The 46,282-nt window shown below is 44.1% G+C and carries 33 protein-coding genes and 1 tRNA gene; 18 read left to right on the top strand and 16 right to left on the bottom strand.

Translation table 11 applies throughout. From position 1 onward, the window contains the following. Positions 1 to 383: 383 nt before the first annotated feature. From cdaA to HQ29_RS09440, 3 genes are all read right to left on the bottom strand, one after another. Positions 384 to 1,148: a diadenylate cyclase CdaA gene (cdaA, locus tag HQ29_RS09450; protein WP_036790775.1), complete on the bottom strand. Its 765-nt coding sequence runs from the start codon at positions 1,146 to 1,148 to the stop codon at positions 384 to 386. A 3-nt stretch (positions 1,149 to 1,151) separates the two neighbouring features. Next, on the bottom strand, positions 1,152 to 2,021 hold the full coding sequence (folP, locus tag HQ29_RS09445; protein WP_036869490.1) for a dihydropteroate synthase: 870 nt from the start codon (positions 2,019 to 2,021) through the stop codon (positions 1,152 to 1,154). A 170-nt stretch (positions 2,022 to 2,191) separates the two neighbouring features. After that, the gene (locus tag HQ29_RS09440; protein ID WP_036869489.1) at positions 2,192 to 4,528 is read right to left on the bottom strand and encodes a carboxypeptidase regulatory-like domain-containing protein; all 2,337 of its coding nucleotides are present in this window, start codon (positions 4,526 to 4,528) and stop codon (positions 2,192 to 2,194) included. Between the two features lie 479 nt (positions 4,529 to 5,007). Between HQ29_RS09440 and HQ29_RS09435 the strand changes: the two genes are divergently transcribed. Genes HQ29_RS09435 through HQ29_RS09425 form a run of 3 tightly spaced genes read left to right on the top strand, consistent with a single transcriptional unit; the run spans position 5,008 to position 9,123 of the window. After that, positions 5,008 to 6,690, top strand: coding sequence for an AI-2E family transporter (locus tag HQ29_RS09435; protein WP_036869488.1), 1,683 nt, complete (start codon positions 5,008 to 5,010; stop codon positions 6,688 to 6,690). A 7-nt stretch (positions 6,691 to 6,697) separates the two neighbouring features. After that, positions 6,698 to 8,032, top strand: coding sequence for a coiled-coil domain-containing protein (locus HQ29_RS09430; RefSeq protein WP_036869486.1), 1,335 nt, complete (start codon positions 6,698 to 6,700; stop codon positions 8,030 to 8,032). Continuing rightward, complete coding sequence (locus HQ29_RS09425; protein ID WP_036869485.1) at positions 8,032 to 9,123, top strand: AAA family ATPase; 1,092 nt, start codon at positions 8,032 to 8,034, stop codon at positions 9,121 to 9,123. Before HQ29_RS09430 ends, HQ29_RS09425 begins: the two co-directional genes overlap by 1 nt. 599 nt (positions 9,124 to 9,722) lie before the next feature. Here HQ29_RS09425 and HQ29_RS09420 read toward each other — a convergent pair. From HQ29_RS09420 to HQ29_RS09395, 6 genes are all read right to left on the bottom strand, one after another. Beyond that, a complete protein-coding gene (locus tag HQ29_RS09420; RefSeq protein ID WP_036790784.1) occupies positions 9,723 to 10,982 on the bottom strand; it encodes a phosphoglycerate kinase in 1,260 nt (419 codons plus the stop codon). Positions 10,983 to 11,126: 144 nt separating this feature from the next. Further along, positions 11,127 to 13,319: a RelA/SpoT family protein gene (locus HQ29_RS09415; protein ID WP_036869484.1), complete on the bottom strand. Its 2,193-nt coding sequence runs from the start codon at positions 13,317 to 13,319 to the stop codon at positions 11,127 to 11,129. Between the two features lie 6 nt (positions 13,320 to 13,325). Continuing rightward, a complete protein-coding gene (locus HQ29_RS09410) occupies positions 13,326 to 15,089 on the bottom strand; it encodes a bifunctional metallophosphatase/5'-nucleotidase (protein ID WP_036869482.1) in 1,764 nt (587 codons plus the stop codon). 111 nt (positions 15,090 to 15,200) lie between these two features. Then, positions 15,201 to 17,330: a S46 family peptidase gene (locus HQ29_RS09405; RefSeq protein WP_036869480.1), complete on the bottom strand. Its 2,130-nt coding sequence runs from the start codon at positions 17,328 to 17,330 to the stop codon at positions 15,201 to 15,203. Then, complete coding sequence (locus HQ29_RS09400; RefSeq protein ID WP_052090061.1) at positions 17,327 to 17,872, bottom strand: CYTH domain-containing protein; 546 nt, start codon at positions 17,870 to 17,872, stop codon at positions 17,327 to 17,329. The genes HQ29_RS09405 and HQ29_RS09400 overlap by 4 nt, the downstream gene beginning before the upstream one ends. A gap of 1 nt (position 17,873) precedes the next feature. After that, positions 17,874 to 18,950, bottom strand: a complete 1,077-nt coding sequence (locus HQ29_RS09395; protein WP_036869478.1) for a Smr/MutS family protein — start codon at positions 18,948 to 18,950, stop codon at positions 17,874 to 17,876. 66 nt (positions 18,951 to 19,016) lie between these two features. Here HQ29_RS09395 and HQ29_RS09390 point away from each other — a divergent pair, with 66 nt between their 5' ends. The 5 genes from HQ29_RS09390 (at position 19,017) to ybaK (ending at position 25,472) form a co-directional block, all read left to right on the top strand. After that, positions 19,017 to 20,255 carry an S-adenosylmethionine:tRNA ribosyltransferase-isomerase gene (locus HQ29_RS09390; RefSeq protein ID WP_036869476.1) on the top strand — a complete coding sequence of 413 codons (1,239 nt, stop codon included), beginning with the start codon at positions 19,017 to 19,019 and terminating at the stop codon, positions 20,253 to 20,255. Then, a complete protein-coding gene (locus HQ29_RS09385) occupies positions 20,218 to 21,567 on the top strand; it encodes an MATE family efflux transporter (RefSeq protein ID WP_036869474.1) in 1,350 nt (449 codons plus the stop codon). Before HQ29_RS09390 ends, HQ29_RS09385 begins: the two co-directional genes overlap by 38 nt. A gap of 12 nt (positions 21,568 to 21,579) precedes the next feature. Beyond that, positions 21,580 to 22,002 carry a 2-amino-4-hydroxy-6-hydroxymethyldihydropteridine diphosphokinase gene (locus HQ29_RS09380; protein ID WP_036869472.1) on the top strand — a complete coding sequence of 141 codons (423 nt, stop codon included), beginning with the start codon at positions 21,580 to 21,582 and terminating at the stop codon, positions 22,000 to 22,002. Between the two features lie 1,663 nt (positions 22,003 to 23,665). After that, a complete protein-coding gene (gene metK / locus HQ29_RS09375) occupies positions 23,666 to 24,958 on the top strand; it encodes a methionine adenosyltransferase (protein WP_036869469.1) in 1,293 nt (430 codons plus the stop codon). Positions 24,959 to 24,980: 22 nt separating this feature from the next. Continuing rightward, entirely contained in the window at positions 24,981 to 25,472 is a 492-nt protein-coding gene (gene ybaK / locus HQ29_RS09370; RefSeq protein WP_036869466.1) for a Cys-tRNA(Pro) deacylase, read from the top strand. Here the strand turns inward: ybaK and ispD are convergent. Genes ispD through menB form a run of 5 tightly spaced genes read right to left on the bottom strand, consistent with a single transcriptional unit; the run spans position 25,463 to position 29,667 of the window. Further along, entirely contained in the window at positions 25,463 to 26,161 is a 699-nt protein-coding gene (gene ispD / locus HQ29_RS09365; RefSeq protein ID WP_036869464.1) for a 2-C-methyl-D-erythritol 4-phosphate cytidylyltransferase, read from the bottom strand. The genes ybaK and ispD overlap by 10 nt on opposite strands. Continuing rightward, positions 26,158 to 26,718: an RNA methyltransferase gene (locus HQ29_RS09360; protein ID WP_036790817.1), complete on the bottom strand. Its 561-nt coding sequence runs from the start codon at positions 26,716 to 26,718 to the stop codon at positions 26,158 to 26,160. The genes ispD and HQ29_RS09360 overlap by 4 nt, the downstream gene beginning before the upstream one ends. Then, complete coding sequence (locus tag HQ29_RS09355) at positions 26,711 to 27,802, bottom strand: AMP-binding protein (RefSeq protein ID WP_161781579.1); 1,092 nt, start codon at positions 27,800 to 27,802, stop codon at positions 26,711 to 26,713. The genes HQ29_RS09360 and HQ29_RS09355 overlap by 8 nt, the downstream gene beginning before the upstream one ends. A gap of 11 nt (positions 27,803 to 27,813) precedes the next feature. Then, entirely contained in the window at positions 27,814 to 28,827 is a 1,014-nt protein-coding gene (locus HQ29_RS09350; protein WP_036869462.1) for an o-succinylbenzoate synthase, read from the bottom strand. Between the two features lie 15 nt (positions 28,828 to 28,842). Beyond that, positions 28,843 to 29,667: a 1,4-dihydroxy-2-naphthoyl-CoA synthase gene (menB, locus tag HQ29_RS09345; protein ID WP_036849302.1), complete on the bottom strand. Its 825-nt coding sequence runs from the start codon at positions 29,665 to 29,667 to the stop codon at positions 28,843 to 28,845. A gap of 143 nt (positions 29,668 to 29,810) precedes the next feature. On the opposite strand from menB, the gene HQ29_RS09340 reads away from it, so the two are divergent. The 10 genes from HQ29_RS09340 (at position 29,811) to deoC (ending at position 41,665) form a co-directional block, all read left to right on the top strand. Continuing rightward, a tRNA-Gln gene (locus HQ29_RS09340) sits at positions 29,811 to 29,881 on the top strand. A 105-nt stretch (positions 29,882 to 29,986) separates the two neighbouring features. After that, positions 29,987 to 30,385: a hypothetical protein gene (locus HQ29_RS10025; protein WP_052090059.1), complete on the top strand. Its 399-nt coding sequence runs from the start codon at positions 29,987 to 29,989 to the stop codon at positions 30,383 to 30,385. Positions 30,386 to 30,392: 7 nt separating this feature from the next. Further along, positions 30,393 to 32,429 (top strand): Ig-like domain-containing protein, encoded by a 2,037-nt coding sequence (locus HQ29_RS09330; protein ID WP_052090058.1) that lies wholly within the window; start codon positions 30,393 to 30,395, stop codon positions 32,427 to 32,429. An 18-nt stretch (positions 32,430 to 32,447) separates the two neighbouring features. Next, positions 32,448 to 33,575: a phosphatase PAP2 family protein gene (locus tag HQ29_RS10020; RefSeq protein WP_082226875.1), complete on the top strand. Its 1,128-nt coding sequence runs from the start codon at positions 32,448 to 32,450 to the stop codon at positions 33,573 to 33,575. A gap of 39 nt (positions 33,576 to 33,614) precedes the next feature. Then, positions 33,615 to 36,245: a DNA mismatch repair protein MutS gene (gene mutS, locus HQ29_RS09320; protein ID WP_036869459.1), complete on the top strand. Its 2,631-nt coding sequence runs from the start codon at positions 33,615 to 33,617 to the stop codon at positions 36,243 to 36,245. Continuing rightward, on the top strand, positions 36,242 to 38,134 hold the full coding sequence (mnmG, locus tag HQ29_RS09315; protein ID WP_036869457.1) for a tRNA uridine-5-carboxymethylaminomethyl(34) synthesis enzyme MnmG: 1,893 nt from the start codon (positions 36,242 to 36,244) through the stop codon (positions 38,132 to 38,134). Before mutS ends, mnmG begins: the two co-directional genes overlap by 4 nt. Before the next feature lie 38 nt (positions 38,135 to 38,172). Next, positions 38,173 to 39,990 (top strand): excinuclease ABC subunit UvrC, encoded by a 1,818-nt coding sequence (gene uvrC, locus HQ29_RS09310; protein WP_036869454.1) that lies wholly within the window; start codon positions 38,173 to 38,175, stop codon positions 39,988 to 39,990. A gap of 9 nt (positions 39,991 to 39,999) precedes the next feature. After that, on the top strand, positions 40,000 to 40,449 hold the full coding sequence (gene dtd / locus HQ29_RS10350) for a D-aminoacyl-tRNA deacylase (RefSeq protein WP_036790834.1): 450 nt from the start codon (positions 40,000 to 40,002) through the stop codon (positions 40,447 to 40,449). Between the two features lie 3 nt (positions 40,450 to 40,452). After that, a complete protein-coding gene (locus HQ29_RS10345) occupies positions 40,453 to 40,806 on the top strand; it encodes a nucleotide pyrophosphohydrolase (protein ID WP_036849290.1) in 354 nt (117 codons plus the stop codon). Then, entirely contained in the window at positions 40,793 to 41,665 is an 873-nt protein-coding gene (deoC, locus tag HQ29_RS09295) for a deoxyribose-phosphate aldolase (RefSeq protein ID WP_036790840.1), read from the top strand. Before HQ29_RS10345 ends, deoC begins: the two co-directional genes overlap by 14 nt. 2,945 nt (positions 41,666 to 44,610) lie before the next feature. Here the strand turns inward: deoC and HQ29_RS09285 are convergent. Both HQ29_RS09285 and HQ29_RS10015 read right to left on the bottom strand, forming a co-directional pair. Beyond that, positions 44,611 to 45,624, bottom strand: coding sequence for a hypothetical protein (locus HQ29_RS09285; RefSeq protein WP_036869453.1), 1,014 nt, complete (start codon positions 45,622 to 45,624; stop codon positions 44,611 to 44,613). Positions 45,625 to 45,868: 244 nt separating this feature from the next. Then, the coding region (locus tag HQ29_RS10015; protein ID WP_200878527.1) for an Ig-like domain-containing protein at positions 45,869 to 46,282 on the bottom strand (414 nt) is incomplete at its 5' end.

The following is a 46,282-nucleotide window of genomic DNA, read 5'->3' as shown; positions in this document are numbered from 1 at the left end:
CTTTGTCATTTTGTTTTTTTACTTATTCCTATGCTCAGTATCCTTACTCTATTTCCCAGGTAATAGTTGACGGGTAATGTCCTCTACTTATGTAGATTCTTCCCTTGTACTACTTGTTGAAAATCTTGTATCCAATATATCTATGATCTCAGTTCAAAGACTCTCCTACATGAGGGAGTCCGGAGAGCAAAGTTACAACAACTTTTCTTATCTCAAAAATTTTTCAAGAAAAACTTTCTAACTCTCATTTCAACGAACGGACATCGCTGTCACCACAGCCTCTCATTCGTTTTGGGGATGCAAAGGTACAATATCTTTTTTAATAGCCAAACAAAAAGAGAAAAATATTTTTACTCTCTCAAAACTATTATTGAGAACAGCGCCTATTTCTGCTGTAAAAACTTCTGAAGATCTTCCGTAGAAATATTAGGAGTGAGCACTCCTTTGTGAGCAATGGATATCTTACCTCTCTCTTCAGAAATGATAATCACCTTGGCATCGGTAGCCGTTGCCATGCCGAGACCGGAGCGGTGTCTCAGTCCCATCTCCTTGGGTATTTCAGAAGAATGAGATACCGGAAGGATAGAGCCGGCAGATACAATTCTCTTACCGCTAATGATCATCGCCCCGTCATGCAGGGGACTGTTCTTGAAGAAAATATTTTCGATCAGACGGGCATTAACGGCTGCATCTATACGCTCACCCGTATGTTCATATTGCTCAAGACCATCTTTTTGTTTGATTACGATGAGTGCTCCGCTCTTTTTCCTACTCATATTAAGGCAGGCAAGTGTAATGGCAGCGATCTCTGCAGTAACTTGCGTATTATTATCTGCCCCTTTAAGAAACACCTTAAACAGGTGCGACCAGCGACCACGAGAGCCAAGCAGAGTCAGAAATCTCTTTATATCATCTTGAAAAAGAATTACGACAAGCACTACTCCTCCCGTTGAGACAAAATCCAAAATAGAGCCGAGAAGACGCATCTTAAGGAAAGAGACAACCATTGAGATCACTAAAAATGCCAGCAATCCGTAGAAAAGAGTCTTAGATCCGGAGGATCGCAGAGACTTTTGTACTTGATACATCAGGATCGTAACCAGAAGGATGTCAATAAAATCCTTTATGCCAAATTGAAACCAACTCATATATTATAGTCGTGATGTTAGATTCGTAGGATCAACTATTGCTTGCACTATTCGCACCGCCTCTTCAGCCGCTCTCACATCATGGACTCGGAGAATATGCGCACCATTGAGAAGAGCTGCGGTATTAAGTATGGTAGTACCATTAAGAGCATCTTCCGGAGAGATCTCAAGCAGTTCCCATATCATTTTTTTCCTTGATATTCCTACTAGTAAAGGAGCATTAAACACCTCAAACCATCTGAGATTGTGAAGCATCTCATAGTTTTGTGCAATATTCTTGCTGAATCCGAAACCGGGATCCATTATAATATCAGCTTGAAAACCGAGAGAGCGAAGCTGATACCTTTTAGCCTCCAGATCTCTTATAACATCGAGAGTAACATCTTCGTATTGAGCAAGCGAAGACATCGTTGATGGAGTTCCTCTCATGTGCATCAAGATATAAGGCACTTGAAGTTTTGCCATCGTGTCGAACATATCATCATCCAATGTTCCACCCGAAACATCATTGATAATGGCTGCTCCATACTTTTCCACAGCCCTTCGAGCCACACCGGCTCTAAATGTATCCACAGACAGCGGAAGGGTCGGATACTCCCTTTCCAAAGCTTTCAGTGCCGGTTCTACACGCTTCCACTCTTCCTCTTCCGATATGGGAGAGGCTCCGGGACGGGTAGAGTAGCCTCCGATATCGAGAATAGAAGCCCCTTCTAAAATCATCTGTTCCGCTTTGGCAAGAATACTCTCTTCCCTTAAAGCTGTACGACTTCCCGAGTAGAAAGAGTCGGGCGTCGTATTCATAATACCCATTACGATGGGCTCACTTGTCAGATTATAAAGTTTTCCCTTTAGATTCAGGGTTATTGGTATCATTTATATTACGGAGTGTTCGTTTCAACAAAGATAGTTGATATTTCTGATACCTTTTTACAGAATGTTATATATACCGGATTAACGCATCTTTCGCTCGTTTTTGAGGTGTTCTTTCACTTCGGCACACCTGCTTAAAAAGCGGCTTTGAAGTTGTTTATATCTGATTTTATTTAGAATTCACCCCTGTCGAGATCTTCATTTTCAAGGGACTTACCACCTCTATACTCCTTACCGATAGAGAAATAATAAGTCAGTGCAATGCTTCCTTTCCAAAAGTTGTCTCTCTTTATGGAGCGTGTGGTCTCTTGTAAACGGAGAAAGGAGTGGTTTTCAGTGACAGAGAGTTCGGGGACAAACAGATTTTCCAATGCCAACCGGACATTCCATGAACCTTTTCTCCAGAAACCGGACAGCGAGCTATAAAAACCGGAAGATGAAATAAAGTAGCTGTACAGCCTTTTATAAGGCAGATCCAAATCTCCCTGCACTCCCCAACGATCTTTTTGATAGAGAAGACTAATGCCGGAAGGGATGGAGAAGAAAGAGAGTTGTTGATCTTTGGAAACAGAATAGTGCTGATATCGAGGCTGAGCATATAGACGTATTTGCAGCTGCTCATTGCCAAATGGCTTGATAGAAACCGATGTGCGTAAAGCTAAAGATTCGGAGTAGAGAGCATTGATCCGTTGTTGAACAACAGCCTCCTTACCATTGATCCTCTCTTTCAAAAATGTCGTAATCCAATCTCCGGAGGTGTGATTATAGACCAGCCGACCGGACAGATCCACATAGTCATTACCCCAATCGTAATAGAGACGCCCCGTTGAGAGATAACTGTTTTGGAGAAGAGGGTTATTTCTCACAAAAAATCCCTCTCGAACCTGCCGCGTTACTTCGGTTGTACTACCCAAATCCGGGATAAGATTGGCTGTTTCAACCTCCAATCTCAACCGATGACCATGAGGCAGATTATAGCCTGCTAAGGCTCTCGGATTGAAGTAAAAGCGAAGCCGATCCTCTTCAAGCCCTCTGTGGGCTGAAGCATAGTGCATCGAGACGGCAGGGACAATACGGTAAAAGAAACGCTTTCTGTTGCCCTCCCATGTCAGATAAAGTTGATCCCGGAACTGACGTTGCAGATCCACGCTCTCTCCCGTGCTTGTTCCCTTTATGGCAAAGGAGGCTTGGGAGTACATCATTTGAGTTCCGATGTACAATCTGCTGTTCTTAAACGGATGAGCATATTCCACCTGCCCTATCACGGAATGCTTGGAAGTGCCCCCTTCTATCCGTTCACGCAAAGCATCTGCATGGTTCGTTTCGTTCCGCTCACTCAGATCATAATCGGAGTGGAGCGTATTGTAGGTATATACGACATTGGAAAAGAGTCTGCGTCCTCCCGTCAATGTCCGGTCGTAATAGAGATCAATGACCGGCGTGAACACTTTGCCCAAGCTGTTGGTATATCCTTTACGCAACACCTCCTGCGCTCCTTTTCGGCTGTATGCATCATACTCCCGGTTGTCGCCCACCTTCTCCAGAGAAGAAGAGAGAGCAATCTCCAGATAGTGTTTATTGGGTTGGTTCAGAGAATAAGCCGTTTTGAACAGATAGTTTTCGAGACGTTTGTGTGAGATACCCTCTGTTCGGAAAGAGTATGGCTGATCTGCTTCGTACCGCGTGCTCTGTTCATCCTTCTCTCCCAATCTTGTATTCCTGTACAGTCCCTTGAGAAAGAGTTTAAGTCTGTGCATCCCTCTATTGTAGCTATAATAGCCGTTTGCAATGACATCCGTATATAGAGGAGAGGTCATCCCTTCTACTCCGGCTTGATGACCGTCATCAAGAGGTTTGGTAACAACATCTATCACACTTCCTCTCGTGTTGTATCTCTCAGGCGCTATGTCGAAATAGTCTATGCGGATTATCTTACCGGGAGGTATGGAGCGCAGCTCTTCGTGAGTGGCATGCCGACCATTGATAAGAACAACAGGTGCAACATCACCGGAAGCAGAGACAATTTCTCCCGTTCGGGCACTTGCTTTCACCTGAGGCAGCGTTAAAGCCAAATCCAACAGATTTTGTGCCAAAGCTATCTGATTAGGCTTGAAATAGTAGCTCTTCTTATCTATTCCCTCCTTAGGCTTTCCCAGTACGACCACTTCTCCCACTTCTCCCTCCGGAGATCCCAGCTCAAAATCTTGACGCAACAGGGGCGACTCCGGTTTTATCTGTATCTCTTTCCTCTCTTTTTTGTACCCCACATAGCGTGCCTCCACAATATATTTGTCAGAAGAGGGTATTGCCATCGAGTAGTAGCCTCTTTTATCGGTATAAGTGAACCGAAGAGGCTGTGAGGCATTCGGCGCATAAAGTGCAACCAAAGCAAATTCAAGCGGTTCTTTGGGTGTGAGTCGGACAAAACCCTCTACACGTAAAGATTGAGCCGTAGCCGAGATAAAAAAAAGAGTGCACAAGATAGCAAACAGGAGCTTGGTTCGTTTCATTTTAGCCGAGATTTAGAATAGTCCGGATTCATGACCTTATCAAAAGCATCAAACACCGGATTTCGGGGAGATAAAAGTCAGTAATCGGCTTGGTTCTGCTCCTTTCAAAGAGGTGAGTCGGATGCTTTCGGAGATCTGATATTTATTGGAGGCAAAGAAACTTTCACAAAATATGCAAAGTTTACCTTCCTACAAAGGTAGACAATAATTCTAATTCTACTATGTGTAAATAAACAATTAAAAATCATAGATTCCACCATCCTATTTCAAGTTGAATAATTATAGTTTGATATGCAAGTGTTAAATGAACCAATAGGAAACTTCTACGTAATAAAAAGCTCTGTACTCACTAGTAGACATAATAAAAAATCAAAATAGTATAATGTAACCCCCTTAAATCTGCCTCTTTATGCAGAACCTTAACGAAAACACGCCAGCAAACAAAATTAAGTATCTTTGTCAAAAAAATACAGTGCAAAATGAATAAACAAGATAACTCACTACTGCAACTTGAAGACTTTGATCTTGTAGAACTTGAATACAAGTTGAATCTTGACTTAAAATCTCAGCTTCAAGAATTAGAAGATCTAGAGTATTCTCACGACGAAATAGGCAATCCTGATTCCTTGGGAAAAATTATTATGGACACCGTTTGGGAACAGTTCACAAACCAAATTGGAATTACAGCGGGAGAGGAGTTTATTATTAAGGATAATAATGGGATGACTTTAGACCTTCGAAATTCTGCACACATTCAAACAACTGAAAATTTCGAAAAAGGGAAGATAGCTTCTCACAATAGAAGTATAAACTATCAAAAAAGATATGATAATTGGCAAAGCAAATTTGAGCGAGATCCCGAAGAAAACATAAAAACTCATAAGACTCGCTCCGGCAGAGAAGAAGCAAATTTGGCGAAAGGAGCAAGAAATATCTTTGATCAAGGAAGAGCTACAGGGTCTTCTGAGAAAGGAATAGATATGGATCACACCATTTCAGCCGGGGAGTTGATTAGAAGAGCAGATGTTAATGCCCATATGAGTGAACAAGAGCAAATAGATTTTGCCAATGGGAAAACAAACCTCAAAGAAATGAATTCCAGCCACAATCGTTCTAAGGGCGATACACCCACATCTGAATGGCTAGATAATCCTAACAGCAAAGGACAAAAACCAAGAGAAATATTTGATGATCTTACTGAAGAAAAGGAAAAACAATATCGAAAAAACGACCATGAAGCCAGAAAAGAACTTGACAAACAAATAGAAAAAGGAAAAAAAGAAAGCATTAAGACGGGGCGAGAATCTCAAATTAAAGAAGCTATGCTCTTTAGCGGAAGAGCATTGAAAGCCATTCTGATGAATCTACTAGCAAAACTGGTTAAAACCATTATCAAGAAGCTGATAAATTGGTTTCGCTCAAAATCAAAAAATGCGACCACCCTATTAGAATCATTGAAGAATGCTATTTCAGAGTTTATTCAAGACTTACGGGCACATCTTAAAGCATCATTCAAAACAGCAATCACAACCATCTTGTCAGCAATTTTGGGACCTATCATGAAGATATTTAACAAAGTTTGGATATTTCTAAAGCAGGGCTGGAAATCTGTAATGCAGGCAGTCAAATATCTAAAAGATCCCCAAAATAAGAATAAACCTTTTGGAATAAAAATGGGAGAAATGACAAAAATTGCCGTAGCTGGAATATCGGCTGGGGGAGCCATAATTTTAGGAGAGGTAATAGAAAAAGGATTAATGACCATTCCTTTTTTTAATATTCCAATTCCTCTACTTGGGAGTCTTGCAAATATTCTAGGTCTATTCTTCGGTGCTTTAATATCAGGCGTACTTGGGGCAATAATCATGAACTTTGTTGACAAGTTTATCGCAAAAAAGAAGAAAGAACTCAATACTAAAGAGCAAATTGAGGTCAGTAATAAGATATTATCTACTCAAGAACAACTTAAAACTACTGCTAAAGTTGATTTAGAGACCGCCAAAGAAAGTATGTCTACATCAATCAGTTGTAGACATCAAGAAGCTGAGCACATTATTCGCTCAGCAACCAACAATATAATCAATAATACAGAACAATTAGCGAACATCAATAATAATGATGAGAAGCTAATGCAACTATTCTCAGACTTAGAGAAATTATAGGAAAGATATGAGCAATATTATACGAAAAAAGGGACATATAATTCAATCTCACAGATTCAATAAAGCCATAAGTCGTATTCAAAAATTTTCAGGAAGCATTCCTCCGCCCACTCAGCTTAGTCCGGTCGATACAGATGGTGGATTCTTGGGACTTTTTGATCACAAAGTAACCGGGGCTGAGTTAAATAAAGTTACACAAGGTATAAATAAGAGCTTTATTGCATATAACCAGCAGATAATATCTGTCATCAAAGAATTTAACGAAATTTACACTGCATTTGAAGCTCTTGATAAAGATTATATTCAAGGCATAATAATTTCTGTAAAATCAGCAGAGGCTGCTAGCAAACAGGCCAAAGAAGCAAGTGATAAAGCAAATAAAGCTATAAAAGATACGGGTAGAACAATTGAAGCGCTGTCCTCTAGTATTAGTAAGATAGCTAATATCCGAAACACTCTTACCGAGGAAATAAATTATTTAAAGCAATCGGTTCTCAGGATTGAAAAGGTAATAGGACTGGACGACAGTTCAAAAAAACACTTAGAAAAAATTAATACAATTTGGAAAGATATTAACGACCATACAACGTGCCTTCAGGAACTTGATAGCAAATTTGTTAGTCTATCTTCAAGCATATCGTACATTGATAACCTTAAAATAGAAGGACAGAAACATAGTAAGTCAATACAGGATCAGAATTTCAAGATAGATAATCTGATAGAATCCATAAAGAAGCTTGAAGTATCAGGCAAAGAAATGCAAGTTGCTGTCGAAAAGAACAAAGAAAACTTACTTTTAGTCATTGAAGATCTATCAAAAAAAATCTCTTTGAATATTCAAGAATCTGTAAAAGCACTTGGAGCTAAAGACGATGAATTAAATATAGGTATCCAAAATTTAAGCCGGAATTTAGAATCCTCTAAGAAGGATTTCCTGGACTCTGTTGCCTCTTTATCCAATCAGACAAAGAAAAATTTTGAACAAATCAATGATGAATTTAAACTCAAAATAGAGAAACAGGTAACAGATCTTGAAAAGCTGAGGAAAGAAAATAATGAATCTATCAATAATTTAAAGTTGGAGTTTGATAGATTATTAGCCCAAATGAACTCTGATGCAGAAGAAATAAGAAGCAAACTAGATAACAACATTTCTTCATTGTCCCATAAAATAGACTCTAATGTAAATAGTTTTAAATCTCAACTTCTTGAAATTACAGCTGACAATACTCACAAGCACTATAAACTATCGAAGAGACTTGATATTGCCTATATCATAGGAGGCTCTGCATCAGTCATTACCATCACCCATATTCTACTAAGATTACTAAATATACTCTGATGGAGAATATCTATAAAAGAGCCTTATTAGATAATGTTAGAACCATTTCTAAGGCATACAATACAGGAGGAAAACTAGAAGATTGTGTTGTTCGTGTTTTAAATAATGACGATAAGGCTGCAAATATTTTGTTGAGTATCGTATCTAAGGTAGAAACATCTAATGATACGGAACTTATCAGTCTGACTAAAGAGTTATTTTCAAATCTTATCAACTACTATGGATTTGAACGTATTATAAAAATCAAAGAAATCAATGCAAATCCTGACATACAAGAAAAGACATTTGAAGAATTAAAGGAAGAGCTGAATGAACTCATTGGATTAAAAACCGTAAAGGAAAAAGTCAACGATCTGATCTCCTACCAACAAGTACAGACGCTCAGAAAAAAACAAGGTTTAAAACAACCTTCAAGTACAATGCACCTAGCATTCATGGGTAATCCCGGTACAGGTAAGACAACTGTAGCTAGACTTATTGGACAGTTATACAAACATCTTGGCTTATTATCAAGAGGACACTTTGTAGAAGTCTCTCGTACCGATCTCATTGCCGGCTACCAAGGACAAACAGCACTCAAGGTAAAAAACGTAATAGATCAAGCTAAAGGAGGTGTTTTGTTTATTGATGAAGCCTACAGTATAACGGAAAATGATCACTCGGACTCTTACGGAAGAGAATGCCTCACTGAACTTACTAAAGCCTTGGAAGATTATAGAAATGATCTTATCGTTATCGTGGCTGGTTATACCGATCCAATGAAAAAGTTCTTTGATTCTAACCCCGGTCTCAGATCAAGATTCAACACATTTATTGAGTTTGAGGACTACAAACAAGATGAACTATCTGAAATATTTAAGCAGCTCTGTAGTAAGGGCGACTACAAAATAAGCAGTGAGGGATTAGCTAAGCTAGAAGGTATTTTTACAAATGAATTATCTAAAGAAAATTGCCTATTTGCAAATGGTCGTTTTGTCCGGAATGTTTATGAAAATGCAATAATAAAACATGCCCGAAGAGTTGCCAAAATGGAAAGCCCTACAATTAATGATTTATGTTTTATACTGGAGCAAGATATAATAGAGACATAAAAATATATTAGATTTAAACACTTATACTATGACCCATACATTACTCATAATCAAGCTATTTTTGTCTGTTAATAGTAAGTAAAAGCATACTATCTCTAACCAATAAGGATTTACTTCTTTAAGTTTTTATAGAGGCTATAAATTTTAGACTTATACCTATTTACAAATCTGCCTGATCGGGTTTAAGATTGGAAATCGGGGGTTGAAGTGAGGAAATCAAGGTTTGACTTTGAGAAGTCGGGGCTTGGTTTTTAGAAATCAAGCGTTGATGTACGAGAAGCAAGGTTTGGTTTGCAGATTCGGACAGGTTCGGAGAAAGATATGAACAGGTATAGAGAAAGATATTAAAGTGTTTGGGGAATGAACCGAAAAAGGGAAATTCTTTTTCCATACGGAGCTGCACGCAAAAAGAGAGGAGTGGGTTGGTGCTCTCTACTTGTTTCAGGAGATCTTCGAGAGAGCAGAAGCAATGCGTGGAGGTGTTCCGGCTGCTTACCGAGGGATTGAAAACAAGCAGTAGAAACGTATCTCTGTGAATGGGACAATAAAAAAGCCTCCATCCATCAGGATAGAGGCTTTTTATCGTTGTACAAAGAGATTTACTTGTTGATAGCCGCAATACCCGGAAGCTCTATTCCTTCGATTGCTTCCAAAAGAGCACCACCTCCGGTAGATACGTACGAGACTTGGTCTGCAAGGTCGAACTTATTGACGCAAGCCACGGAGTCTCCTCCGCCTATCAGTGAGAAAGCTCCTTTCTTGGTGGCTTCCACGATGGAGAGAGCCACTTCTCGTGATCCTTCTGCAAAGGTATCCATCTCGAAAACACCGCAAGGTCCGTTCCAAAGAATGGTTTTGGACTCTTCGATAACCTTTCCGAACATTTTTCTTGTCTCGGGACCGATGTCCATTCCTTCCCAACCGGCAGGGATCTCATTGCTCTTTACGACCTGATGTTTAGCATCGTTGCTAAAATCGTCTGCCACGACAGAGTCCACAGGTAAAAGAAGATTCACACCCTTTGCTTTGGCTTTTTCCAAAATGGCAAGAGCTACATCGAGCTTGTCCAACTCTACTATGGAGTTGCCTATCTCGCCTCCTCTTGCTTTGGTAAAGGTGTTGGTCATACCACCGCATACGATAAGGTTGTCCACTTTATCGAGAAGATTTTCGATGATACCTATCTTGGAAGATACCTTGCTGCCTCCCATGATGGCTGTGAACGGGCGTTTGATGTTATCCAACACATTGCGAACGGCTTCTACTTCTTTTCCCATGAGGAAGCCGAACATCTTGTGATCTTTGTCGAAGTGGTCTGCCATGAGTGCCGTAGAGGCATGTGCTCTGTGAGCAGTACCGAAAGCATCATTGACATAAACGTCGGCAAGGTCGGCAAGAGCCTTTGCAAACTCTTTTTGCTTTGCCTTGATCTCTTTCTTAGCCGCAGCTTTCTCCTCATCGGTAGCATCTTCTTTCAGTCCGCGAGGCTTTCCCTCTTCTTCCGCATAGAAGCGAAGGTTTTCGAGCAACAGGATCTCTCCCTCTTTGAGTGCTTCCACTTCTGCCTCTACCGCCGGACCAACAGAGTCTTTGACGAACTTCACGGGGCGACCCAACAGCTTCGACAGATGCTCTACGATATGAGAAAGCGAGAGTGCATCGGATACACCTTTCGGGCGTCCAAGATGGGAGCCCACGATGAGTCTTCCTCCGTCGTTCAAGATTTTGTTCAGAGTGGGGAGGGCGGCACGCATACGAGTGTCGTCTGTAATGTTGAAGTGTTCGTCGAGAGGAACATTGAAGTCCACACGAACAAAGGTCTTCTTCCCTTTGAAGTTGAAGTTTTCTATTATTGCCATGCTTGTCTATTATAATAATTTACGGAACATACTTGTCCTGCAAAGTTACACAAAAGAAATGTCTTTGTATCCGAAAGATTATCAAGAGGTAAAGATTTTGATCCGTACTCGTTGTTTCTCTTTCTGCCTCCTTTAGGAGTAGGGCTATATGCGTTCGACGGACTTTACACCCTTGACCGCCATGACCCTTTTGGTAAGAGAGGTAAGGGCATTATAGTCTTTCAGATAGACCACAAACGTACCCACAAAGAGACCGTCATACGACTCTATGTTGAAGCTGCGCAGGGTTACCTGTTCTATCTTGGATATATTCCCGGTGATGTTGGAGACTATGGATATATCGTCATTGCCCACCACACGGAGAGTAACCTCGTATCCGGCATTTCCTGCCCCTGCCCATTGGGCTTGAAGGATGCGGTATCCGAAGCGTTGGAAAAGATCGGGAGCGTTGGGGCAGTCCATACGATGCACCTTGATACCGTTGGTGGAGACATAGGCAAAGACTTTATCCCCGAAGATCGGCTTGCAACACTTCGCCAGATGGTACTCTATGCCGGTAAGGTTTTTGTCTATGACGAGGACATCCTGACCCTGTGCGATCTCTTCCGGAAGAGTGGTACGGACAAATGTTTCCGCACTGCGTTGGGTGCGGCTCTCTGCCGGGATGCTCTTTTCATCTATGATCTGCTTGTACTCGTCCACTACCTGATTGAGACTTATACTGCCTTCTGCAAGTGCAAGATAGAAGTCTGTAACGGTGCGGAAGCCTTTCTTTTTGATAAAACGGAAGAGTTCGGCATCGTCCAGCTCCACTTTTCTGTTCTTGAATCGACGTGCCAGCTCCTCCTTGGTAAACTCTATGGACTTTGCCGACTTCTCTCTAAGACTCTGCTTGATCTTGCTCCGCGCTTTGGCTGTCTGTACAAACTTGAGCCAGTCCGGCTTAGCCTCCTGCGTTCCGGAAGTGAGAATGCGGACACTGTCTCCGTTATTGAGTACATACTTAATGGTAACATTCTTGCCATTGACGTTACCTCCGACACATCTCAACCCCAGACCGGAGTGGATGGCAAAGGCAAAGTCGAGCACGGTGGCACCTTTGGGAAGATTGATAAGCTCGCCTTTGGGAGTAAAGACATAGATCTCCTTGTCGTAGATGTCCATCTTAAACTCTTTGATAAGGTCGGCACTCTGATGCTCTTTATCTTCTAAAAGCTGGCGAACACCTTTCATGAACTCATCCAAAGAGTCTTCCGACTTGATGCCTTTGTACCTCCAGTGGGCGGCAAGACCTTTTTCGGCAATCTCGTCCATACGTTCGGTACGGATCTGTACCTCGACCCATCTGTTCTCCGGACCCATCACGGTTATGTGCAGACTCTCGTAGCCGTTGCTCTTGGGCGCGGAAATCCAGTCTTTGAGCCTCTGCGGATTGGGTCTGTACATGTCCGTTACAACCGAGTAGGCTTGCCAACAGAGCGACTTTTCTCTCTGCACCGGAGCATCTATCACAATGCGTATGGCAAACAAATCGTAAATGTTCTCGAACTCGATCTGTTGCTTTTTGAGCTTATTCCGAATGGAGGATATGGATTTGGTTCTCCCTTTTATCTGGAATCGCAGTCCCTCTTTTTGCAGTCGCTCCTTGATAGGAGCTATAAATCTTGCAATGTAGGCGTCTCTATCTCTTTTCGTTTCGTTGAGCTTCTTTTTGATGAAGTCGAAAGTCTCTCTGTCCGTATATTTCAAGCAGAGATCCTCCATCTCGCTCTTGATAACATACAAGCCGAGCCTGTGTGCAAGAGGAGCATAAAGGAAAGAGACCTCCATGGCAAGAGCAATGCGAAAAGAGTCGTCCGGTATCTTGTTCACAAGACGAAGGAGTACCATACGATCGGCAAGCATAATGAGGATGACTCTGATATCTTCGGCAAAAGAGAGCAGAAGGTTGCGGAAGTTCTCGGAGTTTATTGCCGTGTTTCTGGCATAAAGCTCCGATGTCTTGAGCAACAGGGCTATCATGTGCGCTACCTCTTCTCCCACATTTTTGGAGATCTCTTGAAGCGAAAGTCCTCCCTTGTGTGCCGAACGATACAAGAGTATGGCAACGGCACAGTCTGCCCCAAGACCGATCTCTTCAAGAGCGAAAATAGCAGTGCGGAGATGCCTGTGAAGCCCCGATATACCGTTCCTGTCTCTATCGAGATGTCCCTCTTCAACACTTCTCTTTATGGTATCGAGGATCCATTTTCGACTGGGATGCCCGGAGATTTCCTTGTGAGAAAGAAGCTCTCTGGCAAGGGTGATGAGTTGCGCTTGTTCGTTCGGCGTAAACATGGTGTGTTATGATTCCGGAGTGAAAAGTAAAAGACTGTCTTTTACAGCCGCAGTGCGTGCCATATTTTCCGGGACAAACTTCCATGTGGAAGAGGGTCGGGGAGTCAAAGGATTGTGCGTCTGCAAATATTGCATCAGGAGATAGCGAAGATCTTTTTCGGATGTTCTCAGGATGCGACCATTGAGCTGCTCTTTGCTTAAAGAGATACCCTTTGTGAGCATACCGCCTCCACCGCTTCCACGATAGGAGTTTACAACGACTTTGTACTGATTATCCATCTTGAACGGTGTGCCGTCTTCGAGAGAAAGTATCGTTACACGCTCTCCTACCGGCTTGGTAATGTCCACCATGTAGCGTATGCCGTGAGCGGAGTCGAAGTTGTAGTACGGCTCTTGGAGCTTGGTCATCTTGTGCCCTGTCTCTTTCTGCTTGAAGAGCAAAAAGCTCTCTTCTCCCGGCTTGGCGGTACGAATCCAGGAAGCGTAGGAGTATTCGAGCGCAGATCTGACCTCTTCTCCCGAAAGAGAAAGGAGGTAGGTGGTGTTCTCATACTTGTACAGCTTGAAAAGATCTCGCATCAAAATCTCTCCCTGTCTGACCTCTGTGTTCATGGTAAGGGGTGAAGAGAAAGAGATATCCGCATCTTCAAACTGAGAGAGCTGTACCCGATGGATGAGATCCACGAAGGCACTCGGTCCGAAGAATGCCGGTCGGGAAGAGATCGGTTCGGTAGTGAAACCGACCGGAGAAGAGATAAACTTCTTCACGGCATCGTATTCACTCTTGAACTTTTCTATAAACTCTTCGGACGGCTTGGTATTATCAAGAGGAACGAGAGATGGCGCTATCCGAATGCCGTTAGGGGTAAACGTTACTTTGGTTTGTGAGATAAAAGATCCTCCGGCAGCAGGATTGATGACATAAGTATGCTTTTGGTGCTGAGGATGTGCCACGGAATCTATATAGGAAGCGTGATCGTGCCCACAGCATACAAGGTCTATCTCCGGCACGAGAGTGGCGAGAGCATAGCCTGCATCTTCTAACAGAGGTTCCTCAAGATTGGATTTTTTCCCTCTTCCTGCGTGCAGCAGTGCAACTATCATATCCGGAGACTCCTTTTCTTTTATCTCTCGGATATATGTTTGAGCCGTTGTTACAACATCTTCAAAGCGCATACCTTTCCACAGAGACTCGGGAAGAAAGTTCGGTACAGATGGTGTAGTAAGACCGAGTATAACTATCCTTTTGCCATCTTTCTCTATTGTGGTATAGGGGCGGAAGTAAGGATTTCCTGTGGATGTATCCGTAACATTGGCAGCCAAAAACGGCATGTTCAAATCCTTTTCAAATCTGTCATAGACGGGATGCCCTGTCTCTATGTCGTGATTTCCCACTGTTACGGCATCGTATTTCAGATAGTTGAGCACGTCTGCCATAAGATGAGAAGAGACCGTATCCATGAAGTTGTAGTAGTAAGCCGTCGGCTGACCTTGCAGGATGTCTCCGGCATCAAGAAGAATCATGTTCTTGTCTGCCTTCCTGACGGAATCTACATAAGTGGATATACGGGAGTAGCTCCCTTTCATCGGCTCATCCTGAATGAAGTTGTACGGAAAAACATTGCCATGCAGGTCGGTAGTGTGCAGAATGGTCAGGGTTACATCCTCTTTCTTCGTGCTATCGCACCGAGAGAAGAGAGGTAAAGTAAAAAGGAGAAGAAGAGTACCCAAGACTCTCTTCCAGTCATAGAATTGTTTTTTGTTTTGCATCTTGTATTTGTTGTTTCGGAACAGAAAAAGACTACTCTTGTACTCACCCAGGAGACAAGATGTAGTCTTTTCGTAAATAGTCTGTTAAAAGCAGGTTGTGTACGAGTACCGTTACCTTCTTATCTTCATCTCCTTGATGAGTCTGTCTGCTCCAAGGTAATCATTTAGGATAAAAAGGACATAATCCACATCGCAAATGATGCTTCTCTGATAGTTGGGCAGATATTGTATATCCCCTCCAACGCCTTCCCAGTTTCTATCAAAGTTAAGACCGATAAGTCTTCCATAGGCATCTATAACGGGACTTCCGGAATTTCCTCCCGTAGTATGCGTTGTAGCACAGAAGTTCACACGTTTCTTTCTATTCTCAGGCTTTTCTGCCAGAGCCTTTATATCGGGAAGAAGAGCGTACTCGGGGTTATTGGGATCATATTTTTCCAGCACACCTTCCATTGTTGTAGAGTGTCCGTAAAACACATTATCCTTCGGAGAGTAACCCTCTACTTTACCAAAAGTATATCTAAGAGTGGAGTTGGCATCGGGCCAAAGATTCAGCTCTCCCTCCATTTCCAACAATCCTTTGACATATATCTTTCTTGCTTCTGCAAAAGACTTGTCTTCCTGAGCAAGTGCTTCTTTCAGTCCGTTGTATCTGTTGCGCACAGAAGTAACAAGACGCACCAAAGGATCTTTCAGGTAAACCTCAGGAGAGAAGTTGAATAAAAACTCGCGATAACTCTCTCTGCTGCGATAGATGGTAGTGTTCCACAGATCCTCCACATACTTCTCTACATTTTTTACATCCTTTAAAGCACCCGGAAGATCGTTTACATCTGTTTCTACCATGTAAGCTCTGATCATCGCTTTCATGACTTTAACGTCCAGCATTCTGCTGTAATCTTTGTTGAAGAAATCGTCATAAGCTTTCAGAGCTTTCTCTACATTCGGCTTGGTTATCTCCTCTTTGGGAATGATCGGAACGGATATAGCCTCCACAGCTCTCAGCAACGCTTCGTCTATCAACCACATCTGCTTGCGGACATGTGCTCTGTTCTTGACCATTCTTTCTATGGTTGCCACTGCGGCTTTGTACTCCGGCTTATTGTTCTTTTCGGCATATCGGATAAGTTTGTCGGTCTGTGCCTGTTTCACTTTCTCCAGCTGCATCTTATTTATAGCCCAATTACTTCCTATGGCATTCTTATAAGCATTGGTGCTGTACGCATACTTGGAAGCATACATGATATTCAGAGCTTCATCCTTGCGCATCTCTTCAAGGAGATTGTTCTGTCTTATCTCACGCATTCTTATGCGTATGTCATTATCTATGTCTCTTCTTTCTACCACTTCGCTTGTAGTGTAGAAATGATTGGTGCGTCCCGGGAATCCTATAACCATTGCAAACTCTCCTTTTGCCACGGGCTTACTTGCAACTTGAAGATATCTCCTTGGTTTCAAAGGAATATTGTCGGGATCGTACTTTGCCGGATTGCCATTCTTGTCGGTATAAACACGGAAAACGCTGAAGTCGCCGGAGTGTCTCGGCCAAACCCAATTGTCTGTATCTTCACCATATTTACCTACACAAGAAGGCGGAGCCGCGACAAGACGTATATCGTGATATACTTTCTGTACAAAGAGATAGTGTTTGTTCCCTTCATAGAACGGACGCAGGGAAACCTGTGTACCGAACGGCATTTCTCCACCAATGATCTCCTTGTACCATGTTTCCCCTATCAGCTTGAGTGTTTCCGCTTCCGTTGCTTTGGGAGATAGGCTCTTGTGTTTATCGAAAAAAGTATCGACATATTTTGTGACATCTTCTATACGTTCCGTAAATGTTACTGTGGTTCCCGGATTTGGAAGCTCATCCTTCATGCTGTTAGCATAAAAACCATCTCTCAAATAGTTTTGATCCACGGTGGAATGCGCACGTATCTGATCGTATCCGCAGTGATGATTGGTGAATACAAGGCCTTTGTCCGACACAATACTGCCTGTACAACCTCTATCGAATATCACTATCGCATCCTTTATGGATGTTCCATTGGGGTTGTATATGTCGGTAGCTCTGAGCTTCAATCCCTTTTTTACCATCTTATTGTAGTTCTGTTTACTCATAAGAGGTAATAGCCACATACCCTCGTCGGCTCGAACAGAAGTATAACCACCGGAACAAACCAGCAATATTACCGCTGCAATCAATCCATTCAGACCTTTTGAGATCATCGTTTTCTTCATTTTTCCTTTATAGTATTATGTTGTTCTTGAATGCTTGTATAGTGGGACTTTCTTTTACTGTCCCATTGTTTGAACGGAAGACGAGAGAGAGCACTGTTATAATATCTTCCTTTTCCCGTAACCTCGGCACATATCCATTCCGGCAGATTTACGGGAGGATCCTGTCCCGGAGACAGCTCTACCTCTGCCGTGATAAGTCCTTCATTCTCTCCCAGAAATCTGTCTACTTCAAAGGTGTATCCTTCCCAGAGTATCCAGTATCTTATCTTATGTATCGGCGGATAGAGAGACATTTTAAGCATCTCCTTTGCATCCGTTAGCGGGATCTCATATTCGTATTCGTTTCTGGAAGAGGGATCTTCCTCCAACGGCATACCCTTTATGGTAAGATAGGCTTTATCTCCTGCCACACGAATGCGAAGAGTGAGATTTAACCCTTGATGATGTGAGCAGAGATAGCCCTGAATCATCTCCTGTTTCTTTATGGCTAAAGGTTCAAATCCCTCTTTTGCGATGTATTTCAGCTCTTTCTCTATCGCCATCTTACCTCTGCTTACGCTGTTCTTTCCTCATGGTGATTTGAGTGGCACCGAATCCGTACTCCTGAAAAGAGGCATCCTGCATGGAGCAGAAGTCATACCTGCTCTTCATGATCTTCTCTACCTCTTTCCTCAGTACGCCATCCCCTTTCCCGTGAATAAAGATGATCTTTTTACCCGGAAACTTTAGATTGGCTTCCATAGTCTCTATCACGGTTCGTTTTTGATACTCCAGTATATCCTTCGGTTCCATACCCACTGTGGTATCGAGCAGTTCATGATGATGCAGATCCACTACCAAAGGAGCATTGGGGTCTATCACCGGTTTGGCTTTTGCTTTTACCTTCTGATCCTGCCTGATCTTTTCGTCCATCTTATTCTGTATATCCTCCGAACGGATCTCAAATCGAGGAGCCTCCTTATCATCATTCATCAAAACGAATGTAATGGCACCCTCATCAAAGTAAGGATTGGGAGCAAAAGCATGACGCTTGAAAAATCTTTGCGGTTCCAGCTTTACCACTGCATCTATACAGGGTTTGGCTCCATATTTGGTATCGCTTTTATAAGGAATGATCTGGCATGCAATACGTCTTCTATCCGAAAGATCTTCCACGGCAAAAGACTCTATGTACTCCACCGAATCGTATGGAATATTACCACTGAAGAGCATTTTTCTCTCTCCCGTATCTCTATCCTCTGTGCTGTAAATAAGATAAAGGTCATAGTTACTCTCATTTACAATATACGCCTCATAGCCACACTTTCCGAGTTCGTTTATCTCATCGGGCAGATATGCCAGTACAATATTGAGTTTTTCTCCTGCTTTTGAAGTGGGTCTTGGGTGAACAGGTTTTGGTTTATGCTCCACCCGAACCTCCTCTTTAACCGGAAGTTTCAACTCTGCTTTGGGAACCAACGTGCTACCGGGCGTTATCACTACCACCTCGTTTTCGTAAACGGGAACGTCGAAACCATCTTCGGTCTCTACCATAACCACATTTCCGGAGCAGAAAGCCTTAACAACTCCTCCTCCTACACTGTCTAAAAATCTTACTGTATCTCCTATTTTTATTTTCATTCACGTCTCTATTTTTTCACTCTTTCAAAGTTCACTATTTTTGCCTACAAATACAAATAATAGGGTATGCAACGACAGCAGATAGAGTCAATAGAGATAAAATCTTTCAACTACGATTTACCTGAAGAGAGGATAGCCAAATATCCCTTGAAAGAGAGGGATAGTTCCAAACTGCTTCTGTTTAATGAAAACAGAGAGATAGAGGACAGATCTTTTTATCAACTGCCCGAACTCCTTCCGGAAAACTCTCTTTTGGTTTTCAACAACACGAAAGTAATCCATGCTCGGCTCCATTTCCGGAAAGAGACAGGGGCTCAAATAGAGATTTTCTGCCTTGAACCGCTCTATCCCGAATCTTATGAGATTAACCTCTCCACACAGCATGAAGTAACATGGATATGCCTGGTCGGAAATGCCAAAAAGTGGAAACCGGGCACCTCCGTCTCTCTTACCCTGAAAGATGAAAAAGGAAAAGAGATAACGGTATATGCCCGATACACTCCATCCACCACTCCGGACAGCCGGAATGTTACTTTTACATGGGATGCCCCGGTATCTTTTTCCGAGATACTGGAGCTGGCAGGCGAACTTCCCATACCGCCTTATCTCAACAGAAAGACGGAAGAGTGCGACTCCGAAACCTACCAAACCGTCTACGCCAAATGGGATGGAAGCGTGGCTGCACCAACGGCAGGGCTTCACTTTACGCCTGATGTATTGGAAGCCATAAAGCAGAAAGGGATAAAAACAACCCCTGTGACGCTTCACGTCGGAGCAGGAACATTCAAACCGGTAAAGAGTGAACTGATCTCTCAACACGAGATGCACAGAGAGATGATAGTGGTACAGAGAGCTACCATCAACACTCTGCTTGCTCACTTGGGCAGTATAACGGCAGTGGGAACCACCTCCACACGCACACTCGAAAGCCTTTATTACATCGGTGTTCATCTGATAGAAAACAGCTCCGAGCCTCTTTTCGTGGCGCAGTTCGAGCCTTATCACAAATCCTGTTCTCACACTGTGCAAGCTGCTTTAGAGGCTATCTTGAAATATATGGATGCCAACGGCTTGGATCAGATAGAAGGACACACCGAAATCATGATAGCTCCCGGCTTTGAGTTCAGGCTCATAGACCGGTTGATCACCAACTTTCATCAGCCACAGAGTACCCTTCTTCTGCTCATCTCTGCCTTTATAGGAGGTGGAGACGAATGGCGTAAAATCTACGACCATGCCCTAAAAAACGACTACAGATTCCTCAGTTATGGAGACAGCTCGCTACTCTACCGCAGCCGCTCATAAATGGATACTGAAACTTGCCATCCCCAATATCCTCAGCAATATTACCGTACCACTGCTGGGGATATTCGATCTCGGCATGTCCGGAAGACTTCAATATGTTCACGAGATAGGTGCCGTGGCTCTTGCCGCTACGCTTTTCAATATGCTGTACTGGACTTTCGGCTTTCTCCGTATGGGTACTACCGGACTCACTGCTCAGGCTTGCGGAAAAGGAGATAAGAGAGAGATGGGAAGGATACTCCAACAATCTCTTCTCATAGGTGGTCTCATAGGACTTTTGCTTCTTATTTTTGGAAAACAGCTGGCAGATTTTCTACTTGATTTCGTGACGTTTGAATCCCAAAAGAACGGCGAACTGATAGCCACCACAACAGACTATTTCCTCATAGTGATATGGGGTGCTCCGGCAGTGTTATGCAATTTTGCTCTCAACGGATGGATTATAGGCATGCAGAACAGCTGGTATCCGATGGCTATCGCTATCTTCACAAACGTTACCAATATCCTGCTCTCTGCTCTGTTTACATTCCGAATGGATATGGGCATAACAGGCATAGCCCTCGGAACAGCCATAGCTCATTGGTTGGGTCTTATCCTTCTTCTCTTTGGCGTTTGGTGGCTGTTCATACGAGGAAAAAAGGTCTCTTTCTCATGGAAAACAGATGAACTTAAACAGGGAATAGGAAAGTTTTTTCATACCAATCTCTTTATCTTCCTGCGTACCCTGCTATTGGTCATCACCAACACCTACTTTACTTATTATGGAGCATCGGAAGGTGAAATAGCTCTATCTGCCAATGCCATACTATTGCAGTTTCTATCCCTGTTTTCTTATTTTATAGATGGTTTTGCTTATGCCGCAGAGGCTATCATAGGACACCTTTTCGGAGCAGAGAGAAGAGTGGAGATACAAAAATTCATCTACCGTCTGCTGGGATACGGACTATTATTATCCCTTATCGCTTCCGGCATATACTTCTTATCCGGAGAGCATATACTGCGACTCTTCACGGACAAAACGGAAGTGCTGGAATACGCCGATCATTATCTTGTATGGATTTGGATTGTTCCCATTGCCGGATTTACTGCTTTTGTTTGGGACGGTGTGTTCATAGGATTGACCCTCACAAAAGATATGTTCATATCGATGCTCGTAGCGGTCTCCATCTATTTTACGATTATATATATTGAACCATCCCAAGATCCCAACTCCACTCTCTGGATAGCGATGCTGCTCTATCTTGCCATAAGAGGAGTAATGCTCAATCTGATATACAGCAAAAGAAAGCATACTCTGCTTCTTCACGCTTAGAACCATTGTTTCATGACACACATCTATTACATATACGTAGGATCTACCACACGATCTCCGGAGGAGATGCAAGAACTTACGAAAGAGATCCGAAACACCTACTTCTCAAATCTTATATCCTCCTCTTTTTTTCTCTCTCCCGGATACGGATCAGGAACCGGTAAAGTCTACACCAACGGAGTTTACAAGATAGAGACCTCTTTAGACCTTGATGCGCTTTCTCTTCTTCTGAAAACAATAGAAACGATATTCGGAAGAGATAAAAAAAAGAGTAATGGAGAGGTAGCTCTTGACCTGGATATAGTGGAAACAGATAACGTGGTAGTAAGAGAAAAAGAGCTCAATCAGTATCCTTACAAACAGGGAAAAAATGAACTTGACGAGATAATCAAAACAAATAAAACATCTGTTTTTTCTTCGTCCTGCAAGACTTAAACGAACATTTGATAGATAATATTTTCTCTCCTAATTTTTTATGTATCAAAATATTAGTTATATTCGTACCACAACGAAGCAACTATTTTTCCAAACCAAAATCTAAAATCGGTTGAAGTACTTAAAGAGAAAATAGTAAGATTATATCCACCCAAAAAGGATCAGATTCATGAAAAGTTCAGTAAGTACGGTCTATAAGACTTTCCTTATATCTGCTTTTGTCATTTTGATGTCCGGTATTACATGCGAACCTGAAACACGTTCCTTAGACCCATTTAGAAACTCACTTATCCGAAAATCCACTCCTTCTCCCTTGTATTTTTATATAAAAATGAACCCCTGACTTTCTACTCCTATAACCTTAAATCCAACCTGTCAAATTAGAGAATAATAGAAGTATATCATTATAAATATCTTATATTCAATTTGATATGAAAAATATCAAATTCGCGAAAAAATTTTTCTCAGTCCATTTCATGGGGCTTTTTCGCGTTAATTGGTGTGAATTTTAACACTCTTCTCTGTAAACGTTTCCTAATAAAGAAATTTGCCTTTTCAGGGGCTTTTTAGGGCAAAAATAGGTAATCATCTGATATTTAGCGTTTTAATGATTTTAGCTAAACACGTTAATCGAATCCGGTAAACGTGTTTAATGAAATCACTAAACGTGTTCGTTGAAAAATTAAACACGTTAAGCCGAAAGAATATGCNAACGTGTTTAATGAAATCACTAAACGTGTTCGTTGAAAAATTAAACACGTTAAGCCGAAAGAATATGCTCGTTTAGCGTTTTGGCTTAACGAGTATCGGAATTTGTGTTAATAAAACAGGGTAAATTTAACAGTTCGGTCGTGCTCTGAAAACGACCCCTCCGATCAAAATAGAATGAGAAAAAATGACCCAGATTTTAGCCGTTCACACCTGTATGGAATATATAAAAATGGTCTTCTGAAATTGTGGATAACTCTGTTCAAAAGCTGTTGAAAACTTTAGAGAAACTATTGGGCTTAAAATTTGGATTTCTAATAGATCATCCTGTATATAATAGTAAACAATATATCCAAACAGAAGAGAGAAAAGTTTCTAAAAAGTTTCACAGGGGTTTTCAACACAAAAAGTTTTCAACATAGAGCTATATAAGATATTCACACTGTCTTGATAACCCTATTTTCCATACTGATATATAGCATTTTATAAAGAAACCGGATTGTTGATAAAATGTTGATAACTGTTGGTAACTAAAACGCTTCAAAGTTCTCCACAATCCCAACAGGCATTATTATCATAGTATATGAGAGTATGTTTTTATCTTCTTTATTTCTTTTCTTCAACCTCAATCTTATTAATACAACAGATGTATATGAAGAGTGTTGAAAATGTGGAAAACTAAAGAAGAGAGGCAAAAGCCGGCTCCCTAAAAGAGGGTATATATAAGGCTAAATTTTCTTTATTGAAAGAATATATCTACCTTTGTGGAACAATAAAACAGAGCGGTGGATAGATTTGATTGCTTGCAACCACCTACAAAAAAATGCTAAAACATAGGCTTATCTCATAAGGTAAGATTTTATAGGTTCTATTTTGTAGGTCTGTCCCTGTGTAATGTTTTACAGAGACGGACTTATTTTTTTATACCATAACAACATCAAAAAACAGATATAATATGAACTATTTATTTACATCGGAGTCTGTATCGGAAGGGCATCCCGATAAGGTGGCAGACCAAATATCGGATGCCATTTTGGATCACTTCTTATCGCAAGATTCTTCTTCCAAGGTAGCATGTGAGACACTCGTTACTACCGGACAGGTGGTAGTGGCAGGAGAGGTAAGCTCGGATGCTTATGTGGATGTTCAAGAAGTGGTGCGCGAAGTGATAGCAGAGATAGGATACACGAAGAGCGAGTATAGATTTGAAAGCGAATCTTGCGGCGTGCTCTCTGCCATACATGAACAGAGTTCGGATATCAACAGAGGCGTCGTAAGAGAGCAGGCAGAAGATCAGGGAGCAGGCGATCAGGGTATGATGTTTGGCTATGCAAGCAACGAGACAGCTATGTATATGCCTATCTCTCTTGAGTTTTCTCATGCACTTCTGAAAGAGCTTGCCCATATAAGAAAAGAGGAGCTGCATTTGATGCCTTACCTCAGGCCGGACTCCAAAAGTCAGGTTACCGTAGAGTATGGTCAGGATAGAAAACCTGTCCGTATCCATACGATAGTGGTGAGTACACAGCACGATGAGTTTATACAACCGGAAGAGAATACTCCCGAAGCTCATCTTGAGGCAGACTTAAAGATGCAGAAGAAGATAGAGGAAGATGTCAGAAACATACTCATACCACGTACAAAGGCACTTTTCCCAGAGTCGGTACAAGAGTTGTTGGATGATAACTATATTCTTCATGTCAATCCTACGGGTAAGTTTGTCATAGGCGGTCCTCACGGAGATACCGGTCTTACCGGACGAAAGATAATAGTGGATACCTACGGCGGAAGGGCTTCTCACGGTGGTGGAGCATTTAGCGGTAAAGATCCGAGCAAGGTAGACCGCTCGGCTGCTTATGCTTGCAGACACATCGCTAAGAATCTTGTGGCAGCCGGTGTGGCGGATGAAGTGCTTGTTCAAGTATCTTACGCCATAGGAGTGGCGCGTCCTACAAGTATCTATGTCAATACTTATGGTAGAAGTAAAGTAAGTCTGTCGGATGTGGAGATCGCACAAAAGATAGAGAAGATATTCGATATGCGTCCTTATGCAATAGAGAATCGTCTTCAGCTTCGTCATCCTATATACAGCGAAACAGCAAGGTATGGACACATGGGACGTACACCTAAAAAGGTAATCAAACACTTCCATTCCAGATACAATGGCACCATCTCCAAAGAGGTAGAGCTGTTCACATGGGAGAAGTTGGACTATGTGGATAAGGTAAAAGCCGAGTTCGGTCTCTGATAAGTGCTTCTATTACTCTCGCATGGGTAGCAAAAACAGAGATTGTAAGACCAATGTTTCGCGACTTTTGGATAGCGGAAAAGTTTCCTATACGCTTCATACGTATGAAGTAGATGAAGAGAATCTTTCCGCTATTCATCTGGCAGAAACGCTGGGTATAGATCCCGGAAAGATTTATAAGACTATTGTACTGGAGACTTCGGAGAGAAGTTTTGTGGTGGCAATGGTTGCGGCAGGAAGCGAAATAGATTTGAAAAAAGTGGCTTCCGCTCATGGTGTGAAGTCTGTAAAGCCTCTTCCCATGAAAGATCTTCTTGCCGTTACAGGATATATACGCGGAGGTTGCTCTCCCATAGGTCTCAAAAAGGCTTTTCCAGTCTATATCGACTCGGATGTACTGCTTTGCGATACCATCCTTATCAGTGCCGGAAAACGCGGTGTACAGGTGGAACTTTCGCCCAAAGACCTTATCTCTTATGTGGGAGCCGTGGTTGCAGATATCTCTCAGGATTGAGAGAGAAGTTTTGAAATCAGTTCTATATCTATCGGCCTTGTTATCTTGATATTCTCGCTCTCTCCTTCCACAAGAAGGGGAGACTTTTTATAGTACCATTGAAACAGGGATGCGTCGTCTGTGAAAGGCAGATCGCTTTTGAGGGCTTTATCGTAAGCCCTTTTTATTTGATCCGACCGGAAGAGTTGTGGAGTCTGTACCTCTACAATGGTAGAACGGTCTACGGGCAGGGTTTCTCCCTTTTCGGAAATGATTTGTCTAAGGGAATTGGTGCTTTCCACTACCGGAATGACGCAGGCATTACTGTTTTGTTCTGATGTTGTGAAAAGCCTGTCCAGCAGTTTCGGAGATATATTCGGTCTTACACCATCATGTATCGCCACTATCGTATCTTCTTTTTGCGGAATGGATAGAAGTCCGGACATGACACTCTCCGTGCGTGTGGCTCCTCCATTGACCAAAGTAACGGGTATATCGAACCGGTATTTTTCGGTTAAAGAGAGAAAAGTATTTCGATGTGCTTCGGGTATGACCACCACTATTTCAATAGCAGGATCGTAAGTGTGAAACGCTTTTATGGTATGAAAGATAACAGGCAAGCCGTTCACTTCCATAAACTGTTTTGGAAGAGTATTCTGCATCCGCTGTCCGGAACCTCCTGCCACTATTACTGCTATTCTCTTCTTCATACGCTCCTATTCATATAATATTTGGCTATTTCCCAGATACTCATTCCGGCGGCTACACTTACGTTGAGAGAGTGTTTCGTTCCGAACTGAGGTATCTCTATGGCTCCATCGCACATATTTACTATTTCCTGATCCACGCCTTTCACTTCGTGTCCGATAACGAGGGCAAGAGGCTGCTCTTTCAGCTCTTTCAGTTTTTTCTCTATCTCCTGAAGAGGAATGCTGTTTTGGGTCTGTTCGAGAGCAAGAAGGTGGTAGCCCTGCTCTTTAAGATGGGCGACAGCATCCGATGTGGACTCGAAGTAGCGCCACAGAACACTGTCTTCAGCTCCGAGTGCCGTCTTTCTTATATCCCGATGAGGGGGTGTGGCTGTGATACCACAGAGGTATAGAGCATCGACCAAAAAGGCATCGGCAGTGCGGAACACGGAACCGATATTGTTCATGCTTCTTACATTGTCCAGCACTATAACCAAGGGAATCTTCTTTTGCTGCTTGAACTCCTCCTGTGTCAGGCGGTTCATCTCCACAACAGATAGTTTAATATTGTCATTCATAACTCAAAGGGGTAAGTGCAGAAAGGTTATTGCAAGCTCTTCTTACTACTTTTCCACTCTCTGTTTTGGGTAGGGAAGATACAAGCTGAAAGTATTTGGGTCTCTCTTTGGTTTCAAGTCTTTTGGCGATGTTACGGCTTAGAATATCGGGTGTTATCTCTCCTTCAAGAAGGATGACAAGAGCTTCGCCCCAAAGAGGATGCGGAACGGATGTCAGAAGAAAAGGAACAGGTATGACGGGAGAAAGCTTCTGTTCGAGCTCTTCCGGTTGAAGTTTGATGCCGGCACTGTTGATAACATTGTCGAGTCTTCCCAATATCCGAAAAGTACCATCCGGAAAAAGTACGCCTTTATCGTTCGTGACTATTGGAGTATCGCAAAGATGAGGAACATTTATCGTGATGGCATCATTTGCCGAGAGAGATATAGAGACATTTTTAAGAGGGGTAAACGAGAGAGAACGCCCTGTACCATTGATCCTTCGGATAGCTATATGAGAAAATGTCTCTGTCATTCCGTATGTGGCATAGATCCTGCTGGGGAGTTGCATGAGCTGCTCTTCAAGCTCGGAATAGATGCTTGCACCTCCTATGATAAGGGTTTTGATGTTGGAAAGTCGCTCTTTCTCCAAACGGTTTTCCATACTTTTTTCTACCTGCAGAGGTACCATTGCCGCAAAATCGATATCGGGAAGAGCATCCATTGCAAGCGGATGTGCGGAGGCGGGGGAGAGAATAAGTTTGAGAGATCCCTCTATGGCTCTTATCACCATCATCTTGGCTGCTATGTAAGATAGCGACATGGCACAAAAAGCAGTAGCACCGGGAGAGAGAGCGAATGTTTCCAGCGTGAGTCGTGCGCTTCGTCTCATCTTCTCTTTCTCCGCAAGAATTGTTTTGGGTGTACCGGTAGAACCCGAAGTGTGAAGAGCTATCAGAGGAGAAGGGCTATACCATTCGTCCAGAAAAGCTTCCAGCTCCCCTTTCAGCTTTTTCTCTTCTTCCGAATTTCTGCATAGGACAGATATGTCGGCGGAAGCAGTGTCTCTGTCCGGCTTTATGTTCTCTGCATCTGTTCCTCTCATTTTCCGGTTTATCATGAACGGTGATACCATATTTCCGCTCCTTTTCTATATATGGGAGTAGAGATATTGTTGGTAAAAAGCTCTCCTGTTCCCAAACCTTGCGGACGTTCCACGCCGTGAGAGGAAACCCAATGCGCTATGGCATTCAACCCGATGTTGGATTCCAATGCAGATGTTGCCCACCAAAGGATACCGATTCGTTCAGCCAACTCTATCCATTCGTCACACCCATAAAAAGAGCCATGGAGTGTGGGTTTAAGTATGATGTAGTGCGGACGAATGGTTTCCAAAAGAGATTGCTTCTCCTCTGTTTCGTAAACTCCTATCAGCTCTTCGTCCAAAGCAACAGGAATGGGAGTATCTCTGACAATCTTCGACATCTTCTCCGGCTCCCCTGCGGCTATGGGTTGCTCGATGGAGTGGATCTTGTATTGGGATAGAGTTTCCAATTTTCCGAGTGCTTCAGAAAAAGAGAAGGCGCCGTTAGCATCCAATCTTATCTCCAGATCTTCGGCTGAAAACCTGCTACGAATGCGATGAAGCAGGTCTATTTCGGAATCGAAAGCAATAGCTCCGATCTTTAGTTTAAGGCATCGAAAGCCATCATGAAGCTTCTCTTCTATTCTCCTTAGCATCTCATCATGAGATCCCATCCATATAAGACCATTGATGGGAATACCTTTTTCTCCTCTCGAAAATGGGGTGTCTGTATGCGCCAATCCTCCAGCCTTTATATGTCTGAGAGCTGTTTCTATACCAAACAGAATAGATGGATATTGTTTCCAACTTGGAGTGGGAGACCAGGAATCATTCTCGATTTGATGTAATAGATCGGATAGCTTACTGTGATACTCCTGTGAGAAGTCGGGGCTAAGATCTTCCAGTGGAGCACACTCTCCGATAATCTCCTTCCCTTGCGGTGTATCTCTCTCTATGTAAAAGACATTTTTTGTGAGATATACCCCTCTGGAAGTTTTTGCCGGCTGTTTGAATATCAGCTTCTCTTTACGGATAGTCAGCTCCATAATACCACGGAAAGATTATGGGAGTTTTGGAAACTTAGACCAGTCCGGCTTTCTCTTTTCCAAAAAGGCTGTTTTACCCTCTTGTGCTTCATCGGTAAGATAGTAAAGCATTGTAGCATCACCGGCCAACTCCTGAATACCTGCCTGACCATCCAACTCTGCATTCAGACCGGCTTTGATCATTCGCAGTGCAAGCGGACTGAGAGACATCATCTCCTCAGACCATTTGACATACTCGTCTTCGAGCTGTTCCAAAGGCACAACAGTATTTACCAAACCCATATCCAATGCTTCTTGTGCATTGTACTGACGGCATAAAAACCAAATCTCTCTGGCTTTCTTTTGTCCCACAACACGAGCAAGATAAGAAGATCCAAATCCGGCATCAAAACTACCTACTCTCGGTCCGGTCTGTCCGAATCTTGCGTTTTCTGAAGCGATACTCAAGTCGCAAACGACATGAAGGACATGACCTCCGCCGATGGCAAATCCATTCACCGCAGCAATGACAGGTTTCGGAATGGAGCGAATCTGTTTTTGTACATCCAATACGCTTAGTCTTGGAACACCATCCTTTCCGATGTAGCCGCCACGACCTTTTACATTCTGATCTCCTCCGGCACAGAAAGCAACATCTCCTGCTCCGGTAATCACAACAACACAAATATCTGCTTCTTCTCTGCAAATACGGAGAGCATCACTCATCTCTGCCGTTGTCTGTGGAGTGAAAGCGTTTCTGTATCGTTCCCGATTGATTGTAATTCGTGCAATTCCGTTGTAAAAATCGAAGAGAATCTCTTCGTATTGTTTAATCGTTCTCCATTCTCTATTGGTACTCATTATACTTTCTGTTTTATTTTGAATTTGTTTGTTGTAAAGGTACTCATTTTTCACTCCTTGTACCGATTAAGAAGCAAATCTTTTGCTGATTATTTGGTGGTTCGGAATTTCCTTTGTAATTTTGCATCACAAAAACAAGGTATTGACCCATGGTGTAATGGTAGCACTACAGGTTTTGGTTCTGTCTGTCGAGGTTCGAATCCTCGTGGGTCAACATAGAGGAGGCTTCTAATTTATGGTTAGATAGCCTCCTTTTCTTTTTATAAGGTCTATTTATTGCTAATTTTGTACAGTACTAAACAAAAATCATAGAGCTACTATGGATAAGCATAAAAATAGCAAGGAGCAAGATAAGCTTGATATCATCTATACCACAGAGGAACAAACAATGGATATTGGATTTGATGATGACGAACTTCCTGAAGTGGAAGGCATGACTCTCGTAGATGCTTACTACGTAGAGGATCACATGGTGGAGTATTATGTGGAGAAGAGAGAGCATTTTGCAAAAGAGATAGCTCGCGCCTACGTCAAGGCAGGGTATAACGCAGAACGCAGAGATGCCGGAAATGATGAGGGAGAAGCCGTGATGGCGATAGATCATACAGGAAAGGTTGTGGGAATGATCCTGCTGAATCCGTATGAAACCGATAACCTTATTGCTGCTGAGGCAGAAGGTAAACTTAACGAAGCGATTTTAGGATCTTTGAATAGCTGACCTGACCATGAAAAAAAGCAAAAACAATAGACTGAACAGCTTCGGCATGAGTCGTGGAATGAAGGTGTTGATCTTTATTTTTTCGGCTGTAATAATGCTTTCTTGTGCGAGTAAACTCGGTCCGGGAGGAGGTCCGTATGATGATGCTCCGCCCGTATTGCTGAAATCTGTACCGGCTTCGGGAGCACTTAATGTAAATACGAAGAAGTTTGTCTTCTATTTTGACGAGTACATCACAGTAAAAGATGCAAGCAAAAAGGTGATTATATCTCCTCCGCAGCAACAAAATCCTAAGATACAAGCCATAGGAAAGCGTGTGGAGGTGATATTGGAAGATTCTCTCATTTCCAATACGACCTATACTATCGACTTTACGAACTCTATAGAGGACAACAATGAGAGGAATGCCCTTGAAAATTTTTCTCACGCATTCAGTACCGGTAATGAGATAGACACAATGGAGATAGCCGGTGTCGTTCTCAATGCAAGAGATCTTGAGCCTGTGTCTGATGTTGTAGTCGGAATTCATGCCGACCCCAGACGGGAAGCGTTCAGAGATACCACATTTCTAAGAATGTCTCGTACATCGGACAGGGCACGATTTGTTATTCGTAATATGAAGTCCGGATCGTATAGTCTTTTTGCTCTTAAAGATAATGACAACAACTATCGCTATAATTCTCCTATGGAAGCTGTGGCGTTCTTCCCGGAGAGGATTACCACAAGCTCCGAACCCGCGGTGAGACAAGACACTATATTTAAGACTGTCAAGGGAAAGCCGGTTGTGGACTCCACATATCTTGTCAAGTACACAAGATATCTTCCGGATGATGTTGTACTGCGCTTTTTCCAGTCGGACAAACAGCGAAACTATATCGTTAAACGAGAAAGACGAGACTCTGCGACAATAGAACTCGAATTTAATCTGCCCTTTTTAGAGGAAAAGGATATTCCTTCCATCCGAGCTTTAGGATTAGAGAGTGCGGGAACGGATCCGAGGACTAAAATCTTTACAGATGCTGATCTTTACACGAAAAAGGCGACCTATCTGCTTACGGACTCTCTTTATCATTCGAGAGATACATTCATTGTGAACTATCCTTCAATAGACTCGTTGAATAATATTATTGTAGTATCGGATACGATAGCTCTTCGCACACCTCCTAAGAAGCAGGTCAAGGAGAAGAAAGAGGATGCCGATACCCCTAAGGATTCCACAGCTGTTGAAAAACCTAAGCCAACGTGGACTCTAAGTATGGAGACGAAAGGAGATGGAGGTATTTCAGATTCAATCCTGATCTCTTCCACATATCCCGTTGATACGGAAATGCTCAGAAAAGCATTGAGGCTTGTTTATAAAAAAGATACGATAGAGGTAGATGCAAAGATAGATACACTGATGCCGATGCCGGGACGCTCCAGACTATGGCTACTCAAAGCACCATTGAGCTACAAGCAGAGCTATACGCTCTATGCAGATAGTGCTTCTGTAAACGATATTTTGGGTCGGCCTCTATTGGAACCACTCAAGAAGAGCTTCGAGACAAAGGCAAAGTCTGAGTTTTCTTCGCTCTTGGTAGAAGTACTCGGATATGGACAGACACCGATGATAGGGGAACTTCTCAATGAAAGTGATAAAATTTTGGGTGTGGCATATTCCAATAAAAATTTGGGAGAAATAGTCTTTTCAGATCTTAAACCGGGGAATTATTATCTGCGTGTTATAATTGATCGTAACGGAAATGGAAGATGGGATCCGGGAGACTATGATAAGAACTTACAACCGGAGGAAGTCTTCTATCTGAATAAAAAGATGGAGCTTCTGAAAAACTGGACTGTCAAAGAGAACTTTGATCCTAAAAGCATACCTCTGGATAAGCAAAAACCATTAGAGCTTGTACGCAATAAACCTAAGGAGGTCGAGAAGAGGGATAAAAATAAGGAAAGAGAAGAGGAGATGAAGAGACGCCGTTCAGGAATGGGATCGTCCGGCGGTGGTTTTGATCTTGGAGGCGGTATGGGAGGACTTCGCCAGAGCTTCTAACTTCAATATATTGTTTCTATGGCTATCAAAAGAGCACTAAATATCTTTCTATATGTCTTTTTGTCGGGAATATTGTTTGTTTCAATAGACTTTGCTCCCACAATAAAGGCAGAAACGGCTGTGCCTTCTGATAGCATAAGTAGATCTAAGTATCAATGGACAAGAGTATTACCATTGACTTTATTTGCAGTCTCTACTCCCGGTTTGGATCAGACGATGTATGATTGGAGATCCATCCACTTCGGATCATTCAGGACTTATGTGGACGACTATTCAAGTCTCATCCCCGTGGCAACTTCTTGGGGTTTATACTTTGGAGGAGTAAAGCCGAAATACAGTAATAGTGCCGGAGAGATGTTTTTGCTTCAAGGAAGTGCAGTCTTACTTTCGACAGCAATAACTCATGCAGGAAAAAGAGGATTTGGCAGAATGAGGCCGGATCAGAACAACTATAAATCGTTTCCATCGGGTCATACCTCTTTCTCTTTTGTCTGTGCGACTCTTTTGGTGGAAGAGTATGGGGAGCGTTATCCTTGGTTGGCAGCATTCTCCTACACATCTGCATCTCTCACAGCTACTGCCAGAATCCTTAATAACAGGCATTGGGTTAGCGATCTTGCAGGAGGTGCTGTAGTGGGTATATTATCTGCCAAACTGACCTATGCTTTAGCGTCTGTTTTAACCGGAAAACCCTATAATCTTTATTCATATCGTGATGAGCCTTTGAAAGGATATGGTATCTCTTTTCGTAGGGGATGGACTCTCTTTTCGGAGAACATATTCAACCATTTTGGAGCTATGGTTAGAGTTCCATTTTATAAAGAGTGGGGAGCTGTGGCTCAAGTAGCATGGAGTGAAATGGGATCTGAAAAGTCTGATTTTTCTCGTTCCATAGGAGGGGGAGTCAGTTATAGAAGAGAGCTTCCCTTGAATGGTTTTTTCTTTGATGGAGGCCTTTCTTTGAATCACTATTCTCGCTTTGGTGAGTCCCGTGATGGTTGGAATCTTCGTCCGGAGTTGGGTTTGATCTTTAGAACAGGTAATGTCTCGCTGCTAAAAGGATATACCGCATTTTCTTCCGCACCTTGGAAGAATAACCAATCGGGTACTTGGGAGTTTGGAATGGCAGTGGAATGGGGTTGGTAAAGCTTTCTTGTAAAAGTAAATGGATTAAAGATATTATATATGTCAACAAAAGTGGCAGAGACTCCGATGATGTCTCAGTACAATAAGATAAAAAGAGAACATCCCGATGCTATATTACTGTTTAGGGTTGGGGACTTTTATGAAACTTTTTGTGAAGACGCCATAACGGTTTCGTCCCTGCTCGGCATAACTTTGACGAAGCGTGCTAATGGCTCTGCCAGCCATATCGAACTTGCCGGTTTTCCACACCATGCGTTGGATACTTATCTGCCTAAGCTGGTCGGATTTGGAAAAAGAGTAGCAATCTGTGATCAGATAGAAGATCCCAAGACCACCAAAAAGTTGGTTAGAAGAGCTGTTACAGAGCTTGTTACACCGGGACTTACCATGAACGATACAGTGCTTCATGCCAAACAAAACAACTTCTTGGCATCTGTCGTATTCGGAAGTGGAAAGATAGGATTGGCATTCTTGGATCTGTCCACCGGAGAGTTTCTAACGGCTGAGACATATCCTCAAGATGCGGACAAGCTATTGGCGAACTTTGCTCCTAAAGAGGTGCTTCTGCAAAGAGGATTGGAGCGTATGTTCAGAGAAGAATTTGGAGATAAACTGAATCTTTATCCGCTTGAAGACTTTATCTATACCGAGATGTATGGACGAGACAAGATTTCGGAAGTCTTTGGCGTGAAGAATCTGAAGGGTTTTGGTATAGAGGAGAACAAGCTTTCGATCGTGGCGTGTGGTGCTATTCTTTATTATCTGCATGCTACCTGCCATGTTGAATTAGGACATATTACCTCCATTAGAAAAATGGAAGAAGACAGATATGTCCGATTGGATAAGTTTACACTCCGAAATCTTGAAATCTTGAAGCCGATGAGTGAAGATGGAGTAGCTCTTGTGGATGTCCTGGACAGAACTTTAACGCCTATGGGTGGGCGTCTCTTAAAGCGATGGATGATATTTCCTCTTCTTGATGTCAAAGAGATCGAGTTTAGGCAAAATGCCGTAGAAGTCTTCATGAAGCAGAGTGAAGTTACAGGAAAGCTCAGAACTCACATGGCTAAGATTGGAGACTTGGAGAGGCTGGTCTCCAAGATAGCTGTTGGGAGGATCAATCCTCGTGAGCTGTTGCAGCTGGCGGAAGCAGTGGGAGAGTTCAATCCAATCAGAACCATCCTAAAGTCTCTGGGATGTGATACCTCCACTCATTTGGCTGAAATGATGACAGACTCTTCCGAAGTGCGTCAAGCCATTGCACAAACAATAGATCCGGAAGCTCCGGCTCTTATGAACAGAGGTGGTCGTGTGATACGTGAGGGGGTACATCCGGAGCTCGATGAACTGCGACGTATTGCCGGAGGAGGAAAAGAGTATCTTATCGAAATCCGAAATAGAGAAGCAGAGCGTACAGGCATTCCAAGTCTGAAAATAGCATTCAACAATGTTTTTGGCTACTACATAGAAGTACGTAATACACACAAAGAGAGAGTGCCGGAAGACTGGATCCGGAAGCAGACTCTTGTGAATGCTGAGAGGTATATCACTCAAGAGCTTAAAGAGTATGAGCAGAAGATTTTAGGAGCTGAGGAGAAGATTGCTATCTTGGAAACAGAGATCTTCACGCGTCTTATATCAAATCTTTCACAGCATATTAAAGAGATACAGAATAATGCAGTAAGAATATCGGAAGTAGATGTACTTCAGTCTTTTGCGGATGTTTCTACTGCTTATCAATATGCAAAACCGGATGTTAATAATGGACAGGTAATTGAAATAAAAGATGGACGCCATCCCGTCATAGAGCGTCTTCTTCCGACCGGGGAGGCATACATTGCAAATGACCTCTACTTAGACGATAAAAATCAGCAGATCATCATTGTTACGGGACCTAATATGTCCGGTAAGAGTGCTCTGCTACGTCAGACCGCTATCATCTGTCTTATGGCTCAGATGGGTAGCTTCATTCCTGCAAGATCTGCATCTATCGGTCTGGTAGACAGGATTTTTACAAGAGTGGGAGCCAGTGATAATATCTCCAGAGGGGAGTCTACTTTTATGGTTGAAATGACCGAATCGGCAGCCATCTTGAACAGTTTGACCAATAGAAGTCTTGTTCTGATAGATGAACTGGGTAGAGGAACTTCTACCTACGATGGTATCTCCATTGCGAGAGCTATTGTAGAGTATATACATGAATATCCTCACGGCAAAGCAAAAACACTTTTTGCAACGCACTATCACGAACTGAATGAGTTGGAAGCGGAGTACGACAGGATAAAGAACTTTAATGTTTCTGTCAAGGAGGTCGATGGTAAAGTGATTTTTCTCAGAAAACTTCAGCCGGGAGGAAGTGAACATAGTTTTGGTATCAATGTTGCCAAGCTTGCAGGTCTTCCATCAACGATTGTAGAAAGAGCCGGTGATATTCTGCATCAGCTGGAGAAGGGCGATAGAGGAGCGATCCCATCTTTTAATCATAGCGGTTCGAGTAGAGAGGTTGTAGGAAACACTCCTTATCAAATCAGCTTTTTCCAATTGGATGATCCTGTACTCGGTCAGGTACGAAAAGAAATCATAGGAGTAGATATTAACCATCTGACACCTATCGAAGCATTGAACAAGTTAAGTGAAATAAAAAAAGTAATTACAGGTAAGAACGAATGAAGTTTAGATATGATATAATAGTCGTAGGAGCGGGGCACGCAGGCTGTGAAGCTGCACGAGCTTCGGCGGTAATGGGCTGCTCTGTTTTGCTCATTACGATGGATATGGGTAAGATTGCCCAAATGAGTTGTAATCCGGCTATTGGCGGCATTGCAAAAGGGCAGATTGTTCGCGAGATAGATGCTTTAGGCGGTGCTACGGCGGTTGTTACGGATGCCACATCCATTCAGTTTCGGATGCTCAATAGGAGCAAAGGACCTGCCATGTGGAGTCCGAGAGCTCAGAGTGACAGGCAGCAGTTTTCTATGGCTTGGAGACGCATTTTGGAGAATACGGAGAATCTCTATATGTGGCAGGATACCGTAACTCGCTTGCTCTTTTCAGAGGAAGATGGTAGCATAGAAGGTGTGGAAACTGCTCAGAAGATCTCTTTTTATGCCTCTAAAGTGATACTGACCAACGGCACGTTCTTAAATGGACTTATGCACGTTGGATCTCATCAATGGAAAGGAGGGCGCATTTCGGAACCGGCATCTTACGGCATCACCGAGCAGCTTATCTCAAAAGGGTTTCGTACGGATAGGATGAAGACCGGAACGCCTGCACGGGTAGATGCAAGGAGTATTCGCTTCGACCTCTGTGAGGCTCAGTATGGAGACGAAGATTTTCACCGCTTTTCTTTCTTGCCCGACTCTCGTTTGAAGAATCATCTCAAGCAGCGTCCTTGCCATATCACTTACACGAATGAGGCAAGTCATACGGAGTTGAGAAATCACTTGGAAGACTCCCCGCTCTACAACGGACAGATTGTAAGTATCGGGCCTCGCTACTGTCCAAGCATCGAGACCAAGATTGTAACTTTTGCGGACAAGAGTCAGCACCAGCTCTTTTTGGAGCCGGAGGGTGAAGATACCACAGAATACTACATCAATGGGTTCTCGTCATCTCTTCCTTTTCAGGTGCAGCTTGATGCTTTGAAAAAGATTCCTGCTTTGGAGCAGGTACATCTTTTAAGACCGGGATATGCCATAGAGTATGATTTCTTTGATCCTACCCAGCTCTATCATACTTTGGAGACAAAACTGATTCCTGGTCTCTATTTTGCCGGTCAGATCAATGGTACCACAGGTTATGAGGAAGCCGCCGGTCAAGGAATTGTCGCCGGAATAAATGCCGCACTGAAAATAAAGAACCTGCCGGAGTTTACACTTGGCAGAGATGAAGCATACATTGGAGTGCTCATAGATGATCTTGTTACAAAAGGGGTGGATGAACCCTATCGGATGTTTACCAGTAGGGCAGAGTATCGCATATTGTTGAGACAAGACAATGCAGACCAGCGACTCACTCCCAGAGGTAGAGAGATCGGATTGGTAGAAGATGAAAGATGGCACGCCTATGAAGCCAAAATGGAATGGATTGGCAGAGTGGATGCTTGCTTGCGCTCTTTGGGCGTTCGCCCTTCTGAGGTAAACGAGCAGCTTCAAGCCTATAACACTACACCTCTAAAGCAGGGTTGTAAGGCGATGGATCTGCTCCTTCGTCCCAATATCCATATTGAACATATGGTTGCAATGCTCCCGGAACTTGCAGAAATCTCTGCTTCTGTCCCTTCGGAATTAAGAGATGAGGTTCTTGAAGCGGTGGAGATTGAGGCAAAATATTCGGGTTATATATTGCGCGAAAAAGAGTTGGCGGATAGAGCAAAGCGTTTGGAGCATATTACGCTTAAAGGTCGTTTCAATTATATGGAAATCTCTTCGCTCTCTACGGAAGCTCGTCAGAAACTTTCTGCCATAGATCCGGAGAATATAGGTCAGGCATCTCGTATACCGGGCATTTCTCCAAGCGATATAAATATTCTTCTTGTTCTTTGTGGCCGAGTCTGAAAACAAGAAATGTTTCACGTGAAACATAAACAGAGATAATGCTGATACCTAAAAAGGACATTCTTGAGACATTGAGCAGCATTCCGGAGCTCCCGGGGTGTTATCGTTATTTGGACAAAAATGAGGATGTCATTTACATAGGTAAGGCAAAGTCGTTGCGCAGAAGGATCGCTTCTTATTTCCAAAAGGAGCATTCGGATGCCAAAACGCGTGCTCTGGTAAACACCTTGCAGTGGTTGGAATATTTCGTTGTCGATACGGAGCATGACGCTCTTCTGTTGGAGTATAATCTTATCAAAGAGTATCGTCCTCGCTACAACATCATGCTCAAGAATGGCAACTTTTATCCTTACATCTGCGTCAAGAGAGAGCCTTTCCCAAGAGTTTTTATCACTCACAAGCCGGTTCGTGATGGCTCGGAATATTTTGGCCCATATCCGGCAGGCAAGATGGCGCACACTCTCGTCGGTGTCATTAAGAAAGTCTTTCTTCCTCGCACTTGCAGTCTGAATCTTACACAAGAGAATATTGCGTTGGGACGATTCCGAGTCTGCCTCAACTATCATATTCATCGCTGCCTTGCTCCTTGCGTTGGCAAGCAGAGCGAAGCAGATTACGATGAGAATATCCGTCAGATCAGAGAGGTTTTGAAAGGCAATATCTCGTCCGTAAAGCAAGAACTGTCTGATAGGATGCTGCTGTACGCCTCGGAGTTGAAGTTTGAAGAGGCACAAGCCATAAAGCATTCCATCTCCATTTTAGAGAGTTATCAAGCCGCTTCTGCTGTTATTTCCCACAGTGTGGGCGATGCTTTGGTCTGCTCTTTCTCCGAAGATCTCGGTTCCATCTACCTCAACTATCTGGAGGTGCGGAGTGGCAATATCGTTTCCGGAGAGACGTTGGAGTACAAGAAGAGCCTGTCTGAAGAGCCGGAGGAGTGGCTTTCCACTCTTGTTCAAGAGAGTCTGAATGCTTTGAGACCAGGTATTAAAGAGCTTATTCTTCCTCTTCCTATTGCTTACGTGCCGGAGGGTATTACCGTTACCATTCCTCAAAGAGGCGATAAAAAAAGACTCTTGGAACTTTCGCAGAAGAATGTGGAGCAGTACAAGACCGATAGAGACCGTCAAGCCGAAAAGCTCAACCCCGAACAGCGCAATATGCAGCTCCTTCAAGAGTTGCAGAACACTCTCGGACTGCCGGGGCTTCCATATCATATGGAGTGCTTTGACAACTCCAATATCCAGGGTTCTTCTCCCGTTGCAGCCTGCGTTGCTTTTATTGGAGGCAGGCCGGCAAAAGAGTTGTACAGGCACTATCACATACGATCCGTACAAGGGCAGGACGACTATGCCTCTATGGCAGAGGCGGTGCAGAGACGCTATACCGCCTTTATCGAAGAGGATAGAGAGCTGCCGGATCTCATTATTGCCGATGGGGGTAAAGGGCACATGGAGACCATCAGAAAGACATTGGAGGATATGGGGCTGGCTATTCCCATTCTCGGGCTTGCTAAAGACCGGAAGCACAAGACCGCAAATATCCTCTACGGAAATCCTCCTGAGGTTGTCGGCATCATGCAGCGTTCGCCGGTGTTTCTGCTTTTGGAGCGTGTGCAGAACGAAGTCCATCGCTTTGCCATCAAGTTTCACCGGGAAGTTCGTAGCAAGTCGCAGACACATTCGGAGCTGGACACCATCCACGGCATAGGATCTGCTTCCAAAGCGAAGCTCTTGAAGCATTTCAAGAGTGTCAAGAAGATCCGTGAGGCGTCGCTTGAAGACATAGAGATTATTTTGGGCAGAGCCAAGGCGCGGCTCGTCCATGAATATTTCCATACAAAAAGTAATGAGTAAATTTGGGCTATGAAAGTAGTGGTACAGAGAGTCCGGTCTTCCCGGCTCACCGTTGACGACAAAGAGATCTCCCGAATAGGGGAGGGACTGCTTATCCTTATCGGCATCGCTTCTGATGATGGCGACAAAGACATCGACTATATCGTCCGCAAGTGTGTCCGTCTTCGCATCTTTGATGATGCGGATGGAGTGATGAACAGAAGCGTGCTCGATGTCGGCGGAGAGGTGATGCTTGTCTCGCAGTTTACCCTCATGGCATCCACGCAGAAGGGCAACCGTCCTTCCTACATACACGCTGCTCCCGGAGAGATCTCCGAGCCTTTGTACGAGAAAGCCGTGCAGGCATTCGAGCAGGCGCTGGAAAAGCCGGTGGCACGCGGCGTATTCGGAGCGGATATGCAGATTGCGCTGACCAACAATGGACCTGTTACCATCATTATCGACTCAAAAAACGCATAAGACATGAAGCAGGAGCTTACCCTTTCCGAGCTGCAAGAGCAGGTCGATGGCTGGATCAGGCGTTACGGCGTGCGCTATTTCGATCCTCTCACCAACATGGCTGTTCTCACCGAAGAGGTGGGAGAAGTGGCACGCATCATGGCTCGTTTGTACGGGGAGCAGCAGGCAAAGGAGGGAGAGAAGCTCGATCTGGAAGACGAGCTGGCGGATCTTCTTTGGGTCGTTGCCTGCATTGCGAACCAGACCGGCTGCGATCTTACCGCCGCCATCCGAAAGAACTTCCTCAAGAAGACCGAAAGAGACAAAACAAGACACATCAATAATCCTAAACTCAACAATCAACATGAACAGCAGTAACAGATATACGGACGCGTTTGCAAAGTTTCGTCCGGCACTGACAGAAGAAGAGACAACACTTGAAGTCGAAAAGATCCTCTCCAAGTATGGCAATACGCTCCACACCGTGGACAACATCAAGTTTCTCCACAGCGTGGTAGACCTCACCTCGCTATCCGCAACGGATCATGACGTGCAGATCATGCAGTTTGTCGAGCAGGTCAATGCCCTCGACAGCAACAGACCCGACATCCCTCACGTCGCAGCCATCTGCGTCTATCCCAACTTCGTCTCCACCGTCAAGAACGCCCTTTCCACCCGGGGCGTCAATATCGCAGCCGTCTCCGGGGGCTTCCCATCCTCCCAGACTTTTCCGGAGGTAAAAGTGGTCGAGACCGGTCTTGCCGTCGAAGATGGAGCCGATGAGATAGACATCGTACTGCACGTCGGCAACTTCCTTTCCGAAAACTACGAAGAAGTCGCAGACGAAATCTTGGAGCTGAGAGAGGTAACGAAGGGCAGGCACCTCAAGGTGATCTTGGAGACCGGGGCGTTGAAGAGCACCGAAAACATACGCCGGGCTTCCATCCTATCCCTCTTCTGCGATGCCGACTTCATCAAGACCTCCACCGGCAAAGAGTATCCCGGCGCAACCCTCAACGCGGCCTACACCATGGCGACCGTCTTGAAGCAGTATGCCGAGCTCTTCGGAGAAAAGCGCGGACTCAAAGTATCCGGAGGAGTGCGCACCACAGAGGATGCCCTCCGCTACCTTGCCATTGTCAAAGAAGTGCTTGGGGACGAATGGCTTACCCCCGACCTTTTCCGCATAGGTGCGAGCAGCCTTGTGGCAGACTTGCAGAAAGAGATCGGAGAATAACGCAGGGGACCTTCCCAGCATCCCAATCGGAGCCATCCCGGAAAGAGCAAAATCTTTCCGGGATGGCTTCTTTATGGCCCCCATCTGCTCCCCCGCCATGCCACATTCTATATTTAGCTTGTTCTGTATGTCGCTGAAAATCAATCTGTTCATTTTTTTTTCTTCTCCTCCCGAAGGCACTAAAAATTTCGGGCAAAAGCCACATAGGCGGATCCGATTCCGAAAGAGGTAAAATTTCTGTCCGCATGAAAATCCTTTTTTATTCGCACAAAAAATCCCTTCCTTTCGCACAAAAATCTCCTCTTCTTCGTACAAAAATCTCCTCCCATTCGCACGAAAATATATTTTTGTGCGCAGACAAAAATATGTCCGCAGGCATAAAAAAATATTTCCCATTCGTATAAAAATATATTTTCCTGCCTATGAAAATATATTTTTATGCCCGGATCGCTACAACTCTTATGCTAAAGAAAATACTTTTTCTGCGCACGCAAATATTTTTTCGTCCGCACGAAAATTTTTTTCTATGCCCACGAAAAATTTTTTTCTTGGCCACGGAAATTTTTTTTCTTGGCCACAAAAATTTTTTTTCTTGGCCACGGAAATTTATTTTCTTGGCCACAAAAATTTTTTTTCTTGGCCACAGAAATTTTTTTTCTTACCTACGGAAATATTTTTTCTTACCTACGAAAATATTTTTTCTTACCTACGAAAATATTTTTTCTTACCTACGGAAATTTATTTTCTTACCTACGAAAATATTTTTTTGTACGTACGAAATTTTCATGCTCTCCGAAACCGACCTTTTCTCTTTTCCCGATCCCGGTTTTCCGTCTCGGCACAAAAAAAGCAGTGCCGGCACTTATCGCACCGGCACTGCCCGAATTTGTCTACAATATTTTACGCCCCGCCACTTCGGGGTGAGGGGAGTTTTCCCTATTCTTCAATATCTACCGTCCACCCTTTGTCTTCGGCTATCTTCTTGTTGCACGCATCCGTGCCCGGATTGTCTGCTATCCAGATCTTCTTCTCGTCTTCGTCTTCGTCGGTCTGCTCTTTTACATCGGGAAGCGTGGTGAATATCTCGTTCAGCGTCTCCGTGCTCAGCTTACAGTGGTTGACCCACAACGCCTCATTTATGCTGCTTGAGATCTTCAAGGAGCTTAGATTCGGGTTATTCTCGCAGGAGAATATTGCCAAAGCCGTGTTCTTGCTCACATCCAGCGAGGTGAGGGAGTTTTTGTCGCAGCACAAATAAGCCAAAGCGGTGTTCTTGCTCACATCCAGCGAGGTGAGGGAGTTAGACTGGCAGTCCAACCATGTCAAAGCGGTGTTCTTGCTCACATCCAGCGAGGTGAGGGAGTTAGAGTGGCAGTACAACTCTTTCAAAGTGGTGTTCTTGCTCACATCCAGCGAGGTGAGGGGGTTATAGCCGCAGTCCAACCATGTCAAAGCGGTGTTCTTGCTCACATCCAGCGAAGTGAGGGAGTTATTTCTGCAGTAGAAATTTGTCAAAGCAGTGTTCTTGCTCACATCCAGCGAGGTGAGGGAGTTATAGGAGCAGCCCAACTCTGTCAAAGCAGTGTTCTTGCTCACATCCAGCGAGGTGAGCAAGTTAGCGACGCAGCGCAACCCGGTTACCTTCCCGTACACCGTAACGGTCTGTGCACCGAGTGTGTAATATTGGTCGTATTGGTCGGAGCCAAATACGGTTACGCTCTCGCCTGCATCTTTGACCTTGTTGTTGTTCAGGTCTATCCAGACATCCGCTTGGTCTGCCGGCTCGGCGTCGATCCAAAGCTTTATCTTCTCGCCTACGGCTTTCTTTGTCGTCATCGTCATGCTGTAGCCGGCAGGCGGAGTATCTCCGACATCCAATTTCCAGCCTTTGTCCTTGGCTATCTTCTTGTTGCACGCATCCGTACCCGGATTGTCTGCTATCCAGATCTTCTTCGCGCCTTCTGTCTGCCCTTTTACATCGGGAAGCGTGGTGAATATCTCGTTCAGCGTCTCCGCGCTCAGCTGACAGCGGTTGACCCACAACGCGTCATTTATGCTGCTTGAGATCTTCAAGGAGCTAAGATTCGGGTTATTCTCGCAGGAGAATCGTGTCAAAGCGGTGTTCTTGCTCACATCCAGCGAGGTGAGGGAGTTAGAGTCGCAGGACAACTCTGTCAAAGCCGTGTTCTTGCTCACATCCAGCGAGGTGAGGGAGTTAGAGTTGCAGCTCAACACTGTCAAAGCCGTGTTCTTGCTCACATCNCTCACATCCAGCGAGGTGAGGGAGTTAGAGTTGCAGCTCAACACTGTCAAAGCCGTGTTCTTGCTCACATCCAGCGAGGTGAGGGAGTTATCGTCGCAGTCCAACTCTGTCAAAGCCGTGTTCTTGCTCACATCCAGCGAGGTGAGGGAGTTAGAGTTGCAGTTCAACTCTGTCAAAGCCGTGTTCTTGCTCACATCCAGCGAGGTGAGGGAGTTAGAGTCGCAGTGCAACCCTGTCAAAGCCGTGTTCTTGCTCACATCCAGCGAGGTGAGGGAGTTAGAGTTGCAGCTCAACACTGTCAAAGCCGTGTTCTTGCTCACATCNCTCACATCCAGCGAGGTGAGGGAGTTAGAGTTGCAGCTCAACACTGTCAAAGCCGTGTTCTTGCTCACATCCAGCGAGGTGAGGGAGTTAGAGTGGCAGGACAACCATTTCAAAGCGGTGTTCTTGCTCACATCCAGCGAGGTGAGGGAGTTAGAGGGGCAGGACAACGTCGTTACCTTTCCATACACCGTAACGGTCCGGGAGCCGAGTGTGTACTCTTGGTCGGAGTAAAATCCGGTCACGCTCTCGCCTGCATCTTTGACCTTGTTGTTGTTCAGGTCTATCCAGACATCCGCTTGGTCTTCCGGCTCGGCGATGATCCCAAGCGTTATCGTCTCGCCCTCCTCTTTCTCTGTCGTCAAGGTGATGGAAGGAAGATCCTCTTCCACGTCATCGCCCAAGATCGTTCGCCCAAGATCGTCAGGCGGTTATCTTTCCACTCTGCCCGTACACGATACGCCTTGCCCGGAGTCATGGAGAATGCTTTGGCTATCTTCTTGTTCTTGGAGAGCTGAGTCCCGTTGTCTGTCTGCACCGATATGCCGAACTCCGGAATGCTGTTGCCTGTCGGACGATGCCACACCGCAAACGTGTGTGTCGCTCCCGGTGCCACCGAGACTGCCGAACCGGACTCTTCCAACGGGTTGGGTTTGTCGCCGTCTGCCTCCATCACTTCGTCCGTCATCGGTTTGTAGAGATGGTATTTGCCGTTGCGGGGCAGGTATCTCCACTCTTCCGCTGCCGGATCGACGGCATAAAGGTGGCAGTTGTTAACCCGGAGTGTGGTGGAGGAGCCGTTCTTGAGATCCACGTACTCTATCGAGCCAAGATAGTCGAACGGCAGAGCCATTTCCTCTTCTCCCTCCGGAGATATATCCCTCTTGGCAATCACCGGAACGGCAATATCCTCCAAGCGGTTGGCTCTCAACGGCAGGATGTCCAAAAGGATCTCTCCCCTCTCTACGCTCACGCCTGTTCCCGGTACTCCGCAGAAGGCATGGATGGTGTACTCTTCCGAAGTGTCTATGCTTTCGGGCACTTCGATATGCAGCTTCGCACGCTTGCCGTTGTTTTCGATTCTGCCTATGGCTGCTTCCACGGGGTCTGTCAGAACATCGCCCTGCTCGAAGACGAACGTTACCATGTCTCCCGATTTCCATTTGGCTATAAGCGTGCTGTTGTCTGCCGACTTCTTCAGCTCCACGCGCATTCCGCCTCCATCCTGAGGCATGGATGCCGTAAGGGTGAGCTGTCTGCTTCTTTTTCCCGTAGGCAGATCTTCCCGTTCGTTCCGGCAACCGGTTGCCAGCAGAACCAGCAGCAGCGTCAGCGCGCATACTGCTTTGGTGTATATATTACATGTAAGTCTCATCTGATTCTGTATTTATGGTTTATGGTTTATGTTCTTTTCGCTTTTGTCGGTCATCATAGATCCACGATTTCAAGGTCGGAAAGATCTCCTTTTCCCTCTTTAGCTGCTTTATCCAGCTTCTGTTTGTAGGTCTCCGCCTCGCTCTGAAGCTCAGCAATGCCGGAGAGCAGGCTCTCTTTCTTCTCTTTCAGTTCGTTGTACTCGCTTTCGTGAAGCAGATCTTTCTTCGCTTCTATCTCATCGCTTAAGCTGTCCTCTTGATGCCGTTGATCTTCTTTAGAAGGGCTTCCATGAGCTTGATCTTTTCGTTGATGCTCTTGTCGGAAGACTTGATGCCGGCGAGCTCTTTCTTTGCGTCATCCGTCTTGCCTTCCATCTCTTCGGCTTTCTTCTTGAGAGCCTTGTACTCTTCGGTGATCTTGCTCTTTACCGTAACTTCGCAACCGGCTGTCTTGCCGCCATCCTCCGTTGTGGCGGTGATGGTCGCTTTACCCGGTTTGCGGGTCGTTACTTTGCCTTGATTGTCCACCGTGGCAATGTCCGATGCGGAGCTGCTCCAGCGTACCGCCTTGTTGTCTGCATCGGCAGGCTGTACGGTGGCGGTGATCGTAAAGCTTTCACCTTCGATAACGCTCTTCTCTGTCGGGGAGACGGTGAT

This window comes from Porphyromonas canoris, from assembly GCF_000765975.1.
In the GTDB taxonomy this organism is placed as follows: domain Bacteria; phylum Bacteroidota; class Bacteroidia; order Bacteroidales; family Porphyromonadaceae; genus Porphyromonas_A; species Porphyromonas_A canoris.
This window is presented reverse-complemented; position numbering and strand designations above follow the sequence as displayed.

Coding starts and splice junctions, on each gene's coding strand:
- HQ29_RS09330 (WP_052090058.1), top strand. CDS start 30,393: ATGAAAAAAAGCAAAAACAATAGACTGAACAGCTTCGGCATGAGTCGT.
- HQ29_RS09390 (WP_036869476.1), top strand. CDS start 19,017: ATGCAACGACAGCAGATAGAGTCAATAGAGATAAAATCTTTCAACTAC.
- HQ29_RS10345 (WP_036849290.1), top strand. CDS start 40,453: ATGAAGCAGGAGCTTACCCTTTCCGAGCTGCAAGAGCAGGTCGATGGC.
- mnmG (WP_036869457.1), top strand. CDS start 36,242: ATGAAGTTTAGATATGATATAATAGTCGTAGGAGCGGGGCACGCAGGC.
- HQ29_RS09285 (WP_036869453.1), bottom strand. CDS start 45,624: ATGAGACTTACATGTAATATATACACCAAAGCAGTATGCGCGCTGACG.
- HQ29_RS09415 (WP_036869484.1), bottom strand. CDS start 13,319: ATGTTTACGCCGAACGAACAAGCGCAACTCATCACCCTTGCCAGAGAG.
- HQ29_RS09440 (WP_036869489.1), bottom strand. CDS start 4,528: ATGAAACGAACCAAGCTCCTGTTTGCTATCTTGTGCACTCTTTTTTTT.
- HQ29_RS09395 (WP_036869478.1), bottom strand. CDS start 18,950: ATGAAAATAAAAATAGGAGATACAGTAAGATTTTTAGACAGTGTAGGA.
- HQ29_RS10020 (WP_082226875.1), top strand. CDS start 32,448: ATGGCTATCAAAAGAGCACTAAATATCTTTCTATATGTCTTTTTGTCG.
- HQ29_RS09385 (WP_036869474.1), top strand. CDS start 20,218: ATGGAGACAGCTCGCTACTCTACCGCAGCCGCTCATAAATGGATACTG.
- ispD (WP_036869464.1), bottom strand. CDS start 26,161: ATGAAGAAGAGAATAGCAGTAATAGTGGCAGGAGGTTCCGGACAGCGG.
- cdaA (WP_036790775.1), bottom strand. CDS start 1,148: ATGAGTTGGTTTCAATTTGGCATAAAGGATTTTATTGACATCCTTCTG.
- deoC (WP_036790840.1), top strand. CDS start 40,793: ATGAACAGCAGTAACAGATATACGGACGCGTTTGCAAAGTTTCGTCCG.
- mutS (WP_036869459.1), top strand. CDS start 33,615: ATGTCAACAAAAGTGGCAGAGACTCCGATGATGTCTCAGTACAATAAG.
- HQ29_RS10025 (WP_052090059.1), top strand. CDS start 29,987: ATGGATAAGCATAAAAATAGCAAGGAGCAAGATAAGCTTGATATCATC.
- HQ29_RS09380 (WP_036869472.1), top strand. CDS start 21,580: ATGACACACATCTATTACATATACGTAGGATCTACCACACGATCTCCG.
- ybaK (WP_036869466.1), top strand. CDS start 24,981: ATGGGTAGCAAAAACAGAGATTGTAAGACCAATGTTTCGCGACTTTTG.
- HQ29_RS09360 (WP_036790817.1), bottom strand. CDS start 26,718: ATGAATGACAATATTAAACTATCTGTTGTGGAGATGAACCGCCTGACA.
- menB (WP_036849302.1), bottom strand. CDS start 29,667: ATGAGTACCAATAGAGAATGGAGAACGATTAAACAATACGAAGAGATT.
- HQ29_RS09410 (WP_036869482.1), bottom strand. CDS start 15,089: ATGCAAAACAAAAAACAATTCTATGACTGGAAGAGAGTCTTGGGTACT.
- HQ29_RS09405 (WP_036869480.1), bottom strand. CDS start 17,330: ATGAAGAAAACGATGATCTCAAAAGGTCTGAATGGATTGATTGCAGCG.
- dtd (WP_036790834.1), top strand. CDS start 40,000: ATGAAAGTAGTGGTACAGAGAGTCCGGTCTTCCCGGCTCACCGTTGAC.
- metK (WP_036869469.1), top strand. CDS start 23,666: ATGAACTATTTATTTACATCGGAGTCTGTATCGGAAGGGCATCCCGAT.
- HQ29_RS09400 (WP_052090061.1), bottom strand. CDS start 17,872: ATGGCGATAGAGAAAGAGCTGAAATACATCGCAAAAGAGGGATTTGAA.
- folP (WP_036869490.1), bottom strand. CDS start 2,021: ATGATACCAATAACCCTGAATCTAAAGGGAAAACTTTATAATCTGACA.
- HQ29_RS09430 (WP_036869486.1), top strand. CDS start 6,698: ATGAGCAATATTATACGAAAAAAGGGACATATAATTCAATCTCACAGA.
- HQ29_RS09425 (WP_036869485.1), top strand. CDS start 8,032: ATGGAGAATATCTATAAAAGAGCCTTATTAGATAATGTTAGAACCATT.
- HQ29_RS09355 (WP_161781579.1), bottom strand. CDS start 27,802: ATGAGAGGAACAGATGCAGAGAACATAAAGCCGGACAGAGACACTGCT.
- HQ29_RS09350 (WP_036869462.1), bottom strand. CDS start 28,827: ATGGAGCTGACTATCCGTAAAGAGAAGCTGATATTCAAACAGCCGGCA.
- uvrC (WP_036869454.1), top strand. CDS start 38,173: ATGCTGATACCTAAAAAGGACATTCTTGAGACATTGAGCAGCATTCCG.
- HQ29_RS09435 (WP_036869488.1), top strand. CDS start 5,008: ATGAATAAACAAGATAACTCACTACTGCAACTTGAAGACTTTGATCTT.
- HQ29_RS09420 (WP_036790784.1), bottom strand. CDS start 10,982: ATGGCAATAATAGAAAACTTCAACTTCAAAGGGAAGAAGACCTTTGTT.